Here is a 57,671-nt window from a genome sequence, read left to right on the forward strand (position 1 = left end):
GCCTTTACAATCTGCGCATCACCCCCAACGGCAAGGAGCCTCTGGTGGTGATGTACATACAGCTCGATGCAGACATGAATACCGTCAAAATTGACAGCTATCAGATCCTGGGAAATGGCACCATCACCGGTTCGCTCAACGCAGAAGTCTATGGTACCGGTAACGGAAAACTCCGGCTGACTCAAAGCGGGAGCGATTTGACGCCAACACATCAGATCAACAATATGGATCAGATGACCAAGATCAAGGGCATTTCCCTGGAGGGGAAGGCCCAGGGCGCGGTCACAAAGGGCCAGGCCTTCCGGCTGGAGCCCCAGATCCAGCCCTCCAATGCTAGTCTGCCCTGCCTATTCTGGTCCAGTTCCAACCCTGCCGTGGCCACTGTAGACGATACCGGACTGGTCACACCTCTGTCGGCCGGGACCGCCACTATCGTGGCCCAGGCTATGGACGGCAGTGGCTGCCGGCTGGTCTATGAACTGACGGTGGACGGTACTCTGTCTACCTTTGTTGACGTACCCTCCAACGCCTGGTATGCCGACGCAGTCCAATGGGCGGTGGAGAACGGCATTACCTCGGGTACCGGACCCAATACCTTCTCTCCCGACCGGCCCTGTACCCGCTCGGAGGTGGTTACCTTCCTGTGGCGTGCCTTTGGCCTGGACGATCTGGAGAGCGATTCCACAGATAACCCGTTCAAAGATGTAAAGAAAGATACTTTTTACTATGACGCAGTTCTGTGGGCGGCAGAGAATAACATTACCACTGGTTCTACTCCCACCACCTTCTCGCCCAATGCCGTCTGCAGCCGAGCCGAAGTGGTTACCTTCCTGTGGCGCAGCGACTACCCTCTCAAAAAACCCAGCGGCCCTGTTGGCTTTTCCGATGTGCATGTGGGAGATTACTTCTGGTTCCCCGTCAAGTGGGCGCTGGATGAGGACATCACCACCGGCACCAGCGCCGCCACCTTCTCTCCCACGCTAACCTGTACCCGGGCCCAGGTGGTCACCTTCCTGTACCGTTTTTTCAATCGATGACCTTCTCTACGATACATCTCCAAACACGGCTCGGTGGAGAAAAGGGCTCCCCAGTCCATAGCGCCAGGGCGATCATGCTCACCAATGGCGGTACCGACAACACACGTCGACTTAATTTCAAGCTTATCGATCTTTCATGGTAAAACTATGCGGAGAGTCAAACTTGTGCTATGATAAGAGTGCAAGTCTGGCTCTCCTTTCTTTTCATGACTCAGGCAGTACAAAAAAGTACACCTGCCTGTAATAAGCAAGTACTTGAGAAAAACACAGGACTTATGAGGAGTTACAAAAGATGATAAAAATCCTTTTTGTGTGTCATGGCAGGATTTACCGGGCAGGATAAAAAGTCTCATATCGTCTCATAAGCCCCGTTTTTAAGCGTTTTTTGTGTTTCGATCTCAAATTTACCAAAGATTTACCAATATTTCTGGAGAGTCAGACTTGCGGATTCTAATACCAGAATAAGGAGATCACTACTATGACTGAGATGAAGAAACACATTTATGATGAGAACAATGGCCTTTGGTATAAACTCATTGGCGATTATTATATTCCGGTTCTTACCCTGTCCTCCGAGGAACGGCGCCTCATTGGTAAATGGGGACGGATGCACCGTGACTACCTCAAAGAGCATCGCCCGATCCTTTACAATGACCTGATTCTTAGCGGCCAGTTCTGGACATACCTTGCTGATCTGAACGAACAGGCGCAGGAGCGGTTGTCCCTGATTATTGAGCAGATGAAGGCCACTGAGGGCGTGACCGAGGAAATGAAGGCAGCCGACCAGATGGCGTGGGTTAGTGCTATGAACAGCATCCGCAACCGGGCAGAGGAAATCATCCTCCGGGAACTGATTTACGGGGAGGATGTGGCATGAGACTACTGGAAGAATTTTGGTACGGCAACATTGAGCCCACAGAGTACGACACTTCTTCTAAGGAGTACAAGAAACTGCAGGAGCTGATCTGCAGGAATGAAGAAAAACTCAAAGCTACCCTGACAGACGAGCAGAAAGAATTGTTTGAGAAGTACGCCGATTGTGTACGGGAGTATCAGACCATCACGGATTGCCTGATATTCCAAAATGGCTTTAAGCTGGGTGCCAGGATGATGTTGGAAGTCATGGAAGAATAATCGAATATTTAGATAGTTGAGCAACACGCCGCCTATAGGAATCCCCTATGGACGGCGTGTTATTTTTATGGAACCACTTGATTTATTTCGTTTAAGCGAATATAATTATAATGGTTTTTTGTATCGTGATTTGCGAGGTGTTTGTTATGAATGGATATATTACAGTCCAGGAAGCTGCTGTAAAGTGGGGAATCACTCCCAGACAAGTTCAAATTCTGTGCAAGTCGAATCGTATTGACGGTGCTACTCGCATGAGTAGAATTTGGATCATTCCAGAAAATGCAGAAAAGCCGACAAACGATAAAAGAAAGGCAGCGTACAGCCATGACTAACCTAACTGAATTACAAAACCTTGTAGATCGTTTCCATGCCAGTATTGACTTCTATAAGGATGCAAGAAATGCTTATAATGAGCATTCTTGCCGAATTGAATACATTGATCCTCTGTTAAAACTCTTGGGTTGGGATGTTGCAAATGAAAAAGGGTTGGCACCTCAGTATCGAGAAGTTATTGCGGAGAATTATTCTACCCGAACCGATCGGCCTGACTATACCATTACGCTCAGGGGTGTGCCTAAATTCTTTGTAGAAGCAAAGAAGCCTGCGGTGGATATTACCAGAGATGCAGATCCGGCAATCCAGACCAGAAAGTACGGTTGGAACGCAAAGCATCGTCTGGCTGTTCTCACGAATTTTGAATATCTGGCAATCTACGATACCTGCCATATTGCTCACGAAGATGACGGATGTGCTGTAGCAAGATATCGACTGTATCATTACACTGAGTATGTAGAAAAGATTGAAGAAATTGTAGGGTTGATTGCAAGAGACACCGTTTACTCTGGTGATTTTGATGCTTATTTGGATGCAAACTTCCCTGCAACCGGAGGACAAACCCAGCAGGTTGATACACTGTTTCTTTCTCAAATCAACGAATGGCGTGTGGCTCTTAGCAACGAACTGTATGCTCAGGGTGGCCGCTATGCGTCGTTAGAAGTGTTAAACGATGTTGTTCAGGAGTTTATTAACCAAATCGTTTTCCTGAGAATTTGTGAAGATAAGAATCTGCCGCTGTATCACAAGTTGAAAGACACCATTACAGATGCCGATCAACTGCAATCCAAACTGGAGGAATTGTTCCGTTCTGCTGATCGACGCTACAATTCTGGTATGTTTTCCGGTGAAGACATTATTTTCGATCTTTCCTGCGAAGTTATTAAGGACATGATCGAGGATTTGTATTATCCCCAGAGTCCTTATTTGTTTAATATTATCGAGCCGAATTTGCTTGGCAAGATTTACGAGATATTCTTAACCGAACAATTAGTGCTGCTCGAAAATAATACCATTGGTCTTGGCAAGAAGAAAGATTGCCAGAACAGATCTGTTGTTACGACACCCACGGAAATCGTCAAATATATGGTCGATAAAACACTTTCCAATGTGTGTGAAGGAAAAACTCCTTCTGAGATTTTGAATGTCAGTGTTGCTGATATTGCTTGCGGCTCTGGTATTTTCTTGGAAGAAGCATTTGCCTATTTGCAGGATTACTGCGTGCAATGGTATATCAGCAACGGGCAGACAGATCATTTAATTGAGACGGGCATTGACTTGTATAAACTGCCCCTCCAAGAGAAAAAAGACATTCTTTGTTCCTGCATTTTCGGCATAGATATTGACATCCATGCTGTCGAAGTTGCTAAGTTCTCTTTGTTAATTAAGCTAATTGAAGATGAAACTGCACCTTCTGTGGCGGAGGTTGTCCCGATTCTCCCTGATTTGGGTGACAACATCCAATTTGGAAACTCCCTTGTCAGCCATACCGAATTGAATGGAATTAGCGGTGCCAACCATCAGCTGATGGAGATTGTCCCCTTTGATTGGAACGGAATTAACAACGGATGCGGATTTGATGTAATTATCGGCAATCCTCCGTATGTGAATACCGAGGGAATGCACGCATTGTTGCCGAGTGCAGAAGTGGAAGTCTATAAAAAGAAGTACAAGACATCGCATAAGCAATTTGACAAGTACTTTATTTTCATAGAGCAGGCAATCAATAAGATCAACGAAAATGGCTTGGTATGCTATATTGTACCCAATAAATTTTTCAAGATTGGTGCTGGCGAGAAATTGCGTAGCTTGATTGCAAAAGAACGAATGCTCGTCAGTCTGGATGACTTTGGTGATGCCCAACTGTTTGAGGATAAAACCATTTACAGCTCGATCATTTTACTTTCCAAGGCGAAGCAGACGAGTTTTGTTTACAGCAGCGTTGATTCTGCTAACAAACTGTGGGCAGGAGAAGAAGTGAGTTCCATTGAGCTTAATTCTTCCGTATTGAACAAGCTGCCATGGAGATTGACAACTGACTTTGAGTTTTTGACAATGCTCCAGAGGTTGGATGAAGTATCTGTCCCCATTACAAAACACGCAGAGATATTTAACGGCATTCAGACAAGTGCAGAAAGGCCAACGCCCATATATTGGTTCTCCTCAGACGAAATTGTGTCCGAATATGCCGATACTGTTGAAATTAGCAGGGATGGCAATAATTATACTATTGAGAAGGCCTTGCTTCGCCCTTATTTTAAGCCAACAAAAAAAGCCGAGAAGGGCCTGAATTCGTATAGTGTTCTTGCGACTGACAAGCAGATTATTTTCCCCTACGATAACAACGGACATCTTATCCGCATAGATGAGATGCAAAGCAGTTATCCGGGAACATACGCTTATCTCTTAGAACATTATGATCGTCTGGTTCCTAAGTGCGTTTCCCGTGATGGAACTCGTGACGTTCCAAACGCCACTGCAGATACATGGTACCAGTATGGCAGAACACAAGCCTTGACCGCCTTTATTAACACACCCAAATTGATAGTTGGCGTGTTGAGCAAAGAACCCATGTATGCGATGGATACGAATGATATTCTGATTGCGTCAGGTGGTACTGCTGGATATTGTGCAGTTAGCAAAAAAGATGGTAGTCCGTACGCACTTGAATACATCCAGGCATGGCTGTCAAACCCCATTACAGAGCGAATCTTGGAGATCGTAGGCAGCGATTTTGAAGGCGGATTTACTGCTCGTGGTACATTCGTTCTCTCTACACTACCCTTTGTTGAGTTGGATTTTGCCGTAGAAGAACAAAAAGCCATTCACGACAGAGTGGTAGCAGCAAGTCGAGAGATTTACGAAATCAATGATGCACTGTCTGGCCGTCCCGCAAAGCGCATTGCAAATCTGTTGCAGAGACAGAAAGAAACACTTATCTCCGAGATTCAGGGATTGATTGATCGGGTATATAGACTCGATTATTAAGCGAGGTATTAACGATGAGACTCAAAAAGGATAGTTCAGAACAGAAACTAAGAGGAGCGTATTATACGCCATTGCAGCTTGCAGATGCAATGGTGGAGCTTTTTGCGTCTCAAAATATCTCTACCGTCTTGGAACCAAGTTGCGGTGATGGAGTATTTCTTGATGCGCTACAGAACCTTAATCTTCTGAATAAGGTGGATAAACTAACAGCTGTTGAAATCGAACCTGACGAAGCCGAGAAAGTTCGTGATAGGTATTCTGAATTTGAACAAATCGAAGTATGCACCGAAGACTTTTTCGACTTCTATAATCGTGTTCTTGGCAAGGAACAGTACGATTTAATTTTGGGCAATCCCCCTTATATTCGCTATCAATATCTGAAAGAAAGCCAGCGAGAAATGCAATCTCAAATTTTGACTTCGCATGGTATGAAAGCGAATAAATTGATAAATGCATGGGTTGCGTTTATCGTAGCTTGTGTACAGCTATTGTCCGAAAAAGGTAAGATAGCGTTTGTTATTCCAGCTGAGATACTTCAAGTTGCGTATGCGGAGGATCTGCGCCTATATTTGGCCAATAATCTTGCGAAAATCACTCTAATCACATTTGAACAGCTTGTGTTCCCTGACATCGAGCAAGAAGTCGTTGTGTTTATTGGCGAGAAAGGCGAAGAAGAAAAGGGTATTCGCATCATTGAAATGAATGACCTTAGCGGTTTCGCTCAGTTGGATCTGTCCCAAAATGGATTCCAGAAGATGCAGCATGTCAAGGAAAAGTGGACTAAGTATTTCGTAAACGCAGAAGAAATGGCACTCATTCAGGAACTTCGTGCAGACAAACGCTTTGCAAAATTCTCCGAATACGGAATTATCAATGTTGGAATTACAACAGGCAATAATGGTTACTTTTCCATAACAGAAGAAACCTCCGAACAATATCAGTTGAGCGATGTAACACTTCCTCTGATTGGCAGAAGTTCTCATGCTCATGGAATATATTTCACATCGGCAGATTGGGAAGATAATAAAGCATCGGGAAAACGAGCACGCCTAATCAGCTTCCCTGAGATTCCGTATGATGAATATCCCACTAAGCACAAAGAGTATATTTTGCTGGGTGAAACAAACGGTGAACACGAGGGCTACAAATGCTCTATCCGGGATAGATGGTATATTGTTCCTTCTGTGTGGATTCCGGACGCATTTTTCTTGAGAAGAAATAATTTCTACCCTAAGTTCGTGTTGAATGAATGTGATGCAGTGTCAACAGACACAATGCACCGCATGAAATTTAACGATGGCGTTGATTCGCAGAATGTCCTTCTGGCCTACTATAACAGCATCTCCTTTGCTTTCACCGAAATTTGTGGACGGAGCTATGGCGGCGGTGTGCTTGAAATCTTACCCGGTGAGATGGGCAATATTCTGATTCCCAAAGTGGAAAGGATTGATCCTGAGCTTAGGAACAAACTGCTTGAGCATATTGACGCTATAGTGCGCAATGATGAGGACATTGAACTTGCGCTGGACGTTGTTGACAAAGAACTACTTGTAGACACATTGGGGATCGATCCTGAGATATGCCGTAAATGCCGTGCTATCTGGAAAAAGATGCAGACACGCCGGTTAGGAAGAGGATGACAAATACTATTATCAAGCTGTGAAGGGTGGAATTGATTTGAAAATCGGCCTACATATACCGAAAGTTCATGATATGACAACTGATACAGTTGATGTTATATCCACCTCTGCTGTCACAGCGGATGCGTCACCGGTAGTCTTGAGCCAAACGGAAATGATCCGGTTCAAGTTCTGTCCAACACTCGTAGACAACGAAAAAGAACCCCATAAATCGGTTTCCGGCAAACTTCTGTACGAAAAGAAGCGGAAGAACGATGTAGTCTTTCCGAGTGATACCACAGGATCAGCTGGCAAGGTTTCTCGTGGCTCTGTCAAAGTCGGAGATTGGATGGAACTCAATCTAAGCACAAGTGAAACATATGAGCTTTACCAAGGTTTGAAACGGCTGTATGCGCTGTATGAAGACATGGGCGAAATCCCATATGGTTCAGCTACTTACACCAGAGTAGACAGCAGTTTTCGTCAATTCCTTTCAATCATCCAAAACGACCCTTCCGCAGCTCGGATGATTGGTAACGAAGAAAATTATGATCTTGTGAAGACATTGCTTCGTCTCATCACTCAGACAAGTTCTTTGGAATCGTTAAAAAGAAGCCTGACAGAGCTACAGGATGAAAATTTACAGCACCTAACAACTTCTTTGAACATCGAAAAACTCCAAAGAGTTGCAAAGCTCATGGAAGACAATCTCGAAAATGATAGTGAGGAGTTTTGGCAGACCACTGTTTTCAAAGAGCATCAATGGGTATTGGCTCAAATCTTTGCTTGCCCTTGTACGATATTTGCAGATAAAGCGTATGTCGGCGGCAAAGGAATTAACAACAGCGGTGGAAATCTATGCGACTTCATTTATCAGAACAGTCTGTCTCAGAATGTGGCGTTGATCGAGATCAAAACACCATGTACCGAGCTTATCGGAAACCAGTATAGAGGTACATACAGCTTTAGCTATGAGTTGAGCGGAGCCGTAAATCAAGTTCTAAATTACAGAGATAAGCTTACAAAGGACTATTATTCTCTGTGTCACCAGGGTTCGGAGCCTTTTGAAGTCTTGTCCCCCAAATGCGTTGTAATTATCGGAAAAATGGCTTCGCTAACCCCAGGGCAAGTTGCGGCGTTTGAAAATTTCCGCAATAGTCTGAGCAATGTGTTGATACTAACCTTTGATGAGCTTTACCAGCGAATTGTAGATTTGATTGCCGTACTTTCTGAGTCCCCGAATCAACAACCTGGCATTTTTGAACCGGAAACCGAAAATGAGAATTTCCCGTTCTAAGAGAAAAAGCTAAATTCATCCTATCGGCACATTGTCCAAGGATTACAGATGAAGAGAAAAGGATTGTATCTCATGGCAGTTTATGATGACAAACAACACCAGTGCAGATTATGCGGCAATTATTATTCTGATAGTGATATGAGTGAGGAACACTATCCTGCACGAAACACAGGAAATGAAGATGTTGTTGCTGTCGATCTCGGCAAAATGTTTGATACATTTATTTCGGAGAGTGTACGTGCCGAGATTGGAGAAAAGTTGAATCACGGCGAACCTCTTGAGAATATTACTGGAGATATTTTTGATACTCAGTTATCTACATCTTTATTTCCGAAAGGGAGAACTGCCAGAACTCTGTGCCGTAAATGCAATACATTCTTAGGAAAGTATGATGAAGCATACCTAAGGTTTTTTAATCTTGACGGAAACCCCAAATCGATAAATGGTTTTCAACAACATACCAAGTATCAGATCATTAAGGCGATTTACGCTAAATTTCTCTCAATTCCTGAGGCTGCAGATGAAGCTTTCGATTTTATAGATTTTATTAGAGATAATGACTCTACGGTATACAATGGTAACTGGAATATTTATTTTGTAAAACGAGACTTTAGTTCTGATCTGCTGGGAATGAAAGACATTAGGACCGGAAAAATAACATTTGACGAAGGTGTTGTTTACGAACTGTCCGATGATAAGTTTATCTTCAATCTGATGAACTTCCCAAAACATTCGTGCTTTGAAATGACCAACCTTTTCGACATACTGAAAAAGAACTACAAATTGGTTGAAGGTGTTGGAGAAAGTGGCGGTTATCATGCGCAGGTATTTATGAGCAGCATATTTAACGCAAATTTATAATTATCATAAAAGGGACTGTTGCAAAAATTGGATTTGCAACAGTCCCTTTTACGTTTATACCTGAGTTACTTCCGTTTTCTTTTTCCCTTGCCATGAGTCATGCTGCCTTTTCCTCTCTGACTGATTGGGCTGTTCATGTGCTTGGACAGCTTCAGTACTTCAATCAGATTTGCAAACTGCTCCATGGTAAGTGCATCGTAGTCAATGCCGAGGTTAGCAAGGAACAAACGGGCTTTCTTTTCTTCGGTGCTGCCCTTGTAGTCCATGGCATCCTGTAATTGTTTCTGGACTTCCAGAGCGGCACAACTCTCGTCCGCAGTGGTAGCATCCTTACGGTGCGTATCACGAATGTCACGGAGAATGCCGGTCAGATCTTTGGAGATCACATGACCGAAATACTCATCTTCCTGCACCTGTGCCAGTTCCAAAGTGCGCAGATACAAGTCCTCCTGGTCATTTCCTTTTTTCTTAATCACAGATTGCCGGACAGCTTCCATGGCGGCATTCATGTTGGTGATCCGCATATCAGCAATACGGTCAACATAGATTTCTGCATCCAGCATCATGCGCTGAAAATCTTTGTGGCAGATCATTTCAGAAAGCAACCGGTGGTTGAAGTTCCCGGAAGTTAATACAGTAATTGCATCATCACTCAAATGCAGAGCGTTCAGCTCTGTGTTTGGGTGATTTTTATTTTCTGTCAGACCAAGCAGGTAGTCCGTGGACACGCCATAGAACTTGGCGAGAGTTTGGATCGCAAAGGGGCTGATGTCTTTTGCGGTTTCATCAGATTCATATTTTCCCAAGGCGGAACGGGACAGACCGGTGCGTTCTGCCAATTCTTCCAGCGTCAACTTAAAATCTACAACACGCAGATCTTTCAATCTTTCCTGAACAGTGAGTTTCGGTTGCATATTTCATCTCCATTTCCATAAGCGTGGAAATCCACGCATTTTTACGCTCTTTTCCTACCTTTTGGACATACGGGAGAGAGCGTCTTTTTTCGCTAAACTGTACTTGTAAATCACCGATGCACTTTGAAAACTGAATGACCGTCCGAATGGGATATGTCCCCCAGCGAAGTATCGCCACGACTGTGAAAAGCACGAGCGTACCAACGGGGAGAAAACGCCGGGAAGATCTCCGGGCAGGAACGACATTCGGACAGAACGGCACTCAAAAATCACGGGTTAAATTCAAACCATGTGAAATCAGCGAAAAAACCACTCTTTTTGTGTTGCTATCTATACCAATGAGTGATGCACTCAACAGCGTACAGGGTACGGCATAGAATGAAGGTTTTCGTTATTTCACAAAAAAACAAGTTAAACAGCAAATATGGATACTGCCCCTTATGTACAGGATATCGTTACAAAAATTCTGAGTGAAACGATGATTCTCTGTTTTCGTCACGAAACACTGTACGGCCCTTGCTGTTTAATAAACAAATTATACCATATCACGAACAAAAAAGAATGGAGGAAATGTGAATTGAAGAAGAAAAAGTCTGAATTGTATCGAAACGAGATCAAATCCTACATTGTCCGGGCTGGCATGACCATGAGCGAGGTGGTGGATTATCTGGCAGACGAGTATGGATGGAGCAGCAGCGTCCCAAATCTGTCCGGTAAGTTGAAGCGTGGGAGCCTGCGCTACGGCGAAGCGGTGGAGTTGGCTGATGCTCTGGGTTATGACATTGTTTGGGTGAAACGGGGGTGATGCGATTGGCGAATGAACAGTTGGAAAAATTGAAGCACCAGAAGTATGTAGCCGAGAAAAAGCTGACCGCAGCCAAGCACAAGGAAAAGCGACTGGAAAGCGAAATCAAGCGCCTGACCCGAAGCGAGAGAACCCATCGGCTTTGTACCCGTGCCGGTATGTTGGAAACCTTTTTGAGAGAGCCAACCACTTTGACCGATGATGATGTGATGGAGCTTTTGTCTTTCATCTTCCACAGCGAAGCGGTGCAAAAGAAGCTGAATATGCTGATTGAGAAACGAAAGGAAATTGGACAATCGGACGGGGGCTAAAACCCTATTCTTGAATAGGGCGCAATTATACACCACCTAAAGATGGTGATTGCGTTCTGCCGAAAGCCCCTTGCAGGGAGCTTGATGATTTCCGCAAAAGTCCTTTGCTCCAATCATCCAGGGGAAGCTACACTTCCCCTGCGCTGGCTTTGCCAGCTACCCCTTTGTGGACTTGCCGCCAGGGAATGATTGCAGGCACAATCATTCCCCGGCAGCGAGTTGATAACGCACCGAAAGGAGGTTCAAACAAAATGCCAGTACCCCATCTGAACATACGAATTGTTCAGAGAAGCAAGGGCAACTCTGCCGTTGCCGGAGCTGCCTACCAAGCTGGAGAAAAACTGTTTTCCGAGTACGATCAGAAGCACAAAGACCACCGCAGAAAACAGCATGAGGTTGTTTACACGGAAATCATGCTGCCGACCAATGCCCCACCCGAATACGCAGATCGAGCAACGCTCTGGAACTCTGCCGAGGAAGTGGAGAAGCAATGGAACTCACAGCTTGCAAGGCGTTTCGTTGTTGCCCTGCCGAGAGAAGTGCCGCTTGAAATGTGTCCGCAGATGATGCAGGAATACTGCCAAGAGCATTTTGTGTCAAAGGGAATGTGTTGTGATTGTGCAATCCATGACCCCGACCCACCGGGACACAATCCCCACTGCCACATTATGCTGACGATGCGAGCCATTGACGAAAACGGAAAGTGGGTGCCCAAGAGCCGAAAGGTTTATGACCTTGACGAGAACGGCGAGCGTATCAAACTCCCGTCCGGCAGATGGAAAAGCCATAAGGAAGATACCGTTGACTGGAACGAACAGTACCACGCCGAGGAATGGCGACACGGATGGGAAGTCATTCAGAATAAATTTCTGGAGCTTGCCGGAAGTGCCGAGCGTGTGGATATGCGTTCCTATGAAAGACAGGGACTTGATATTATCCCGACTGTCCACATGGGAGCCGCCGTGTCTGCTCTGGAACGCAAGGGCATTGAAACCAACATCGGCAATCTCAACCGGGATATCAAAGCCGCTAACCGCATGATGAACGCTATCCGTAGTACCATCAAAAATCTGCGAAACTGGATTGCGGATATTCTGGAAGCTACCAAAGAAGCCTTTGCGGAAATGGAAGCAGAAAAGAAAAATGCTTCGCCCGATCTTTCCAATCTGCTCCGTGATTATATGAATCTGCGAAAGGCAGAACGCAGCCAATGGTCAAGATATGGACAGCAGAAAGGCGCAGCGGATGATCTGAAAGCTGTCTCCAAGGCTGTGGTCTATTTGAAGGAGCATGAACTATTCACTCTGGAAGATTTGGACACTGCCCTGCAAGGCGTGAACGAAAAAGCCAGAGCCATCAATGCCGATATGAAGAAGGCATCTGCCCGTATGAAAGTCATTACCGGTATTCAGAACGCCGTGGCAGACTGCCAGACCCACAAGGCAGTCCATGACAAATATATCAAAATCGGTTGGAAAACAAGACAAGCTGCCTTTGCTGAAAAGCATAAGGACGAGCTGACTTCCTACAACAAGGCGTACCGCACTCTGAAAAAGCATGGTGTTGATTTGAATGTAAATCTGGATGCCCTGCAAACAGAATACGACGGTCTGAAAGCGACCCACGCCGAGCTTGCCGGACAGCTTGCTACCGTCAAAGAGGAATTGCAGCCAATGAGAGATATTCGCTACTGGGTCGGTAAAGTCCTCACGCCGGAACAGGCAGTTGAGAAGAAGCCCGAACCGAAGCACTCCGTTACCGAAAGATTGAAGTTCGAACAGGAACAGAAGAAACAACAGCCGGAGCAGAAATCTCCGCAGCACAAAAAACAGAATATGGAACTCTAACAGGCACTTGCCGTTTTCTCTACGAAAATGTCGGGTGCCTTTGTTGTTCCCCGAAAGGAGGACGCAATGAATGTATTTGAAGCGGTCAAACAGACCGTCACAACCCGACAGGCGGCAGAGAGCTACGGCATTCATGTCAACCGGGCAGGAAAAGCCAACTGCCCTTTTCACAATGATCGGACACCCAGTATGAAAGTGGACAAGCGGTTCCATTGCTTCGGCTGCGGTGCCGATGGAGATGTGATTGATTTTACAGCAAAGCTATATGGGTTAGATGCAAAGTCCGCCGCCGAAAAACTGGCTGCAGACTTTCAAATTCCCTACACACATCAGAAGAGAAAGGAAACGGTGAAAAAGACTATCAGAGAGAAATCGGAGGAGCAAATGTATCGGGAACTGGAAGCCAGATGCTTCCGGGTATTATCAGATTATTATCATCTGCTCCGGCGTTGGGAATGGGCATATGCCCCAAAACCGGAAGATGAAACATGGCATCCATTGTTCGTGGAAGCCCTGCAAAAGAAAAACCACATCGAGTACTTGCTGGATGTGCTGCTGTACGATCCCGTCGAGGAGCGAGCGGCACTTATCAAAGATTACGGAAAGGAAGTGATGAAACTTGAACGGCGATTATCAGAGCTTGGCACCGGAGCTGAGAGAGAACTTGAAGATGCTGGCAGAGAACCGGCTCTGCCAGACCCCGGAGGAAGTCAAGGAGCTTCTGGAGGTGAACGATAAAGGGCAGGTGAAAAACACCATGCAGAATGTGTATCAGGTCTTTCAGTCTGACCCGGTACTGCATGGAGCCATCGGCTATAACATCCTCACCGGGCGCATTGACATCTGCAAGCCCCTGTGGTGGGAGCGTACCACCTCTGCCATGAGCGACACGGATTTCAACTACCTCATGCTGTATCTGGAAAAACGATACGGGCTGAACAACGAAAACCGCATTCGAAGGGCGCTGACGGTGGTTGCGCACCAGAATCAATACCACCCGATCCGGGAGTATCTGAACCGCCTGGAATGGGATGGCACGGAGCGTATCCCTTGTGTACTTCATCACTTCCTGGGTGCAGAAATATGTGCGTATGGTACCGAAGTCATGCGGCTGTTTCTGCTGGGAGCCATTCACCGGGTATTCAGACCGGGCTGCAAGTTTGAACTGATGCTCTGTCTGGTAGGCGGACAAGGAACCGGTAAATCTTCCTTCTTTCGCTTTCTGGCCTGCAAGGATGAATGGTTCTCCGATGACCTGAAGAAGATTGATGACGACAATGTGTTCCGCAAGATGCAGGGACACTGGATCATAGAAATGTCGGAGATGATTGCCACAGCCAATGCCCGGAGCATAGAGGATATCAAATCTTTTCTTAGTCGTTCTAAGGAGACTTACAAAGTCCCCTATGCTACCGAGCCGGAGGACAGGCTGCGGCAATGTGTGTTTGGCGGTACTTCCAATGCGTTGGACTTTCTGCCCCTTGACCGCAGCGGAAACCGCCGTTTTCTGCCCGTCATGGTACATCCCGAACAGGCAGAGGTTCATATTCTGGAAGATGAAGCAGCATCCCGGCGGTATATGGATCAGCTGTGGGCGGAAGCTATGACCCTTTACCGGCGAGGAAAGGTGCAGCTGAAGCTGTCTAAAGAAATGAACGATCAGTTGGTTCTCCTGCAAAAGCAGTTCATGCCGGAGGATACCAAGGTGGGCGTGATACAGGCGTTTCTGGACGATTTTGATGGAGATATGGTTTGCTCCAAGCTGCTCCATCACGAAGCTTTGGGACGCTTTGACGAGCCGAAATCGTGGGAGATACGGGAGATCAACGAAATTATGAACCAGTCAGTGACAGGCTGGATACCTTATCCCAATCCCAGAAGCTATAAGAAGTACGGCAAGCAAAGGGGTTGGATGCGTGGAAACGAAATGACGGAAACAGGGGCAACTCCTTTGGATGGCTTCCGTGAACTGACCGAGGAAGAATGCAGCCAGATGGAGCTGCCGTTTTAAGAAAGGAGCATGGTTTCCTGTTTCATATCCAATCCGTTGCCATATCGGTTTCCGGGAAAAACCTTGTCCCGCAGGGCTTTTTCTTCTATGGAAACGAAAGCAACAAAGAAATTCAAGAAAAACCAAAATAGCAAAGACAGCTGCCGCCAAGGAAGAATCTGGTTTTTAGAAGCCGGTTTCCGGTTTCTGTTTCCGGTTCTCCCTTGCCCGGCTTTAGGAGGTATTGAAATGCACGCAGCACATAAAAACGCAGGGTTCGGAACGCCCCATCCCTGCACAACGAACTGATATATGGAGGTAAATGCCTATGGCAAATAGCAAGAGCAATGTGAGCGAGAAGAACTATTTTGACATTCCGGTGTGGCGCAGATACACGCTGACCATTGAGGAAGCAGCTGGCTACTATCACATCGGTGAAGGAAAACTGCGGATGCTGATCGACCAGAACCCGCACGAAGATTTCTATGTTATGAACGGAAATCGGGCGCTGATCAAGCGGGAGAAGTTCGAGCGGTATCTGGATCAGGCTACCGCAGTATAAATTCTAAAAAAATAATGCGGCAGAACTGCCGTTTTCACATGATACAACTATACTGAGAGCCAGATTTGTGATACAATGTTATCGCAAGTCTGGCTCTCCTTTCTTGAAAGGAGAGATTCCATGAGCGAAAAAAGACGAGACAATCGTAACCGGATTTTGCGTGAAGGCGAATACCAGCGTACAGATGGGAGGTATCGTTACCGATATATTGACGAGGACGGCAAGGAGAAGAATGTATACAGTTGGCGTTTGGACAAGAACGATCCGACACCCAAGGGCAGAAAGCGAGAGTTTTCGCTGAGAGAGAAGGAAAAACAGATTCAGGCAGATCTGTTTGACCACATCGTTACCAATGGCGGTAATTATACGGTAGTTGAACTGGTAGAAAAGTATGTGTCTTTGAAGACCGGAGTGAGCCACAACACCCGTGCTGGATATAAGACCGTGATCAATATCCTGAATAAAGAAGCGTTTGGAAAGCTGCGCATTGACAAGGTGCGCCTGTCTGATGCAAAAGCATGGTTGATCAAGCTTCAGCAGGTGGATGGCAGAGGGTATAGCTCCATTCACTCTATCAGAGGTGTTCTGAGACCGGCTTTTCAGTTGGCGGTAGACGATGACCTGATCCGTAAGAATCCATTTGGATTTGAACTGGCATCGGTGATCGTGAATGACTCCGTCACCAGAGAAGCAATTACCCGAAAGCAGGAGCGTGAACTTCTGAAGTTTATCAAGGAAGATAAGTACTTCTGCCGATACTACGATGCGATCTATATCCTCTTTAACACGGGGCTGCGTATTTCAGAATTTTGTGGATTGACCTTTTCCGATATCGAGTTCGATCAGAAGCGTATCAAGGTTGACCATCAGCTGCAGAGAACATCGCAGATGCAATATGTGATCCAGGACCCCAAGACGGAAAGCGGTATCCGCTATGTGCCGATGAGCGAGGAAGTGGTGGCGTGTTTCCGCCGTATTCTCGCCAATCGTGTGGCACCGAAAGTGGAGCCGATGGTAGATGGATATGCCGGATTCCTGTTCTTGGACAAGAACGACAGACCGATGGTTGCACTGCACTGGGAGAAATACCTGCAGCACATTGTCGAGAAATACAACAAGATCTATCGTATCCAGATGCCCAAAGTGACTCCTCATGTATGCAGACACACCTTCTGTTCCAATATGGCGAAATCCGGAATGAACCCTAAGACATTGCAGTATATCATGGGTCATTCGGACATCAGCGTGACGCTGAACGTCTACACCCATGTGCAGTTCGATGACGCACAGGCAGAGCTGCTCCGAGTAGCGCAAGCCTGAAAACCCCCGTTGGTAAAGCGCATTTATTTACCAACGGATTTACCAATATTGCAGGAAAAAGCATGAGAAAATACGGGAAGATTTGAGAAGATATCCCGAAAACAAAGAAACAAGAAAATGCCGAAAACATAAGCAATATTGGGCATTTGAGAAGAAATACAAGACTTATATGGAGATATAAGACGATGATAAAAATACTATTTATTTGCCATGGAAATATTTGCCGCAGTCCCATGGCAGAGTTTGTGATGAAGGATCTGGTAAAAAAAGCGGGACTGACAGAACAGTTTGAAATTGCCTCGGCCGCCACCAGCACCGAGGAGATCGGCAATCCGGTCTATCCACCGGCCCGGCGAAAACTGGCTGAACACGGTATCTCTTGCCAGGGACACGCGGCCCGCCAGCTGCAACGGGCGGATTACAACCGCTACAACCTTCTCATCGGCATGGACCGGGCCAATCTGCGCAACATGCTGCGCATCTGCGGCGGCGACCCGGAGGGCAAGCTCTCCTTGTTGATGGATCACACTCCGAAGGGTAGTGAGGTGGCCGATCCCTGGTATACCGGGGATTTTGAGGCTACCTGGCAGGATGTGAGCCTGGGCTGCCAGGCGCTGCTGGACACTCTGGTATCTCAGCCAGGAGTATAAAATATAAGGCCGCGCTTCCACATATGGAAGCGCGGCCTTTTCTATCTTTTTTATGCTTGTTCCGCCGAAGGGAGTTCCTCCTCCCCCAACAGGTTCTGAACCCAGCTACCGATCCCCTTATTGAAAGTGCGGGCAATGTTCCCCACCAACAGCGCGGAGATGATGGTCCCCTCCCGTACGCCGGTCAAAGCGTGATAGAGAATGAGCCCCAGCACTGCCGCCGAGACTGCCATAGTTACATCCACAGCCACTTTGGTCTTACCGAAGTCAGTATTCCAGGTGGTAGAAATAGCGCTGACCGTGCACTCTCCAGGCAGCATAACCACATTGGCGGCCATTTCCATAAAGACACCGAATCCCAGTATCAGACAGCCTACCAACAGGGAAAGAAACTTCAGCGGATACCCCTGGGGCTGGACAAAGGAGAGCATCTCCATGGTCACATCAATAAACCAAGAAAAGATAACGGAAATCGGCAGCTGAAGCCAAAACTGCCGGGGAAAGCGCCGGCGTAGAATCACCAGCTGAATCACAATGAGCAGCACACTGTATGCCAGCGTGAACATCCCCAGAGTGGGTGCAAAACCAATGCTCAGCGTATAGGGCACACTGGAAATGGGCGAGGTGCCCAAATTGGCCTTGGTAATCAAGCTGATGCCCAGGGAGTTGACAAACAGCCCCACCAGAAAAAACAAATACCTCCGGATCAGTTCCTTTTTGCTCATTGCAGTACCTCCACATCAATCAACTCTTTGCACACCCGCAGCAGTCCCTCCAACAGATAGGCCCGCTGTTTTTCATCCAGTCCGGAAAGCACCCGTTGCTCCAGCTGGTCCAGGGTCCGGCGTACCTCCCGCTGTTTTTCCCACCCCAACTGCGTCAGGTAGACATGCAGACTCCGGCGGTTTCCGTCCTCGGTCCGGCGCTGGATCAAGCCCTTCTCCTCCATCCGGTTGAGCAGTCCGGTCAGGGTCGCCGGATCGATCTGACAGCCCAGGGCGATGTCTTTTTGTACGCTGCCGTCGTGCAGCCCCAGATAATCCAGCACTTTTGGCTGCCCCGCTGTCAGTCCGGCCCCGGCCAATTCTGCCATAACTTGCCGCTGGAACAGCCCCTGCGTCGCCATGAGAAGGTAGTGAAAGCTTCTATCCATACGGTCTTTCCTCCGAACTATTTGTATACAAATTATTTGTATACAAATATAGTAGCAGGTTTTTCCAGCATCGTCAATGGACACAACCAACAAAAGACCGGCGGTTGCCCGCCAGTTGCTTTTATGCTACAATACACCTGAGAACAGAAAGGATGTGTATACATGCCGTTGCCCAAACTGATCGTAGTCCTGGGTACCACCGCCTGTGGAAAGAGTGGGCTGGGGGTAGACTTGGCCAAATGTTTTGATGGTGAGATCGTCTCCGCTGACTCCCGGCAGGTATACCGGGGGCTGGATTTGGGTACCGGCAAGGTGACGGCCGAAGAGATGCAGGGCGTTCCCCATCACCTGCTGGACGTGGCCGAACCCAACGAGACCTATTCCGTAGCAGATTTCCAGACCGCGGCCTACGCCGCCATCGACGGAATTCTGGCCCGGGGCAAGATCCCCTTTCTGGTAGGCGGTACAGGGCTCTATGTGCGGGCGGTGACCGAGGGCTTTGTCTTTAACGACGTCCGGCCTGACCCGGAGCTGCGGGCCCAGCTGGAGGGCAAGAGCACCCAGGAGCTCTACGCCCTGCTGCGGGAACGGACCGGGGTCACACTCACCGGCGGAGAAGAGCAAAACCGCCACCGGCTGGTGCGCGCATTGGAAAAATCCTTTGCCGGGCCGCTGGATACTCCCCCCGCCCAGCCGCGGTACCACTGCCTGCAGTTGGGGGTCACCTATCCGCGGGAAACGGTCTGCCAGCGCATCGACCAGCGGCTTGAGGCCCGCATCGACGCCGGTATGATCGAAGAGGTGGCTGCCCTACGTCAGGCCGGTGCCAGCGACGCATTTCTGGAGCGTCTTGGCCTGGAGTACCGCTATATTCTCTGGTATCTCACCGGACGCATCCCAACTCTGGATGGTCTGAAGGACGAATTGGGCCGGGCCATTAAGCGCTTTGCCAAACGTCAGATGGTTTGGTTCCGTCGGGATCATGGCGTACTGTGGCTGGATATGGAGGGGGACTTTCTTGCCCAAGCCCAGCAGGCTGTGGCAGACTTCTTGGCCGAATAAAAAACCGGCGGCTTAATGCCGCCGGTTTTTTTCTATTCTTTTTGGGACGCCTCCAGCAGTCGGCCCAACTCATCCACCGCGCTCTCCAACAGCTTTCCAATGGACAGGCCAGCCACCCCGGCCACTACATTGTCACACTGGTTGAGCGGGATAAGGATCTTATGTGCGCGGGACTGCCCTACCGCCACAGCCATAGCAGGGGAAATCTCCCCCAGCAGCGCGTCGGCAATCACGATTCCCATGGGACCCAGGATCACATCTGCCCGGCGGCAAGCCACCAGCAGGGCGTTTTCTCCCGTGGCCCCTTGGGCTGCGCCTCCTTTCAGCATGGCGGCAGTGGCCAGGCTATTGGTACCTACTGCCGTCACCCGCAACTGCGGGTAGCGGGCCAGTACCGCCCGTACCAGCTGCTGTCCAATCCGGCCGCCCTGGCCGTCTACCACAAGGATCTCCATCCGTTTCTCTCCTTTTTTCTATTTATTTCATGATAGCACACCCGGTTCGAGAGCGCAACGGATGAAAAAGTGGGCCGCCCATTTGGGCGGCCCACCTGGTGCGGATATGAGAACACTTAGAAGAACAGGCCCCAGACGAGGAAGCCGCCGCAAGCCACTACACCGGTGAAGATGGTCACGATCACCAGGTAGCCCATGATATTGCGGGCAGACAGTCCGGCAATACCCAGAGCGGGCAGCGCCCAGAAGGGCTGAATCATGTTGGTCCACTGGTCGCCCCAGGCAATGGCCATGGCGGCCCGGCCATAGTCGATACCCATAGCCTCAGCGGCGGGCATGACAATGGGCGCCTGAACGGCCCACTGACCGCCGCCGGAGGGCACGAAGAAGTTGATGATACCGGCGGACAGGAAGGTGAGCATGGGGAAGGTCACATCGTTGGAGATGTGGACAAAGAAATCAGCAATGATGGAGGCCAGGGAGACGCCGGCGGCGTTCTGGGCCACCATCAGGCCCATGATGCCCGCATAGAAGGGGAACTGGAGCAGGATGCCGGCAGAGCTCTTGGCCGCGTCGGAGATGGCGTCCACATAGCGGTAGAGGTCACCGTGCAGCAGGATACCCACGAACAGGAAGATCATGTTGACGATGTTCAGGTCCAGATTGAAGCCCTTCTGCGTGAAGTAATAGATGATGTAGGCAAAGCCGAGAACCAGGGTGATGACCCACAGGATGCGGCTGTGCTCAATGCGCTCGGCCGGAGTGCTGATCTCATACTTCTTCTCGTCCTCTTCGGCCAGCAGGGCGGGATCCACAGCAATGGTATTCTGGGCTGTGGGGTGCATGGCGTAGTTGACCAGAGGCATGATCAGCAGGATCACCAGCACCATGCCCAGGTTAACGGGATGGAAGATGGTCTTGGCCACCGGAGCCTGGTAGACCACATCCAGAATGGTGCTGCCGTTGGCAATCTGCAGGGGAATGGAGCCGGACAGGCCAGCGTGCCAGATCACGAAGCCGGAATAGGCCGAGGCAATCAGCAGAGGATAGTCCACATCCCGTACCCGGCGGGCCACCTCACGGGCCAGCAGCACACCGGCGATGAGGCCAAAGCCCCAGTTCAGCCAGCAGCAAATGGTGGAGACAAAGGTGGTTACCAGAATGGCGCTCTTGGGATCATGGGCCAGGGTAGCGATGGAGCGCAGAGCGCGCCTGCACGCTCTGGCCGAAGCCATGGCCGAACCCAGCACCAGCACCAGTGCCATCTGCATGGAGAAGGACAGCAGGCCCCAGAAGCCGTCGCCGCTGGCGCCCTTGCCGCCCCAGGCCCAGACCAGCTCCACAGGGTTCTGCTGGGTGCCCACCATGGCGGCAATGAAGACTACGATGGTCAGAATGATGGCAAACAGGAAGGGATCCGGCAGCCATCGGTTCATGATCTTAACGCAGCCGTTGGAAAAACGCTTGATCATAACTTTCCTCCTAACACAACACAACAAGATCCGACAGGCCACACCTCCCATCGGTCGCCCCCATTATATCGGCCTTTCCCCTTGATGTCAATCATTACCATTGAGTTTACTTTTGTGCAAAAAACTGGCGGCTGCACAACGCAACCGCCAGTTTTTCCTTAAAATAGTATTTCTTTTTCCCGGATAAAGTATCCCTGCGGACGGCGGCAGACCGGACAGACCGCCGGTGCGCCCGCGCCCTCCACCACATGTCCGCAGTGCAAACAAATCCAGCGTTCCGGCTGATCCGACACAAACAGTCGCCCTTGCTCCAGCCATGTGGCAAACCGCCCGAACCGGTCGCCATGGGTCTTTTCCACTGCAGCGATGGCGCGGAAGGTATGGGCGATCTCAGGAAACTCTTCCTCTGCCGCTGTACGAGCAAAACCCGCATAGTCATGCTCCCACTCCTGGTATTCGTTGTGCTGCGCCGCCTGCAGATGGGGCAGAAGTTCCTGGTAGAGTTCGACAGGGTAACTGCCGTCCACCTTCAGACTCTGTCCGGATACCGGCTTGAGCAGGTTGTAAAAGACCCACGCATGGGCCTGCTCCTGGGATGCGGTAAAGGTAAACAGCTGCTCCAATACATACATCTGCTGCTGCCGCGCCAGATCGGCTGCAAAGGTATAGCGGTTTCGGGCCTGACTCTCTCCCGCAAAGGCCCGCATCAGGTTGAGCCGGGTCTGGCTGTCATGAAAATCCATCGTCATAAGCTCCTCCCTGGTATATTTTGGACACAGAAAGGATACCCGCTCCGCCCCGGCTTCATACCATCCGGACAAAAATACCCCCGGAGCTTTTTCTCAGCTCCGGGGGCATTGGTCAGACTGCTCAGGCCTCCAACCGGGCACGGATGGCGCGGAGGAATTCCAAGGAGTTGACACCCTTAGCGGGAGTCTCTCCTTCCCACAGGCCCACCAGGTCCTTGGTCATCACGCCGGACTCGATGGTGGCGATGGTAGCCGCCTCCAGCTTGTCGGCAAAGGCGGACAGTTCGGCGATACCGTCCAGCTCACCCCGCTTGCGCAGTGCGCCCGTCCAGGCAAAGAGGGTCGCCACCGGGTTGGTGGAGGTCTCCTCCCCCTTCAGGTACTTGTAGTAGTGACGGGTAACGGTGCCGTGGGCGGCCTCGTACTCATATTTACCGTCAGGAGAAACCAGGACGGAAGTCATCATGGCCAGAGAGCCAAAGGCGGTGGAGACCATGTCGCTCATCACATCGCCGTCGTAGTTCTTACAGGCCCAGATAAATCCACCCTGGGAACGAATGACCCGCGCCACCGCATCGTCGATGAGGGTATAGAAGTACTCGATGCCCAGCGCATCGAACTGGGCCTTGTACTCCGCGTCAAAGATCTCCTGGAAGATATCCTTAAAGGTGTGGTCGTACTGCTTGGAGATGGTGTCCTTGGTGGCAAACCACAGGTCCTGCTTGGTGTCGATGGCATATTGGAAGCAGGAGCGGGCGAAGGAGCGGATCGAGCTGTCCTTATTGTACTGTCCCTGGAGCACGCCGCCGCACTCAAAGTCATAGACGGTCTGACGGAACTGCTCGGTCCCGTCGGCAGCAGTAAACACCAGCTCAGCCTTACCGGGGCCGGGCACCCGGTATTCCGTTCCTTTATACACATCGCCGTAGGCGTGACGGGCGATGGTGATGGGCTTCTTCCAGGTCTTGACCACCGGGGAGATGCCCTTGACCATGATGGGAGCGCGGAACACCGTGCCATCCAGAATGGCGCGGATGGTACCGTTGGGGGACTTCCACATCTGGGAAAGCTTGTACTCCTCCACCCGCTGGGCATTGGGGGTAATGGTGGCGCACTTGACGGCCACACCGTACTTTTTGGTGGCCTCGGCCGAGTCCACCGTCACCTGGTCGCCGGTCTTTTCCCGCTCGGGCAGACCCAGATCGTAGTACTCGGTCTTCAGGTCGATGTAGGGCAGCAGCAGCTCATCCTTGATCTGCTTCCACAGCACACGGGTCATCTCATCCCCGTCCATCTCCACCAGCGGGGTCGTCATCCGAATTTTTTCCATAGTCTCCTCCTTGGGTCTGTTTCCGCGATTTACTGAGCCAAATTATACCCCCCTCATGAAAAAAAGGCAAGGGATTCCGTCTGTTTTGCCACTTGTCCAGCTTTCCCATTCGCGCTATACTGTAAAATCGACGTGATAAAAAAGGAAAGAGGATCGCCGTGTTCAGCAATCAAGCTCTGAAAAAGCTCATCATCCCGTTGGTGATCGAGCAGTTTCTCTCCGTCATGGTGGGTATGGCCGACATCATGATGGTCTCCTCCGCAGGTGAGGCCGCAGTCTCCAGTGTGGCGCTGGTAGACCTGATCAACGTACTGATCATCAATATCTTTGCCGCCCTGGCCACCGGCGGCGCCGTAGTGTGCGCACAGGCCATCGGCGCCCAGGATCTGGACCGGGCCAACCGGACAGCCAACCAGCTCATGTACATCGTCACCGGCATCGCGCTGATCATCATGACCCTGGTTTTGCTCTTCAAGGCAGGGCTACTTGGCGTGCTGTTTGGTCAGGTAGAGCCGGCCGTCATGGAGGGGGCCATCACCTACTTTGTCATCTCTGCCCTCTCCTATCCCTTCATTGCCCTGTACAACGGCTGTGCCGCCCTGCTGCGGGCCATGGGCAACTCCAGGGCCTCCATGTATGTCTCGGCCTGGATGAATGGACAGAACATTGTGGGCAACGCCATCTTTGTGTTTGTCTTCCACCAGGGCGTGGCCGGCGTGGCCTTTTCCTCCCTACTCTCCCGCATTGTGGCAGCCATCATCATGATGGTGCTGATGCACAGCCATCACAATCCCGTTCGGATCAACCATCTGCTCCGTTTCCGCTTCGAGCCCGCGGTCATGGGCCAAATCCTGCGCATCGGTGTGCCCAACAGCCTGGAAAACAGCTTCTTTCAGCTGGGCCGGGTCCTGTTGGTGAGTATGATCTCCACCTTCGGCACCGCCCAGACCGCAGCCAATGCCGTAGCCAACAACATCGACGGCTTCGGCGTTATCCCCGGGCAGGCTCTGGGTCTGGCCCTCATCACCGTGGTTGGCCAGTGCGTGGGCGCCGAGGAATGGACACAGGTGCGGCAATACACCAAGCGCCTGCTCAAGATCGCCTATCTGTGCACCTGGGGGCTCAACGCGGTGCTGCTGCTGTGCCTGCCCCTGATCCTGATGCTCTACCAGCTCTCGCCGGAGACGCAGCGCTACGCCTTCCTGCTTATCTGGATCCACAACGGCTGCGCCATGCTGCTTTGGCCCCTTTCCTTCACCCTTCCCAACGCTCTGCGGGCCACCGGAGATGTGCGGGTACCCATGGTCATCTCCATTGTCTCCATGGTGGCTGTGCGCCTGGTGGGCAGCTATCTGCTGGGCGTAGTGTTTCAGTGGGGCGTGCTTGGCGTGTGGACAGCCATGGTGGGCGACTGGGTGGTGCGCTCGGTCTGCTTCGTACTGCGCACCCGGCGCATGTTCCGCCGCTGCTGCTGAACAAAACGCCGGGGCGGTTCCCAAGGGAACCGCCCCGGCGTTTTGTTTTACCAGATACCCAGCACGTGCTGCATACCCAGGCTCACCAGTGCAATGGCGACCCAGCAGCAAAAACCCATGAAAATGGGCTTACCGCCGGTACGCACCAGCTTGACCAGATCGGTATTCAACCCGATGGCTGCCATGGCCATGACAATAAAGAACTTGCTCAATTCTTTGAAGGGGGAGAATGCGGCCGACGGCACACCGCCCAAAGTAGCTACCGTGGTAATGACCGACGCCAGAACAAAAAACAGGATAAAGAAGGGGAAGACCTTCTTCAGACTGAAGCTGCTGGCCTGCTCCCCGCCGGCCCGCTTGGCCTGAGCCGTGCGCCAGAGCGCCAGCACCAGGGTAATGGGGATGATGGCCAATGTCCGGGTAAGCTTGACGATCGTAGCGGTATCCAGGGTGTTGGCCCCGGGATGCATACCGTCCCAGGCAGCGGCCGCCGCCGTCACCGAGGAGGTATCGTTCACAGCCGTACCGGCAAAGAGGCCAAAGCCCTCGTTGCTCAGCCCCAGCACTCCGCCCAGTGTGGGGAAGATCAGTGCCGCGGCCACATTGAACAGAAAGATCACCGAGATGGACTGGGCAATCTCCTCATCATCCGCGCCGATAACAGGTGCAGTAGCCGCAATGGCCGAGCCGCCGCAGATCGAGGAACCCACACCCACCAGGGTGGAGATGTTGGAGGGCACCTTCATGGCCTTATGCAGCAGGAAGGAGACCACCAAAGAGGTGGTAATTGTGGAGAGAATGATCGGCAGAGACTGTGCCCCCACCTTAGCAATCTCTGACAGATTCAGGCCGAAGCCCAGCAGGATAACCGCATACTGGAGGATTTTTTTGGAGGTATAGGTAATGCCAGCCTGGGTCCGGTCCTTATTCCGGTAGAACAGGGTGATGATCATACCTGCCAGGATGGCAAAAACCGGCCCCCCTACCACGGGCAGAGCCTTACCAAGCAGCCAGCAGGGAATGGCAATCACCAGGCATAGCAAAAGTCCCAGGCTGCGTTCGCGCCACAATTTCACACATAATTCCTCTCTTTCTCTTTATCGGTGAGTACCAGTATACTGCGGAAAAAGCATCATGTAAAATTATCCTTCTTTATTTTGCCATAACAATATGTTATTCTTTTCTCCAGGAGGGAGTGCTATGCTGGATTTTCGGATTGAAACCTTTCTGACCGTATGTCAGACCATGAATTTTACCCGGGCGGCTGAACTGCTGCACATTACCCAGCCCGCCGTCTCCCAGCACATTCACACGCTGGAGGCCCAGTTTGGAGCCAAATTGTTTGCCTACGCAGGCAAGCAGCTGACTCTGACACCTGCCGGACACCTGGTACTCCAGACCGCCACCACCATGCGCCACGACGTCCACCGCCTGCAGGAGCTGCTGCGCCAACAAAACGCCCGGCGGCGGCTGTGCTTTGGGGTGACGCTGACCATTGGGGAATATGTGATGCCGGAGCCTCTCATCCGTCTGCTCCAGCAGGAGCCTGACACCCAGATCCGTATGCATGTGGCCAACACCGCCGATTTGCTCCATCTGCTGGATGAGGGGGACATTGACTTTGCCATAGTGGAAGGTTTTTTCCCCCAGCAGGAGTATGACAGTCTGCCCTACCGTACGGAACGCTATGTGGCGGTGTGCGCCCCCAATTATCCCTTTGCGACTCCGCCCCGCTGTTTGGAGGATCTGCTGGGGGAACGTCTGCTCACCCGAGAACCGGGCTCAGGCACCCGCGAAGTGCTGGAGCGAGTCCTGCACGAACACAACCGGACCGTGGATGACTTTCGTGCCCTCACCGAGCTGGGCAACCTGGACGCCATCAAATCCCTGGCCTGTGCCGGACTTGGGATTGCCTTTTTCTATGAACCGGCGGTACGGGCCGAACTGGCGGCAGGCAAGCTGCGGGAACTAACACTGGAGGGCGGAGACATGACACACGACTTTACCTTCCTTTGGCGGCGCGGCAGTGTATTTGCCGACTGGTATCGCACAATCTTTTTCCATCTGCTCGCATGAGTCCCCTTGCTCCATCTGTACTTTTATTGTATAATGTGATGCAGTATATCCATCCCTCTGATGATAAAGGAGCGTCCTGCTATGCTGCAAACTGTGATCCCCCAGGGGTACGCCCCCTGTCTCAACCTGTATGATACACAAAAAGCCATTGGCCTTTTAAAGCGCCTGTTTGAAGATACCCTGGGCGGTGCTCTGCACCTGCGCCGGGTGTCCGCTCCCCTGTTTGTGGAGGCCTCCACCGGTCTGAATGATGACCTCAACGGCGTAGAGCGGGCCGTTTCCTTTGATATTCCCGATGCCGGACGGGATGCACAGGTCGTCCATTCCCTGGCTAAGTGGAAGCGCATGGCCCTCTACCGCTATCAGTTCTCCGTGGGCGAAGGGCTTTACACCGACATGAACGCCATTCGTCGGGACGAGGAGCTGGACAACCTCCACTCGGTCTATGTGGACCAGTGGGACTGGGAAAAGGTCATCGCCCCTCGTGACCGGACGGTGGAATACCTCCAATCTACAGTCTCCACCATCGTCTCCGCCATGGCGGAGACTCAGCACACCCTGCGCTCGGTCTTCCCCCAGCTCACCGCCCTGCCCCTGCTGGAGACTGAGGTCTCCTTCGTCACCGCTCAGCAGTTGGAAGACCGCTGGCCTGAGCTGAGCCCCAAGGAGCGGGAGGATGCCTGGGTCAAGGACCACCCCACTACCTTTCTCATGGGAATCGGCGGGGCTCTGAAGTCAGGTAAACCTCATGACGGCCGCGCTCCCGACTACGACGACTGGACCCTCAACGGCGACATTCTGGTGTGGAATCCCGTACTGGAGCGTGCTTTTGAGGTTTCCTCCATGGGCATCCGGGTAGATCCCGCCGCACTGGACCGCCAGCTCACCGTTTCCGGTTGTGATGACCGGCGGACACTGCCCTTCCATAAGATGCTGCTGGAGGGCAAACTGCCCCTCACCATCGGCGGCGGTATTGGCCAATCCCGACTGTGCATGCTTCTGCTGGGCAAGGCCCACATTGGCGAGGTACAGGCCAGTGTTTGGGATGAACAGACCATTCAGGCCTGCCGCGATGCTGGAGTCATTCTGCTGTAAACAAAGCCGCCATGTCCCGTAGACGGGACATGGCGGCTTTTCTGTCAAAACGCCGGCCCCAACAGCAGGGGCTGCAGCTGCTCCCCCCGCAGGGCTGCCTCAATGGCTGCAGGTACCAGGGAAAATTCCGCCACAAGGGAAGTAGGCTTCTCCACCGGGTCATCCTGACGGAAGGGCACAAAATAGACATTTTTTTTATCCAGCAAACGGCCTATGTTCTGGGCCGAGGCGGCCAGCCCATCATTGGTGGCCGGGCAGAGCACCAGCGGCCGGCCATTGCGCAGGTGGGCCTTGGCAGCCATCGTAACCGTGCTGTCGGTCACGCCCCAAGCCAACTTTGCCATGGTATTCCCCGTGCAGGGGCAGATTACCAACACATCCAGCAGCTGTTTAGGCCCGATGGGCTCCGCCTTGGCAATGGAGTCAATCACCCGTCGGCCGCAGATACGCTCCATTTCCCGCATAAAATCATGAGCCGCCCCGAAACGGGTATCGGTGGCAGCGCTGCGCTCGGATACAATGGGAAATACCTGTTCATATCGCTCCCGGACCTGTTCCAGTGCCGCCATGGCCTTCCCATACGTACAGAAGGATCCGCAAAATGCAAATCCCACCCGGATCTGTTCCATATTCACACTCCCAGTTCACTTAGGATATTATAGATGGTGCTTTTGATGCTCTTGCCCGCGGTGACGGGTGCCACCTTCCCCGGCAGTGAAAGGGCCCAGATCACCCGGATACCAAGGCGTGCTGCCGCGTCAAAGTCCACCCCGGCGGATGTGTGAATTGGACCGGGTGTGAACAGGGCCGGCAGATCTCTCTGCCGGCCCTGTCTTGCTTTTATTCGTCTTTCTGCTCCTGCTGCTCTTCCCGAAGCGTACGCCGCAGACGGCTAAGTGTCACCTGCGTCATGCCCAGGAAGGAGGCAATGTGTTTGCCGCTCACCTGTTCGCTCAGCCCGGGATAAGCCCGTAAAAACCATTGATAGCGCTGAAGCGCCGGATATTGATACATAATGGTCTTGACTTCCCAGTGTGTGCGCAAAGCTTTGAGCAGAAATTCGCTGTACACCCGATAGTGCTCCGGCCGCTGTTCCAGCAGGTCCAGCACCGCCTGTATCGGCAGGTTCAGCACATCGCTTTCCGCAATCGCTTCAATGGTGATGCTGGATGGCTCCCCCAGCGCCAGACACGCCATGGCAGGCGCACCGCACTGAAATGCAAAACAGTCTGTAATATCCCGTCCATTGGCGTCCAGGAAGTACCCTCTCAAAAGGCCATGCAGCAAAAATGTTACCTTGCTTCGCCGCTCTCCTTCCCGGCAAACCAGTTCTCCTTTGCGCAGGTGCTGCAGTTCTGTAATCTCCATTAACCGCTGCAGCTCTACTGGATCTGAGAGCTGAAAAAACTGCTGGTAAAATTCCTCTGCCCTCATCTCTGCTCCCTCCCGCTATGTATACTATAGTTGGAATTAATTATAGCATTTGTGTGACTTTTTTCTATTAACTCATGTTAATTTCAAAAAATAATTACCAAAAAAGAGGAGAACACTTCCGTGTTCTCCTCTTTTTTACTCAATTTTGGCTTAAAACCGCCAGTTCCTCTTCAGAAAGTTCTTCCAGCCGGTTATTCTGTATGCGATAAGCCCGGCTGCATAGGGCAAAGACCGAAGGTCTGTGGCTGGTGACGATGCATGTGCGTCCCGTTTGCCCCAGCAGTCCCCGCAATACCCGCGTCTCTGTTTCTATATCCAGCGCGGAGGTCGCCTCATCCAGCAGCAGGATGGGCGCGTCCCGCAGCAGCGCCCGGGCAATGGCCAGGCGTTGATTCTGCCCTTCCGACAGGCCGGCTCCCCGCTCCCCCAACGGAGTGTGGATGCCTTGGGGCAGCTTCTGAACAAACTCCCAGGCACAAGCCGTCTCCAGTGCCTGGCGCAGCTCCTCCTCACTGGCCTCGGGTGCGAGCAGGCGCAGGCTCTGGGCAATGGTCCCGGAAAAGATGGCCTTTTCCTGGGGCACATAGGAGAAAAAACGTCGGGTAGCGGGTGACAGAATGAGCTGCTCCCCATCCGCCAGTTCCAGTATCCCACGTCCGCTCTGGGGTACAGCCAACCCCAGCAGCAGCCGCAACAGAGTAGTTTTACCCTCGCCGGAGGGGCCCAACAGCGCCACAACCTCCCCTGGGCGAGCACGCAGATCAGCCCCCTGCAGTACGGGTGCTTCCGATCCATAGCTGAAGCGCACCTTCTCCAGACGCAGGGTCACTCCCTCCGCCCGTCCCCGTTTATAGGCCCGTTCCAGTCGTTTCTGTTCCTCCGGTTCAAGCTCCGGCTCAGCGGGCATTCCCAACACCTCAAGGATACGTCGGGCGGCTACCGTAGCCGAAACGGCTCCAGGAGCCAACCCCACCAGCGCAGAGAACGCAGCCGTCAGCTGAGCCGCCAGTTGCAAAAACAGGACCATGGTAGCCACATCGATGTAGCCACTCCAAAGCCGGTAAGCCCCCCAGGCCAGACAGAGATAGGAAACCGCCTGTCCCGCCAGAGAGAAAAAAGTAGATGTAAAGATAGAAAAGCGGTTAAAATCCAGCGAGGCCGTACGGTAGTGCTCCTGTACCTGTCCCAGGCGTTGGCCAAAGCGCTCTGTCAGTCCAAATGCTTTGATGGGAGACAGATTTTGCAGTGTCTCCTCCTGAAAGGCCATCAAATCGCTGCTCACCGTACGCATACGCTGCTGATGTTCCCGCATCCCATGTACCAGCGCCCGTGAAAAGAGCAGCACCGCCGGTGCACTGAGCAGTGCCAGTCCCGCCATTACCGGATCATAGTGCAAGATGAGCAGCAGGCATGCCATAAATTGGAACAGCCGGATCACAAGACTGGGAACCAGGGTGAACACACTCTCGGCTACCGTACTGACATCTCCGGTCAGTCGGTTGAGCAGATCCCCCGAATGATATTGCTGCAGCGCCTGCCAATCCGCTCCCAGCAGACTGCGAAACAGGTCGGCCTGCATCCCGTTTTGCAATTCTACGTTGACGTGGGCAGCAATCCGGCTGTTGCATGCATTCAGGACAATGGCGGCCAGCCCCAGTCCAATAAAGAGCCCTCCCAGACGGAGGATCTGGTCCCACGGACTGCCCGGTTCCAACACTGCGCCGGTCAGATCCCGCGAGATCAGGCTTGCCCCCAACCCCAGACCTGTCCCCGCCAGTCCCAGCAGCAAATAAAGCAGGATCTTTCCCCAACAGCGTTTGGCATAATGGTAGATCCAGCCCAGCTCCTGGAGCATCTGCTTCAGCTGTCCCTCCCGCAGCATTTGCACGAACCGTCCGCCCATAGTGCTTTCCCCTCCTCAGACCGACAAGGCTCTATCAAACAAGCACTCCGGATCATTCCGGCTCGTTCCGGTCGTATTTTCCATAACCGTGGTGGTAACCACCGTAGCCGTAGCCATATCCATAGCCATAGCTTCCGCTCTCTCCATGGGCACCGTTCAGCACACATCCCACCAGCGGTGTACGGCTGTTGGAAAGGAATTGAATGCTGTCCAGGATATGAGGCACCTGCGCTCGGCCTGCCCGGACAACATACAGGATACCATCGGCCAGTTCAGCCAGGGCAGCGCTGTCCCCCAGCAAACCGTTGGGTGGGGTATCAATCAGGATATAGTCCGCCTCATCCCACAGAGCGCGGATCAATGCGGGCAGGCGCTTGGACTCCAGCAACCGGCGGGGATTGGATAAGGCCTGGTCCCCGGCCAGCAGGCGCACCCGCGTTCCCTCCACCGGTACCAGCGCCTTCACCGGATCGGCTCCATGGGTCTGAAGCAGTTCCGGAATACCGCGCGAGGGCGCAGTCATCCCAAGCTGGCGCTTAATGGATGGGTTGCGCAGATCCATGTCCACTACAATCACCCGTGCGCCATTCTGGCTCAGGGAAAAGGCCAGGTTCAGGACCACTGTGGTTTTACCTTCCCCCGGCAAGGTGCTGGAAACAAGATAAGCTTTTCCGTTTTTCTCCTCCGCCTGGCGCAAAAACCGGATACGCAAACTGCGCACACTTTCCTGAAATGCGCTGGACGCCTTGGGGTTTCGAATGGAGATGCTATGATCAAAGCTTCCTGTACGGCGTTTGAAGTTCAACGCCGGCAGACTGGCCAGGCACACTGTATTGAGCTGCCGCTTTACATCCTCCCGGGTTCGGATCGTCCTTCGCGTCATAGCCAGCACCACCAGCAGCAGCAGGCCCACGCATGCGCCAAGAACCCCGCCCTTAACCACTGTGCGCCAGGGTTGAAACTGGTTGTATGGTGTGTCTGCCACTGTGGGCGGCGCCAGAATCTCCATCTCAGTACTGCCGATCACGTAGTTTGCCACCCGTGGATAGACCGTGATAATGGCGTTGAGGATGTCATAGGCGTCCTGTGCGCTGGGGCTGGTCACGGTCACCGAGAACAGATTGGTGTTCTCCACCGACTGGGCTGTAATACTGCCGTTGAGCCAGTCCACACCCAGCTCCTGTCGGAGCATGGACTGCATCAGATGGGACTGAAGCAGGTAGGGAAATGTGTTGGCCAACTGTTCTGCCGCGGCCTTATCGTAATATTCCTCCGCCCCGGTGATGTCGTATTGATTGCCCAGGGTCTGAATAAGGAATGTGGCCTGGGAACTGTAAAGGGGCGTGTAACTCCGCCAGGCCCTTAGCCACAGCAGCCCTCCTGCCAGTACCGCCAGCAGTACCGGTACCCAGAATAGCCGGACGCCTACCCGGCCGAATTCCTGAAACAGCCGGGTCAGGTCAATGGGCTGCGGTGTATGTGATTGCGTCTTATGCTCATCCATGGCGATTCTCCGTCTGCTTGCGTTCTTCTTCTCCGCCGCTGTGGCGTCGATGGCCGTAGGCTCCGTAACCGTAGCCGTAGCCGTATCCATAACCATATCCATAACCATACCGTTCTCCCCCGCCTAAAAATGGCAGGGTACGCATATCGTTCAGGATACAGCCCAACAGCTCCCCCCGACACTCATTGAGCATATCCGCCGCATCATTGATACGACGCGCAGGCACTCCGTCCTGCCGTACCACCAGCAGAGAGGCGTCTGCCTGATCCGCCAGAGCCTCCACGTCGGAAAACAGTGCAATAGGGGGCGAATCCACAATAACATAATCCATCTCTTCCCGCGCCCGGCGCAGCACCTCGGCCATGTGCTCCGATGCGATCTGTTCAGCCGCCTGCTTGCTGGCCTTGCGGGAAAAGAGGACATAGAGCTGCTGCTCCTCCAGGTACTCAGGCGCATACTGAGCCGCGCCGGAAAGCATATCGGCCAGTTCCAGCCGCGGCTCATGCTGCAGCAGCTTGTACTGTGCAGCCTTATGCAGATCCGCGTCAATAAGCAGGACCTTCTTTCCACGCTGCGCCAACGTCAGCGCAATATTGGCCGCCACGGTGGATTTGCCCTCGTTCTCCGCCACACTGGTGATAAGAAATACCTTGTGCCCGCTGTTCTTTGCGGCATAGGTCAGCTTGACTCCCAATTTATAAAAGGTCTCGGTAAAAGCAAAGCTGGCCACCGGCATCGTCACCAGCAGGCCTTTGTTCACCCGGTGGAGCTTCGTATGCAGGGTCTTGTTTTTCACTTCATGCCCAATGAGAGCAAAGGCCTTGGCGTCTACCTTGCGCCGCAGACCCTCTGTGTTCTGCACCGTATCCGCACCAATTGCAGCCAGCAGCACCAGCACCAACACCACTCCCGCGCCGCCCATACCGGCCAGGCGCAGAATCCGGGTTCGGTTCAATGGGTTGGAGGGTGCAGTAGGCACCTGTGGACCATCCAGTTCCCGAAGAATCACGTTTTGAAACATTTGCTCGGAAACCTGGTCGTAATTGTCCAGCACCAGCTGGAGGGTACGAAATGCCTCATCCGGCCGGTCTGCTGTTACAGTAAGCACAAGAAGATTGGTCTCCGGGATCACAGTGGCACTCAGTGTGCCGGGCAATTTCTCCTGTCCCAGAGAATTGGCAGCCAATGTGTCAAACACATTGCTCTCAAACAGTGTGGTAAACGTTTCGGCGATCTCAGCAGACATACTCAGATTGGAGAGCACCGACGAATAACTGCTGCTTTTTACACTCACTGCCAGCGTGGTGCTGGCGGTATAGGCCGGACGGTAAGCGTAAGTCATGGCCATCCATGCGCACAGTATGGCAATCACGCCGCCAGCCAGGATTATGGGGATCTGCCGCAGTACCCGCCGCAGAACGCAGGCAGGCTCCAGCTGACTCCAAAGGAAACGTTCGTTTTCATCCATCGTTGCGGACCCTCCGTTGTTTGTTTACACGACCACGACAAACAGAACGGCGGTTCCCGCCGTACCGCTGTTTCCGATACAGGAATAGGTCACCTGGTATGTGCCGGGTGTTGAGGTATCCACCCCCGATTCTACCGTCACATCCTCCAGTTCTCCCCCTATCACCTGGGACAGATAATTCTTGGATTGGAACGCCTCTCCCTGTTCCAGATAGACCAGGTACTGACTCAGCAAAATGCGCGGCTCTCCGGTCTGATAGTTTGCAATGCGGATCTCAGCCGTCCAAACGCTGGTATCCCCCATGCTATTGGTCACCTCAAAGGTGACAGGATAGCGTCCCTCCACATTGGCGTTCAGTCCCGTGCTGGTCACCTTTACCTGATTGGACAGATCTCCATCGATCACATCGGTGGCCGTGACCCGGTCCCGAACCACCACCGGCTGTCCCACTTCATAACGCAGTTCCTGACTCAGGCCAAAGCGGGGAGGCTGATAATCGGAATACTGTACGGTACGGGTCTGTTTGGCCACATGGCAGTCACTGTCTACCACCGCATAGGTGATGGTGGTCTCATTGTTCTCCACGCTCCGGGCAATTCCTTCCACCATCACCTGGCTGGTAAGATCACCGTCTTTGTCGTCCCAGGCACTTACCCCTTCCAGCAGGGTATCCGGGTCATTTTCTCCCACCTGTAACACCAAAGGCGTCTCCGGGCACTCGATCACCGGTAAGGTCTCGTCCTTACTGCTCCAGAGCCGGAACTGGGTCCAACCAGCTCCCGCAAGGCTGACCACCAGCAATACAATCATCAAAATGGAAAGTTTTTTCATGGTATCTCCTCGCCAAAAGGTCTCTGCATTCCCATGGCCGACCGCACTGGCTCATCGGCCAGGATGCGGGCCGGGTTGTGTTCTAGCAACAGATCTGCCAGGGGCTGCGAAGTCTTTTCGGTGATGTACTCGTGGATATCCGACAGGCGGGTCGTGCGCTGATAAGGGCTGTGAGCATCGCTTCCGATCAGATGGACACAGCCTTCCCGCAGACACCAGTGAGCCGTATGGGCCGCCTGCCGGCCAAAGCGGCCGAAAAAGCTTCCCTTGTTCAGCTGGAGGACATAGCCTTGCTCCAACCACTCAAACAGCCGCTCCGGTTCTTTCTGGATCATCGTATAACGCTCCGGGTGAGCCACCACAGGCACCACTCCCTGCTCCCGCAGCTGGGCCAACATCCGTCCGGCAAAGGCAGGAGACTCCTCAAAGCCAAATTCCACCAGCAAATAGCGGCTGCCACCCAGAGTGAGCAGACGCCCCTCCCGTAATAGGCGGGGCGTCTCAGCTGTAACGAATACCTCCATGCCGGAACGCAGCTTCAGCGGCAGATGCAGCCGCCGGAACGTCTCATCCAGGCGCAGAAAGCACTCTTTCAATCTTCGTGCGCTGCCCTGCTGCCAATTCCTCCGCGGATAAAAATGAGGGGTCGCTGCGATGGCCCGCACACCGCTGTCCACGGCCATCTGGGCCATCAGACAGCTCTCCTCCTCCGACGCGGCGCCGTCGTCCACTCCCGGCAGGATGTGGCAGTGCAGATCAATCATGCTCTCCCCCTCTTCCTCAGCCCTCCTGGAACTCCCGGATATAATAGGCTTTTTTGAGGCTCTTTTCTTCCTGATAGGTATTCTCCACCTCTTTGGCCAGGCTGTCGTCCTGTCCGGTGGCTTTGAGTAATTCCCGCAGGCGTGATACTACGGCGGCCACTTTGCTGTCACACTCCTGCTCCAGCGCTGTCAATTCCTCATACTTGCTGTATACTATCTTGGTTCGATTCTCTTCGGTATGCTCGCCGGCCGTGTACTCATCGATCGCATCTTGTACAATAGCCTCCAGCTTCCCTACATAGGTGGCCTGAAGCACATACATGGTGGCAATCAGCTGACGAATTTCCTCTTCTTCCGCCGTGGATGCCCCGGATGCCGTAGGTGCCGGCGTAGGCTGCGTTGAACTCTGCGTTGCTGCCGGCTCCGTACCGGGCTGTGCTTCGGGCGCATCGCTCTGTTGCTCTTCCTCCAGCAGGCGGGCCGCCGCCTCCTCTGCGCTGAGCGTACCATCGGTCAATTGCGCGATCTCTTCCTGCGAGAACGTGTATTCCGGAATTTGATACTGCTGCATGGCGCTGCTCAGCGTCTGGCGGTTTTCTTCCAACTTGGTATCCAAGGTAGCTTTATCCATGGTCAGCATGTACGCCGCCGCCTTCACGTTGTTCCACTGCCAGGCCACCGTCACCGCACCTGCCAGAATCAAAACACCCACTACACCCAGTGCGATCTTTCCTGCTTTTTTCATGTAAGTTCTCCTTCAGCTGATATGTTGTACCACGCGTTCTGAATGCGATTGCTCCCAATCCGTTTGTTGCTGCTGCTCCATACGGCGTACCGCTGCTTCATTTACCTGCTCCGGCTCACAGAAACTGGGCACCAGCCGGTGCAGCTCCCGGAACAGGTCGGCCCGCGAGCCATGCTCCAGCACTCTGGAAAGCTGAAACAGCCAGTCCTCCATCTCATGCCGGTCTACGGCAGGACGCATTTCCACAAAAATCTTATCGTTTTCCGTTCTGGAGAGGTCGGCGCTCTGGGTGAGCAGCTCTTCATACAGCTTCTCTCCCGGACGCAGGCCGATCTCCTGGATCTGGATATCTTCATAAGGTGTGTATCCCGACAGACGGATCAAATTCTCCGCCAGTTCCAGAATACGCACAGGCTTACCCATATCCAGCACGAAGACCTCTCCGCTTTGGGACAGGGAACCGGCCTCCAGCACCAGCTGTACTGCCTCGGGTATGGTCATAAAGTAGCGGATGATCCGCTTATCGGTCACAGTCACAGGACCGCCATATGCGATCTGCTTTTTAAACAGCGGGATCACCGAGCCGCTGGAGCCAAGCACGTTCCCGAAGCGCACCGCAGCAAACCGGGTATCCGATCCCTCTCGCATCCCCTGGAGCACTTGTTCACACAGATATTTGGTTGCCCCCATAATATTAGTAGGGTTGACTGCCTTATCCGTAGAAATCAGCACAAACGCCTCTGCGTGGTAACGCCGTGCCGCCAGTGCCGTATGGTATGTACCAAAGATATTGTTTTTGACGGCTTCCTCCGGACAATGTTCCATCAGAGGTACATGCTTGTGGGCTGCGGCATGAAACACCAGCTGAGGGCGGTAGGACCGAAACAAGCGGTCAATCTTGTCCTCGTCCCGAACCGATCCGATCTCCACCACAAAGTCCAGCGTTCCTCGGAAGCGATGATACAGATCCTGCTGCAAATCATACACTGAGTTTTCCGCAATGTCCAGCGCGATCAGCCGCCTGGGACGGCATTCGGCAATCTGCCGGCACAGCTCCGAACCAATGGAACCGCCGCCGCCTGTAACCAGCACGGTTTTTCCTTCGATGAAGGCCCGGATATTCTCCTTGTCCAATTCCACCGGTTCCCTGCCAAGCAGATCCTCGATCTCCACTCCGCGAACATTGGCTGTCATCGTCGGATTGCTTCCCCGCTCCAACTGGCTGACCGGGTCAACCAGGATACGCAGGCGGCACTTGGTCTTTGCACACAACTCCAGGATCTCCGCCCGGCGCTGTGCACTCAGGTCGGGAATAGCCAAAATAATCTCTGTCACAGGAGTATCCTGCAAAATGGCGCATAAATCGTTGATGGGACCCCGTACCGGAATACCATGGACGACCTTACCAATCTTATCCGGAGCATCGTCCAACATGCAATAAGGGATGTAGCTTCCGTTCATGTTGTGTTTAAGTTCATAGACCAGAGAAACTCCCGCCGTACCACTGCCGATAATGGCCACTTGCCGCCGGCCCTTTCCCTGCTCCCCTGCTACCCGAAAGCGGTAAATCCGGTAGACAAAACGGATGGTCAGCATTCCAATCAATGCCACTGCTGTACCGAAAAAAGCGCAGGTAATCCACACCTGCTCAGCCCCGAACAGCAGATTGAGTCCCGCATACAATGCAAACCCTTCGCCCAGTCCACTCAGCAGGATCAGATATTCCCGGCTCTCCGCATAGCGCCACAAACTCTCATAGGTCTTCAGTGCAAGCTGGAAGATCAGTACGCACACCGTCAAAAAACCGATGTGAGCCACCAAGTTAATCAGGCGGATATCCCCTCGCAGATAGCGCGGCCAAAACATCAATATATTGCACGCAAAAATCAAGCACACATCCAGTGCCAGTACAATCCATCCTCGATACCGTGCCAATCTCATCATTTGTTCCGTTTTTCCCCCAAAATCTGTCTATATCGTTTTATTTTATCTCTCTTCCACAGGGATGTCAAATACAGGGGATAATTTCCGGATATTTTACTTTTCTATGTATCCATTTGGATTGTTCCGCTGCCAGTTCCAGCTGGTTTTACACATATCCTCCAGCGTATGTACTGCTACCCACCCCAGTTCTTTTCTGGCTCGGGAAGGATCGGCATAACACACAGCAACATCGCCCGGCCTGCGTGGATCGATCACATAGGGGATCTTCCTGCCGCAGGCCTGCTCATAGGCCCGGATAACTTCCAGCACACTGTAGCCCCGGCCTGTCCCCAGGTTGCACACAAACAGGCCGCATCCCTGCTTCAGCTTCCGCAGGGCCGCCACATGCCCCTGTGCCAGATCCATCACATGGATGTAATCCCGTACCCCAGTGCCATCCGGCGTATCGTAATCGTCCCCAAATACATGCACCCGCTCCAATCGTCCCGCTGCCACCTGGGCAATATAGGGCACCAAATTATTAGGAATGCCGTTGGGATCTTCGCCAATCAGCCCGCTCTCGTGGGCGCCAATGGGGTTAAAGTAGCGCAACAGTGCCACGTTAAGGGTCGGGTCCGCGGCACAGCAATCCTTCAGAATCTGCTCACTAAACAGCTTGGTCTGACCATAGGGATTGGTGGCCGACAGGGGAAAGCCCTCCTCCACCGGCATCCGTTCCGGTATGCCGTAAACCGTAGCAGAGGACGAAAACACAAGATTATGCACTCCGTGCCTGGCCATGGAGTGCAGCAGGTTAAGGGTGCTGGTCAGATTGTTGGAATAATAGTCCAGCGGTTTCTGCACGCTCTCTCCCACCGCCTTGAGTCCCGCGAAGTGGATCACTGCCTCAATGTCCGGAAAACGGTGGAACAGTGCCTCCAGCTGCCCCGGATCGCACAGTTCTGTGTGCTGAAATGGGACTGGCCGTCCTACAATAGCCTCCACCCGCTGCAGAGCTATAGGACTGGAGTTGCAAAGATTGTCCGCCACTACCACGTCATAACCCGCTCCCATCAGCGCCACACAGGTATGAGTGCCAATGTATCCTGCTCCGCCGGTAATCAATATAGACATAGGTATCCCTCCTACTCAAACCGGCTGTCTTGTTCTGCGCAGCTTATCCAGTATTCCACGTACATAGAACCAAGCCGTTTTCCTCGCCGTTTTCTCCACCAATGTGTTAATACCAAAAAAGGCTGTTACCACGAGCACGCTGATCCATATCGCATGCAGGAACAAACTCAGATAATTGTCCAACTTCAGAGGCAAATGAGTAAATCCTGCCACCAACAGAAGAAACAGCCCAAAATTTAAGATCCAGCGCCGGTAAGTCGGCCATGCGCTTCGCTTCATAACGCGCCGGTTGGCATACAGGATCATGTCATTGGCGCGATAGACCAAAGCTGCAATCGTACCAAACAGCACTCCATAGATACCAAAACGGAACACACACACCAGGGAAACCCCAAAGTTGATTGCCGTCTCCAAGATAGCGCGCCACTGTGTTTCCTTGAATGCTCCCGCAAACGTGATGATTTGGCTGGATGAAGCTCGTCCATAGTTCAAAAGCTGATATAGCCCAAACAATACAGGCAATTTCCAGTCCACATAATTGATGTCCGCCCCCTGCGTATAGAGCGCCATAAACGGCAGGATAAAGATCGACGCTATGGCAAGCAGTGAAAACACCAGCGCCAGATAGTATACTTCAAACGCTTCCTGCAGCTCCATATATCGCTTTCTGTCGCTGTGAAAGACCTGTCCCAGCGCCGACTGTACACTGTTGGACGTAATGGTAATGACGTTATCCACCATACCATAGATCGTTGCGTACATGGAATAGATACTGACCGTTTTCAATCCGCACACAAACGTCAGGATCAAAACATCGGTATGGCTGAAAATCAGCGATGAGATCTGATGGACAAACACGAATTTGCTCTTGGAGACCGCTTTCAGATTGGGTTTGACCGACAGGTCCAACCACTGATAATGTTTCCTGATGTAATAGGAGATGTACAGCATTTTGACTAGGTTGAACACCAGATACGTGGTTTGGACCGCCACAATACTGTATCCGTGCAAGAGCAGGGCAATCCGGCATAAGTCCGTCAAAATGGAAGTAACGGTTCCCAGATTTGTAGTCACATAATTTCGGTTATCCACCCGCAGGAGCATATTATATTTGCCCTGCACCATATAGTTGATCACACTGCCGGACCCCTGCAAAAGAATGACCAGACAGCAGACCGTATATGGGATCGCGGTATCCAAAAGCAATGGATAGAGCAATCCCATGGCAAGCACGGAAAACCCGTAAATCACACCGATACGCTTATAGTAATAATTGGTCGCAGCCATAATCGCATTGACCGACGAATGATCCTGCTTGGCAATGGGGCCATACAGTGCGACTACGGCAGCATCTCCGATCCCCACTTCCAAAAGTGCCAGATAAAAGTAGATCTGACGCACAGAGGACAACAAGCCGTTTACTTCTGAGCCATAGCTGACAATAAACAGCCTTGGGATCATGATTGCTATGACCGATGTCGCGACATTGCCGACAATTCCCCATATCAGATTATTGATACTGCTGCGTTGCCTCGTCATGGTTCTCCCCTGAAACAATAAATTTTCTGTCCCAATCAATATGACACTTCACAACTGCGGCTGGATTTCCTGCAATCGCGGTATTGCTCTGAGCAAAGGGCCTTGTACACACACTGGCTGCGCCTATCACGGTGTGATTGGGAATCACGCTCCCTTTCAAAATCAGACTGCGCATCCCAAACCAGCAATGCTCTCCAACTGTTATGTCTTTTCCGGGGTTGATCCGCTGTTTCTTTTCATCCAGCATACTATGGGAATCACTGGTTCGAAACACCACATCGTTTGAAATCATGCAATCTGCACCGATCTCTATCGCAGTCCCTTCATCCAGTTCAAACTGAACCCATTTGCTCTCTCTGCCGTGTGTTGTATTTCTCTCGGCAAGGATACACTTATTATGATCCTGCTCTATATGTACTTCGGTAAATGTAATCGACGCATCTCTGCCAATGTGGATCAAGTTGTCATTGCCCCAGATAAAAAAATGGACAAACCTCAGTACCGCTTCATCGTCCACAAGAATGGTATTGCGATTTCCATCAATATGAATACTTGCTTTCCCTTCCATTCCGTATATCTGGACCTTGTCCCCAAACCGGATGCGGTTTTTCTTTCCCTTTATATAAAAGCGATTGTTGCGTACAATGGCTGTTTTCCCAAATTGAATCTCATTTTCGCCTTCCGACAATACAAATACATTTTTCCTGACACTCAGATTTTGACCCAGCTGCACTGCATGGGCCGGAACGTGAAATTTATTTGCGGTCATTTGACTCAATGTTACGAGAAACGGACAGCTCTTAACAATCTTTCTCAAGCCTTCTACCATGTGATTCCTCACATTCATTTATCTGATGCATCATTCTGTGTAATCTGCTCCCACTGGACATCGTTTTGGCCCTGCGCAGCATTGATTTGCCAAAGGCTCTGCTGAGCCGTTCCGTAGATCACCACCGGGAACGCTCTCCACGGATACAGCGCAGTAATTTTGCGCCCACTCCGGTAGGTCATATAGGTAAGCCACAAATCGTCAGCATAGGGACACAACTGTCTTATCTTCTCTTCATCAAACGCATCCGCACAGAGGCAGCCGGGTGGATACAGGGACCCGCTGCCGGAAAAGATCTGAAGTTGATCCGAGTGCTCCAGCCGTTCTGCCAGATACGGATTTCTCCACGCAGAGGGGGCTTTTCCACGTATCATATACTGTCCCGTTATGGTACATACATCTTGCGGATGGGTCTTGTGCAGCTTCAGCAGCTGCTCTACCGTATCAAGCGGATACAGCATATCATCATCCACCAGAAGGATAAGATCCCGCGGATATTCCTGCATTGTATAGAAATATTTCTTATGGCTGCGCAGATCCTTACAAAAGCGAATGGTCAGTCCCCGTTCCCGCAATTGCAGCAGGCGCGCAGGCAAGGTCTCCATACCGGCAAACTGTGTATCTGCCAGCCAAAGAATGATTTCATCCGGCTTTACCGTCTGACGCAGCAGGCTCTCAATGGTGATCCACACCGTCTCGATGCGCCCGGGAAACGAAGTCAGGGATACAATTATTTTCTCTTCCCGCTTGGAGACCGTAATTCCGCGTTTACCGGACGGATGCTTTTCCCAGCGTTTTACGACCCATAAATTGTAATACGCTTCTATGTATCCCAGGAAAAAGCGGACCATCCGACGGGACACACATTGTTCCGGCCTCTTTGCTTCGTCCGCTCGTTTCTCCGCTCTGCGCAGGAAAAAATAGATCCGATAGATCAGTGCGTACATCGTTTCTTTCCTCGATCCTGTTCAGCGTCTCCACTCCACATGCTCTCTGAGCACAACTTCTTCTATCTTCTGTCCCACCAACGCCTGCTCCTTCACGCTTCTGGAAACCAGTGTATTGGCTGCAATGACAGAACCCGCTCCAATGGAAACGCCATTGAGTATCATTGCATTGGTGGCAATCCAAACATGATCTCCGATCACAACCGGCGCTGCCGAAACATCGCTCTCTGCTCCAAGGGCGTGAAAATCGCTGTCATAGATCACTACGTTCCGGGCAATCATGACATCGTTTCCCAGCTGAACCCGCTTTGCGGCAATCAAAACGGAACCGCTGTTCATGGTAAAAAAGCCGGTTTCCAGTGATCCGCCGGACAGCACCTCTATCGTGGTCCCATAGGCGATCTTCCGCCCTTTCCGGCATTCCAACACGTGTCAAATCCATCTTGGTATTTTTATATTGAACCTATAGGAGCTGTTTTTTATAATATAACATTCTTTCTTTCCATGTAACACTGCCGTTTTTCTGCAATACACGGAATGTTTCTCTCATTACAGCCTTATTTTTTTCTGCTATGGCATAATAAAATTTTTGCCGTGCGCAGTTTTCCAGAACCAGTTGGGCACAAGCTGTCTGATTACATTGGCTGACTTCTATGGCGTGGAGCAAGACTTCTGTAAAGGCATCCCAGCGCTCATATTCCTGCTGATAGCTTCTTTTTTTCCTGGAATGGCTGTCTTCATGGACATAAACCCAATACAAATCCTGATCAATGTAGCCGCACTTGGAGCGGCTTGCCGCCGGTACCAGCAGCTGCCAGTTCTGACCCACGCGCGATTCATAGATGTCCAGATCAGGATAGCACTCCAGCAGGAGGTTCCGCGTGATCATATAGCATCCGCAGCAGCCATATGTGTGCACCAGCAGCAGCGGTTCGAGAATATCCTCTGTCTCCTCATGCGGCTTGGAGCAGATTCTCGTCCTCGTACCAGCCTTCTGGTCGATATACAGCCCATTGCTGCGAACCATCTTCACCTCTGGATGTGCCAACAGGAAATTTACCTTTTGTTCGATGCTGTCCGGAGCCAGTTCATCATCCGAATCGGGCCAGGTCAGATAATCCCCGGAAAAGAGTTTCAGCCCCCGGTTCAACGCCGCCGCCTGTCCGGCGTTTTCCTGATATTCATATAAGTAATGTATGCCCCTCTGCTCCAGCTTTCCGCGGTAGGACAATGCGATCTCTTCCGTGCGGTCGGTAGAACCGTCGTTGATAAAAATCAGCTCCAGGTTGTTATAGGTCTGTGCGAGAATGGATTGAAAGTACCGCTCCAGATAGGCTTCCCCGTTGTAGCACGGCGTAATAATGCTGACCTGTGGTTGTTTCATGATCCTTCCTTCTTTTTTTGCCAAGATAGCTTAGCCCGAACTCTCCAATACCATACGACCAGCTCCGGATGGATGGAAAAAGCCCGTAGCAGCGCCTTCGTATCTGACGGATACCGGCTGACATGCCCTTTGCGGTAATACCGCCGGAAGGTATCCCAAATCCGCCGCATGATCTGCCGATCGTGCAGAATATCCCGTGCTCTTGAGTATTCCCAAACGAGGGCATGAAGCAGATCGTCGTATGCCATCGTTTCAAGTTCATTCCACCTTCTTGCCTGAAAGAAGGCAATACGTTCCTCCAACGCCCCCAGATAGTCCAGCTTTTTCGGGTGAAAGCTGTGATTCATAAGGCTGTCCGGCCGCTGAAAATAGTAGGAAAGGATATCCTCTACAACCACAATGGAACTGCATCGGGCCAACAGCTTATGGGTCGTATAGATGTCCTCAAAAATTTTTCCATCGGGATACCAAATCTGCTCAAACAGGCCTCGCTTATACAGTTTACACCAGGGAACAATATACCGCAGCCGGTCATGGTCCTCCCCGTAGCTGCGGCGCAGGGCCTCCTGTGCAGAGATTTGTGCTCTCTTTTTGGTAGCAGGAGGAAACTCATATGCCGCATCACGGCCCTTTTGGAAATCGCCAATGGCCAGATCTGCGCCCGTCTCCTGTATCGCCGCATACAAATCCAGAATCGCATGGGATGCAACATAGTCATCGCTGTCCGCCATGAACACATAGGCTCCATGCGCTGCCTGAAGGCCTGTGTTCCTTGCTGCACTGACTCCTTTTCCGGAATTGGAAAGAACCTGAATCCGGGGATCGTCCTCTGCAAACCGGCGGCAGAGCGCAAGGCTGCCGTCGGAAGAGCCGTCTTCCACCAAGATAATCTCCAAATGGTCATAGCTTTGCGTGCGGATGGACTGTATGCAGCGCGGCAGATAGGCTTCCATATTATATACGGGGATGATAACCGTTACCAGTTCCATATCACTCATCAGCCAAGGATCCCCTCTATTGTATCACGCAGCGTATGTGCGCGTCCGATGTATTCCGGCATCTGTGCTGTCAGCTTGGTCCGTATTTCATCCTCATGCTCCTGCAGCCACTGAAACGCCATTGTCATCTCCTCCGGCCTCTCCAACTGCTGCACTGGCACAACATAGTGCTCATGGGTGCCAAACAAATCCACCGCAATCCCCCTGGATTTGATGGAATATCCCAGTACCAGTGTGGGAACACAGGTGGAGTACGCCGCAATGGTAGCGTGGGTCCGCGCCCCGATAAAAAAGCGGCATCTGGCAATATATCCCTTGAGCTGCATGCAATTGCAGTCCTCCAGCAGTGTAACCCGCTCACTGTCCCCCACCGCATCGCAGATTGCCCGCAGTGCCTCCCGGTCATCGTTATCCGGCCACACCACATGGGGAATGAGAGCAACGGTATATTCTGTCTGATCCAAAATATAGCGAATCAGGCGAACAAAGTTTTCCCGTACAATTCCCTTTTGCCCCTCTTTCCGCAGCACCAGCGGACTGATATTGATCCCGACTACGTTGGAGGCATCAAATCCATCCGGGAATGGACGTCTCTCCTGACCGAGCGTAAACGCGGAATCCGGAAGATAAAACACATTGGGTACTCCTGCATCCCGCAGCGCCTGATAGGTCAAGGACTCCCGGGCGGTGATGGCATCATACCGTCCTATGTCCTCCCGAAATCGCGGGTCCTGGAACAATTCCGGCTCTAACGAGCAGCCTACCAGGATGCTTTTATGTTTTTTGGAAATAGCCTCATGCAATCGGACAAACTTGAGATAATCTTCATAACAATAGATATCTCCCCCAATGGAAAGTTCTACCGCATGTTTCGGCATCCGCCGGATGGCCTCCCAATAGGGCAGCGTGTCCATGGGGATATAATCGCCCTTCCATTTCAGGTGCAGGTAGGCATTCCAAAACCGCCATGACCGCTTGGAATACGGCTGCTTGGCCGGGAGCACGGTCGTGAGCTCCTGTATCCCGTACCGGCAGTCCTGCTCGGGCGCCTCACTGTATACCGCCTGTACCGGCCCCATCAATCCCAGCACGGTACGGACCAGCGCCTCACACCCGTGATTGGCGCTGCCTCCATGATTATAGATAACATACTGGCTCATCGCTGCACACACATCCTGTATCCTCTTCTGAGCAGATTGCGCATACGGAACAGGAGCAGCAGCAGCCACTTCTGCCGCAACGCAACCGCCCGCAGAATCATTTTGTAAAAAAGGCTTCCCTTATGGGCCTGACGGGCACAGCAGAGCAGCTGCCGGTCCTGTGTCAATGTATCGTATAAGTGCCCGAGGTCTGATTTTTTCTCATTTGCATCAAACAGCATATAGTACATATACTGTGAAATTTTTTCATCCAAGGTCCAGCGGTGCTTCTCATACATCCCGATATCCATAAACCATTTCCGGACATCCAGTTGGATCTTCAGCTGGTCTTTGTAGTTGATGTCCGTGTTGTATAGATAGTTGGAATCTGTCTGTAAATATTGGAAACTCTGTCCCGGCCAAAAGATCGCCTTTCTGACGCCGCAATAGAGCTGCACATAGAAATCCAGATCCTCCGCCAGCGTGATGCCAACCGGAAACACCGCCCCGGTTTCTTCCAGCAGCTTTCGCTGAAACAGTTTGTTGGAGATGTAGCCAAAAAAACCAGTGGTATACTGGTGCTGAATAAACAGCGTACAAAGCTGTTCCGGATCAGCCGTCCCGGCGTGTGGAACGCTCTGTTCCTCTACCGTCCGCCCTTCCGAATCCACCTTGGCAAAGCCGGAAAACAGGATGTCCGCCTGTCCCCGCTCTGCCAACGGCACTGCAGAAGAAAGGTAATCCGGCAACAGCAGGTCATCCGCGTCCAGAAACTGGATCCATTTTCCTTTGGCTGCCTGCAGGCCCCTGTTTCTCGCGGCGGATACCCCGCCGTTGGCCCCAGTAAGGATATGAATGCGCGCATCCCGCTCTGCAAATTCCCGAGCAATCTCCAGGCTGTCGTCAGTAGAGCCATCGTCAACCAAAATTACCTCATAGTCAGAAAACGACTGCTGGTAAACAGAATGTAATGTATTGCGTAAATAAACCGATTTGTTATATACCGGTATAATGATGGACACCTCAGGCATGCCGAAAACGCCTCCGCATCATCAGCGTCACCGGCAGGACCCAGCCGTGTTTGATCAGCCAAAGCTGTATCTTTAGTTTGACACCCACCGCCGGAAGCGAAAATCCATGCATGGCCCCCACCAATTCCGGATCGTTCAGGATTGGCCTCACACGCTGGATGGCGTCACCCAGGTTCCGTGCATTTGCGCACTCCATCCCCAGCGTGTTGCAGGCGTAGTAGAGCAAGTGCAGCCGGATCTGCCTGCTGAAGTCATAATCCTGTTTCTCCAAAAAATACGCCCTCAGATAGCGGTTCATCCTGCAATAGACGGCCCATGCTCCCGGCCGGTATCCCGTGGTAATGGTATTGGGGTTTTGATAATAGCGGTAGAAATACGCGCCCTTCATATAATAAAACCGCTCTGCGTGGTATCCGACATACGCGCTGAACAGGTTGTCCTCCGACCATTTTACGTCCTCGGCAAAACAAATCCCATACGTCTCCAAAAAGCATCGGTCATAGATGCAGTGACACGCCGAAAGCAGTGGGCCGTAGTCCACATTCTCCCCCATGATCAGCGCAGGAAACACCTCCTGGACCAGGTCCTCTTTTCTGTAAAGTCCGGCCCGAATTTCCTTGCTCACCGGAAAACAGGTGCCGTCCGCCAGCACTCTCTGATAATCCGCCATTACCACGTCGGCGGCATATTGGACCGCAGCCGCAGCCATTTTCTCATACATATCCGGCAAAACATCGTCGTCCGAATCCACAAATCCCACATACTTGCCTGTCGCCACCTTCAAGCCCGCATTGCGCGCACTGCTCAGGCCGCCGTTTTCCTTGTGAATGACTGTGATCCTGGAATCGGACGCTGCAAAAGTGTCGCAGATAGCCCCGCTGCCATCGGGAGAACCATCATCCACCAGAATAATTTCAATCTCTCTCAGTGTCTGACCCTGCAAACTGCGGATGCAGCGCTCCAAAAAACGCTCCACTTTATAGACCGGAACGACTATACTGACTTGAACCATAGATTGTCCTTCCATCACTCAATGATTGAATTGCTACCGTGAGATGCTTCGGAAATAGAAGAGAATAGTTCTTACTGACTGTATCTCATCTACTAATCCCCACTAAGCCGGTATAAGATTTCAAGCGCTGTTTGATCCGGTGTCCCCGCCTGCCAGCCGCCAGCCACGATCCTCTTTCGCAGCGCCTCATCCGCCAATACCGTCGCGATTCCCTGAGCGCAGCCCTCGTTGTCCATGGGCACGATTATACCGTCCACCCCATCCCGCAGCTGGCTCGCCGATGTAGCATAGTCGGCAATCACCACAGGCTTGCCCAGGATCTGCGCTTCATGCACACACACACAATTTCCTTCATAGCGGGACGGCTGAACATAGAGATCGCACGCCTTCATGTAGGGATATGGATTTTCCCGTTTGCCCAGGATTGTGACATGTTCCTCCATCCCGGCCTCTGTGATCTTGCTGCGGATCAGTTCCTCATCTCCGCCAAATCCGATCAGATACCAGTGCACATCCCGCCCCAATGCCCGCAGTCTGCGGCAGATATCCGGGACATTATCAAAATTTTTAGCATGGCAGAACCGTCCCACAGACAGCAGCTTCTCCACGCCCCGGCACATCTCCCCGCTGACGTCGCACTTGTCCGCCTGTGCCCGGATCCATGCAGGCGCCAACATATGATCGATCCGTACGATTTTCGAACACAGGGCCGGAAACCGGCTTAAGAATCCCCTTGTACACTGCTCTGATATGGATACAATCGCATCATATGCAGACCACATTTTCTCTTCCGAGGCTGTATCGATCTGGATTGCCTCATAATCCGTATGAATCCACGCCGCCTTTTTCCTGGCCCGAACCTTTTTCCACACAAAATAATGGGGCGTTAAAAAACTGATTGCCAGATCGTACTCTACCTCGGGCTGTATGGCCGGCATAAAAGGACAGGTATACTTATGACTGTACTCCAAAGCTACCATACTCTCTGTATAGCGATGGCGGCGGCTGTATACGCCCGCCGCCAGTTTTCCAAATACACGGGCGGCCGTCAACAGCAGGTGTCCTTCCCGCAAGGTGTCCTTCATCGGTCGGGCCAGTACCGTATAGGCGGCCACTTCCGGCAGAAGTCGGATATGGGGTGGGATATCCCCCATCAATTCCCCCTCATGCCGCAGCAGGAAGAGGTCCACCTGGCAGCGCTGGGGGGACAGTGCGTGCAGCAGTCCAATCAGACTCCGCTCCGCTCCCCCAAGTTCCAGGGCATGGGACACGATCAGGATCCGTTTTTTCTCCCCCATGTTTGAACCCTCCGAAAAAAATCCACACCAAACAGTCGGTGCAGCGGACGTCCGATGGCGCACCGCAGCCGCTGGCGGCGGCTCATCCAACTCGCCGAATACCAGTGGATGGAGATCGTATTTTTTGTGGTATTGAGTCGGCCTGTGGCACTGTCATAGGGATTGAACCAGTCGCCGGGACAAATGAGCGCCTCCGCTACATGCTGCATGGTACCGTCCGGACGCAGCCCCAGCTTCACCAGTGCACTGGTATTGAGTTTGGGGCAGCCGATCGTACCATGTTTTCCATCCAGCAGAGGGTCATACTCCCGCAGCATAGCTTCCACCGCCGGCCCGTGAGCCTCAGAGCCAAAGCCCAAACCAGTGTTCACTGCATCCGGGGTCTCAAACCCCCAAAATGCCTTTTCTGCCAACAGCAGATCCGGCGCCCTCAGCAGCTCCACATCGGTGTCCAGGTAAATTCCCCCATGCTCCGCCACTACAGCCAGCCGGACATAATCGCTGAGAAAGGCATACTTTTTTTCCCGCATGCACATGCGGGTATATTCGTTCTGCTCCACGTCGAAGTTATCCTCATTCCACTCCACGATGTGGTAGTCCGGGCAATATTTTTGCCAGCTGGCCATGCAGCGCCGCATTTTCTCCGATTTCTCCCCCCGGCCAAACCAGCAATAGTGGATAATCTTCGGGATCACGTTTTCTTCCCTCCCGCCTTCCACCGGATGTACGCTGTCAGCAGCACGCCGAACGGCAGGCTCAGTATCGTCAACGCCTTCCGTGGGGACTCTCGTATAAAGTGCCGGTTGCCGGCAATCAAACTGCTGGAGCAGTAATGGATACAATCCATGATGAGCCGTTTCTTCGAGACGGGATGCTCCATACATACCTTTCGCCAAAAGGCAAACCCTTTTGGATTATTCAGATATTGACGCCACATGGTATTGGATGAGCCGTCCGGCTGATAGTCCACATGACAGAGCACCTCATCCAACACAGCCATTTTATACTGTTGGTCGATAAGACGGTATTTATAGGAGAGTGCTACATATTTTTCTCCCTCAAACACCGGATACGGTGGATATTGGCGGATCACATCCGTCCGATACACCAATTTTTTATCTCCTCTGCCGCCAGCAGCATAGTACCCGATCACTGTCGTCTCTTTCAGACCTGCGGGAAAACCGGCTCCGATGATGGTTCCGTTCTTATCAGAATCAAGGCCAATAATTCCGGCATACCCTTGTCCCCGAACTTGCTCCCACTTGTGCAGAATCTTTTTTACACCGCCAGGGGCCATTTGGTCATCCGAGTCAATGCAGGTATTCAACTCCGTATCAATAGATTCATAGGCCGTGTTGTGTGCGGTGTGCATTCCACCATTTTCCTTACGAATATAACGGATCTCAAACCCACAGTCTGTGCTCTGCCACTGGCGTACCAGTTCCTCTGTACCATCGGTGGAACCATCATCCACGATGAGCCAGATAAATTCTTTACAATCCTGTCTACACAAGCTCTCGTAGGTCCCTGGCAGGGTGTGCGCTCGATTATAGGTTGGTGTAAATACCGTCAGTATAGGCATTGTATCACCTCAGTGAATTCCCAGATAAAAGGCTTGCAGCCATTGTGCTGTCTGATTGATATCATACCCGGCTTCCCGCAGACGGGACAAATCGCTCCGCCGAACAGCTCCACCCCGCAATTCTAACGCCCGCTGGGCCCATGCCTCCGGGCCATGCTCCAGCGGCTGTGTACAGATGGAATCTGTGAGCAGAATCTCAGGCGTGATATGATTGGAGATTACACAGGGCAACCCCGCCGCTTGCGCTTCTACCAGTGTGACCGGCAACCCCTCATATAGAGATGGAAAAAGCAGTACATCCATGGCCTGATAATAGCGCCAGACATCTGCCACCACGCCGGTAAGGCATACCGCATGCCCCAGACCTCGCTCCGCAATCTCCTGTTCGATCTGGGGACGCAAGGGACCGTCACCTACTAAGAGCAGCTTACTGTCTGGTTCCGCTCTGTGTATGCATTCAAAGATATCCAATAAAAAGCGATGATTCTTTTGTTCTTCAAAACGCCCTACGTGGCCAAGCAAGAATTCATCTTTAAGGTGCAGTTCCCGGCGCACCTGCTCGCGTTCTTCTGGAGAAAATGCAAATCGTGAAAGATCAATGGCATTGGGCAACACACGAAACCGTTTTGAGTCAGACGCTATCCGTCTCCCATATCTAGAATATCCCGCCATTGTAGAACATCCGAAAAAGAATTGCGCGATATATCTTACCGGATAAGATACTGCTGCATATGTAATGTCTTTTATTGTGTGCATCCGATTTGTGTTATGACTATGAGCTATGGTATAAATCCCATACCGCTTGGCCTTGCTCAAATAGACGGCCGCCGTGCTCCCCATATGTCCGTGGATTGCCCGGTATTCCCCCTTATGTCTAGTAAAAAAGTCATCCCACCAGGCTGCATAGCGGGCCAGATCCCTAAGGCCATACCCAGGGCAGCGCTCAATTCGTCCTCCCAACGCTCGAATCTCGCCGTCAAATGCCGCCTCCTTGGCACTATGCTCCACAAAATCAAACTGCACCTTGGTACGGTCCATGTGCCGATAGAGATTCATAAGCATGGTCTCAGCACCACCGCGATCCATTCTTCCGATGACGTGCAGTACTCGAATAGGTTTTTGGGCATACATCGTCGCTAGCGTTCCTCCAGATTATGTTCAAAGTCCAGTATGAGCGGATGATGTTTCCACATACGCTCCTCTTCCGGGGGGAGTGCCAAATAAGTCCCATATTTTCGCTTCAAATACGCATCCCACTGCGCAAAGCACATAAAATGCTCTCCGCCGAAGGGAAGCTCCACATATTCATCCAGCAGAGTATTGCTGTGCGCCTGCCGCATGGTTGCCACCGTCTCGATCATGACTGTTTGCAACGTCGGATCGGAATCCGTACGCATGATCCGCTCTAACAGCCGTGCCCGCTGATTGGCCCGCTGATTTGGTCTCACGATAGCCAGCAGCCACCTTGACAGCCACCGCACCAGCACACCATTCTGGCTAGGCGGGAACTCTCTGGTGTACAACTGATACTTCATGCACCGGTACCAAAAGAGCAGCCGCTGTATTTTCCCGCTGGGGAGACGGTCCACTGGAAAAATATCTACAAAAATTCCCGTGTGATAGCGTCCAGCTTCCCACTTATATTGTAAAAAAGTAGTATGATCTTTTCGGATCTTAGCAAACGACTGTGTAAATGCCGGCTCTGCTTCTTTATATTGCAGTACATACCCGGGTACCGGTTCTTTTTCCCATGCCTCCAGAAAGCGATTATATTCCGCCCTGGACATACAGATATCCAAATCATCATCCCACGGGATAAATCCCTGGTGCCTGACTGCCCCCAACAAAGTTCCTGCATAGAGGGAATAGACAATTTGGTGGTTCCGGCAAAATGCGTCAATCTTCTTCAGTATCTCCAGTTGGACTTCCTGAAGCTGTCGCAACTGGACTTTTTCATCGATCCGTCCCACGCTCTTATCCATCCTTTGCCGCAATTTCCTGTTTGATTTGGGTAGTCGAAATCTCTGGTGTGCGTGGAAGATAGACGACTTCTATCCCCTCTTCCCTTAGAAAATCAAATTTGCCGGTCCAATCATCCCCTATGACGAACGTATCGGCCTGGTAGAGATGTACATCCCTCCGTTTTTGCTCCCAAGACTCTTCCGGAATCACCAAGTCCACATAACGGATTGCCTCCAGTAGGAGTTTTCGCTCCTCATAGGAGAAGTAACAGCGTTTTTTCTTTTCATTCCAATTGAATTCATCGGTAGACAGCGCCACAATCAGGTAATCGCCCAACGCCCGGGCCCTGCGCAGCAGATTGATATGACCATAATGGAGCAGGTCAAATGTACCGTATGTAATGACTCGCCTCATACCAGTTTCTCCTTTTACAAAGACGCCAGGAACTCCCACAGACTGACCGCACGATAATATTCTCCAAATTCCTGGTTGTCGTACAGGAAAAAGCCCAGAAAACAGATGGCTGCCAGCAGTTTTATTATCCGGGCCGACTTTGGCGTAAACGCCTTGTCAAAGATCCACGGTAACACACACACCGTTCCCAGCACAAAATACCGGGCCATACGGCCGAACATATTGGCCCCGTTCATCAGCGCCAAAAGCATAAACATCAAAGAGACAATGCTCATGTTGAGCAGAATACACCGCCTCCGGTCCAGCTGTGGCCGCAGCCAGGGCATCAGCAGCAGAGACAACATCGGTGTCACCGCGAAGACCGCCACCCGGAACGGGTTCATCTGATTGCCATCGAATACCTCATACTCCGCTACATGCTTGCCCATAGAATCGGCATACTCCAGCAGAGAGCCAATGGAATCCTCAAAGGTCAGCATAATGACCAGGGTGACTGCCAGCAGCAGCAGTGTTTTCCACCCCCAAGGCCGTCCGGTGAGCAGCGGCAGGAAAGCAAAAAGGAATGCGTAAGTATGCAGCAGTCCTGCGATGAGTACCAACAGGTAATACCGGAGCCATTTCTTGTCCTCCAGCGCCGGAATGGCCAAGGTAAGCACCGCCGAGGCGGTGATCTGCTTGAGGGCCGCCATGGAAAAGGTAAAAACCCCGATCGCGAAATAAAGCAGCACCACCAGGGCAAAATCCCCCTCCGGGGCATACCGGCGCAAAAACTGGACAAACAGGATGTTGTTGAATGCAGCAAAGACCATGAGATAGAGATGGTAATTGTCGGTCAGACCGCGGAACAGCGTGGTGATCAGATAAAACAGCGGATTGTGCAGTACATCCAGGTTATCCGCATCGGCCAGAAATTCCGTCAAATTACCGGCATTCTGAAAGCCCGTAATGTAGGTATAGGTATCATTGTAGTTGGTGCGCAGTCCCACGAACAGGGTCATTCCCACCGTCATCAAAACCAGGAAAATATCCCAGCGCACCCGGCCCCGTTCCGTGACACCGCCCCACCCACTGATTTCCGAAGCGTAGGCAAGCCCTACCGATACAGCCGTGACCAGCAGCAGATTCAACATGGCGGTTCCTCCAGGACGGCAGCCAGCGTGCGACGCACCACATCCTCCTTGCGGAAGGTCTGCTCCACATGCTCCCGGCCCCGTTCCCCCATGGCCGCCCGCTCCGCAGGCGTCAGGGACAGGAACCGCTCCAAGGCCGCTAACAGGCCCTCCCGGTCTCCCGCCGGGCAGAGATAGCCGCTGATTCCATCCCGCACCGCTTCCCGACAGCCCGGGATATCCGAGGTGATAAGGGCCCGCCCGGCAGCAGCCCCCTCCAGCAGCACATTGGACATGCCTTCGTGGTAGGAGGGCAGCACCACGCAGTGGGCAGCGGAATAGAAGGGCCGCACATCCTGCTGAAATCCGTGGAAGTTTACGATCCCCTCCCGGACCAACTCCTCCACTGTCTCCCGGTAGGCATCTTCAAAGAAACCCACAACATCCAGGATAACTTCGTCGCCATGGACCGCCCGAAGCCGGCGCATGGCATAGAACAGCTCCTCCACCCCTTTCTCCCGCATGATACGTCCCACAAAGAGAAAGCGGATGGGGCCCTCCGACGGATAGGGCTGTCTGGCGTGGTAGCTCAGATCTACCCCGGCGCCAGGCAGCACCGTCTGCCGCTGCGTGGGTACGATCTTCTTCTCCCGGAAGAGAGCGGCGTTGCCCTCATTTTCAAAGAGTACCGTTCTCGCCCGGGCCAGGGCCACGCGGTACATCAATGTGACCAGGCTGGCCAGCCCCTTGCGCTGAAAGGCGGTACCCAGCCCCTGCACATTGGCACAGTAAGGTACTCCTGCCATCCGGCAGGCCAGTCCGCCGTAAATATTGGGCTTGATGGAGTAGGTGATCACCAAATCGGGACGCTCCTGGCTCAGTAGTTTTCGGTAGGTCCGCATCAGTTTGAGATCGGTGGCGGGGTTGATCCCCCGACGATCTACCGCCGTCTCAATGCAGCGGCAGCCCAAGGCTGTTAAATCTTCTTCATGGCCCACAAAGGGCGTACTCAGGACCACTTCATGCCGCTCCAGCAGAGCGGCGGTCAGCTCCCGCCGGAACTGCCAGAACATATAGGAGTGGTTGGTCAGGATCAGTATCTTCATGCCTCAGGTCCCTTTCCCTCCCGCTGGCGCCCCGCACCGGTGCCGCCCTCCACCACGCCGTCCTGCCGGAATACAGCCAGGAAAGTGCCGAAAAAGCACTTCAGGTCGATGATGGGCCCCAGATGCCGCAGGTAATAGGCGTCCAGAGCGGCTTTTTTCTCAATTTCCAGCTCATCCCGGCCGTGGATCTGAGCCCAACCGGTGAGCCCCGGGCGGATCTGTTCCACACCGTACTGCCTGCGCAGCGCAATCAGGTCGTCCTGATTCCAAAGAGCAGGCCGGGGACCGGATACCGCCAACTCTCCCCGCAGGATGTTCCACAGCTGGGGCAGCTCGTCCAGCGAGGTGCGCCGGAGCACCCGACCAACCCGGGTGATGTACTGCTCCGGATCCCGCAGCAGATGGGTAGGCATATCATGGGGGGTATCCAAGCGCATGGTGCGGAACTTATAAATGGAAAAATAGGTTCCGCCCCGTGCCACCCGCTTCTGGGTAAAGAGGACTGGGCCGCCGTCCTCCCGCTTGATGGCCAGTACAATGACCAGCAGCACCGGCGAGAGCAGGATAAGCGCAACCAAGGCCAGCAGCCAGTCTACCACGCACTTCAATTTTACATATGCCCTTTGGCGGCCCGTCAGGGCCCAGGCAGCGATGGTTTCTTCTGTGGGCATGCTCTCAACTCCAAATCGATCTCCATTTGCGCAGCCGGGATAGGCCGGCCAACAGGTATGGGCGGACGGGCCGCAGCAGCGTCCACAGCCACACGATGACCCCACCAGGCCACCGGCGGGCGGAAACCGGTGGCCGTTCCCCCCGGCGGATGCGCACCGCCACTCCCGCCACCTGTTCCGGCCGGATCCTCTCTGTCCAGGTCTGGGCGTCGCCGTTGACAACCAAAGTGCCGTCTGCACACTTCCTGCAAAAACGATGGAGGGTCCACTGTCCGTTCCCCCGGCGGAAAAAGAGGATATCCCCATTTCGGATGGGTACAAATTCTCTGCCTCGGAGAAACACCGTGTCCTGCCTGTCCCGGAGGAAGGGACGCATACTTTCTCCCGTTACCACCAACGGCACTTCTGC

The 57,671-nt window shown here is 52.4% G+C and carries 56 protein-coding genes (2 of these 56 cut by a window edge); 19 read left to right on the forward strand and 37 right to left on the reverse strand.

Features of this window, described 5'->3' with window-relative positions; translation table 11 throughout:
- The 7 genes from WMO45_RS04510 to WMO45_RS04545 form a co-directional block, all read left to right on the forward strand.
- Nucleotides 1-1,037 carry the final stretch of an S-layer homology domain-containing protein gene (locus tag WMO45_RS04510; protein WP_349139377.1) on the forward strand. 3,178 nt of this gene lie to the left of the window's left edge, so 1,037 of the gene's 4,215 nt are visible here — the last part of the coding sequence; its start codon lies off the left edge, out of view; the stop codon is at nucleotides 1,035-1,037.
- 478 nt (nucleotides 1,038-1,515) lie between these two features.
- A complete protein-coding gene (locus tag WMO45_RS04515; RefSeq protein WP_349139378.1) occupies nucleotides 1,516-1,914 on the forward strand; it encodes a TnpV protein in 399 nt (132 codons plus the stop codon).
- The gene (locus WMO45_RS04520) at nucleotides 1,911-2,171 is read left to right on the forward strand and encodes a DUF6809 family protein (protein ID WP_349139379.1); all 261 of its coding nucleotides are present in this window, start codon (nucleotides 1,911-1,913) and stop codon (nucleotides 2,169-2,171) included. The genes WMO45_RS04515 and WMO45_RS04520 overlap by 4 nt, the downstream gene beginning before the upstream one ends.
- Before the next feature lie 324 nt (nucleotides 2,172-2,495).
- Nucleotides 2,496-5,492, forward strand: a complete 2,997-nt coding sequence (locus WMO45_RS04530) for an Eco57I restriction-modification methylase domain-containing protein (protein WP_349139381.1) — start codon at nucleotides 2,496-2,498, stop codon at nucleotides 5,490-5,492.
- Between the two features lie 14 nt (nucleotides 5,493-5,506).
- A complete protein-coding gene (locus WMO45_RS04535) occupies nucleotides 5,507-7,132 on the forward strand; it encodes an Eco57I restriction-modification methylase domain-containing protein (RefSeq protein WP_349139382.1) in 1,626 nt (541 codons plus the stop codon).
- 37 nt (nucleotides 7,133-7,169) lie between these two features.
- Nucleotides 7,170-8,408, forward strand: coding sequence for a Shedu immune nuclease family protein (locus tag WMO45_RS04540; protein WP_349139383.1), 1,239 nt, complete (start codon nucleotides 7,170-7,172; stop codon nucleotides 8,406-8,408).
- A gap of 72 nt (nucleotides 8,409-8,480) precedes the next feature.
- A complete protein-coding gene (locus tag WMO45_RS04545) occupies nucleotides 8,481-9,269 on the forward strand; it encodes a hypothetical protein (RefSeq protein WP_349139384.1) in 789 nt (262 codons plus the stop codon).
- 65 nt (nucleotides 9,270-9,334) lie between these two features.
- Here the strand turns inward: WMO45_RS04545 and WMO45_RS04550 are convergent, their stop codons facing one another.
- The gene (locus WMO45_RS04550) at nucleotides 9,335-10,183 is read right to left on the reverse strand and encodes a helix-turn-helix domain-containing protein (protein ID WP_349139385.1); all 849 of its coding nucleotides are present in this window, start codon (nucleotides 10,181-10,183) and stop codon (nucleotides 9,335-9,337) included.
- A 640-nt stretch (nucleotides 10,184-10,823) separates the two neighbouring features.
- Between WMO45_RS04550 and WMO45_RS04555 the strand changes: the two genes are divergently transcribed.
- The 8 genes from WMO45_RS04555 (at nucleotide 10,824) to WMO45_RS04590 (ending at nucleotide 17,668) form a co-directional block, all read left to right on the forward strand.
- Nucleotides 10,824-10,988, forward strand: a complete 165-nt coding sequence (locus WMO45_RS04555) for an LLM class flavin-dependent oxidoreductase (protein WP_235230133.1) — start codon at nucleotides 10,824-10,826, stop codon at nucleotides 10,986-10,988.
- A gap of 5 nt (nucleotides 10,989-10,993) precedes the next feature.
- Nucleotides 10,994-11,299: a DUF3847 domain-containing protein gene (locus WMO45_RS04560; RefSeq protein WP_435387677.1), complete on the forward strand. Its 306-nt coding sequence runs from the start codon at nucleotides 10,994-10,996 to the stop codon at nucleotides 11,297-11,299.
- Nucleotides 11,300-11,550: 251 nt separating this feature from the next.
- The gene (gene mobQ, locus WMO45_RS04565) at nucleotides 11,551-13,146 is read left to right on the forward strand and encodes a MobQ family relaxase (RefSeq protein ID WP_349139387.1); all 1,596 of its coding nucleotides are present in this window, start codon (nucleotides 11,551-11,553) and stop codon (nucleotides 13,144-13,146) included.
- A gap of 66 nt (nucleotides 13,147-13,212) precedes the next feature.
- Entirely contained in the window at nucleotides 13,213-13,884 is a 672-nt protein-coding gene (locus tag WMO45_RS04570) for a CHC2 zinc finger domain-containing protein (RefSeq protein ID WP_349139388.1), read from the forward strand.
- Complete coding sequence (locus tag WMO45_RS04575; RefSeq protein WP_349139632.1) at nucleotides 13,817-15,157, forward strand: virulence-associated E family protein; 1,341 nt, start codon at nucleotides 13,817-13,819, stop codon at nucleotides 15,155-15,157. Before WMO45_RS04570 ends, WMO45_RS04575 begins: the two co-directional genes overlap by 68 nt.
- 307 nt (nucleotides 15,158-15,464) lie before the next feature.
- Nucleotides 15,465-15,698: an excisionase gene (locus WMO45_RS04580; RefSeq protein WP_349139389.1), complete on the forward strand. Its 234-nt coding sequence runs from the start codon at nucleotides 15,465-15,467 to the stop codon at nucleotides 15,696-15,698.
- 120 nt (nucleotides 15,699-15,818) lie between these two features.
- Nucleotides 15,819-17,018, forward strand: a complete 1,200-nt coding sequence (locus WMO45_RS04585) for a site-specific integrase (protein ID WP_349139390.1) — start codon at nucleotides 15,819-15,821, stop codon at nucleotides 17,016-17,018.
- Between the two features lie 185 nt (nucleotides 17,019-17,203).
- The gene (locus tag WMO45_RS04590; protein ID WP_349139391.1) at nucleotides 17,204-17,668 is read left to right on the forward strand and encodes a low molecular weight protein-tyrosine-phosphatase; all 465 of its coding nucleotides are present in this window, start codon (nucleotides 17,204-17,206) and stop codon (nucleotides 17,666-17,668) included.
- Between the two features lie 50 nt (nucleotides 17,669-17,718).
- Here WMO45_RS04590 and WMO45_RS04595 read toward each other — a convergent pair whose 3' ends face one another.
- Nucleotides 17,719-18,393, reverse strand: a complete 675-nt coding sequence (locus WMO45_RS04595) for a YczE/YyaS/YitT family protein (RefSeq protein ID WP_349139392.1) — start codon at nucleotides 18,391-18,393, stop codon at nucleotides 17,719-17,721.
- Nucleotides 18,390-18,821, reverse strand: a complete 432-nt coding sequence (locus WMO45_RS04600) for a MarR family winged helix-turn-helix transcriptional regulator (RefSeq protein ID WP_349139393.1) — start codon at nucleotides 18,819-18,821, stop codon at nucleotides 18,390-18,392. Before WMO45_RS04600 ends, WMO45_RS04595 begins: the two co-directional genes overlap by 4 nt.
- 162 nt (nucleotides 18,822-18,983) lie before the next feature.
- Between WMO45_RS04600 and miaA the strand changes: the two genes are divergently transcribed.
- Nucleotides 18,984-19,883: a tRNA (adenosine(37)-N6)-dimethylallyltransferase MiaA gene (gene miaA / locus WMO45_RS04605; RefSeq protein ID WP_349139394.1), complete on the forward strand. Its 900-nt coding sequence runs from the start codon at nucleotides 18,984-18,986 to the stop codon at nucleotides 19,881-19,883.
- 32 nt (nucleotides 19,884-19,915) lie between these two features.
- Here miaA and WMO45_RS04610 read toward each other — a convergent pair whose 3' ends face one another.
- The 4 genes from WMO45_RS04610 to WMO45_RS04625 form a co-directional block, all read right to left on the reverse strand.
- Complete coding sequence (locus WMO45_RS04610) at nucleotides 19,916-20,338, reverse strand: DUF3842 family protein (RefSeq protein WP_349139395.1); 423 nt, start codon at nucleotides 20,336-20,338, stop codon at nucleotides 19,916-19,918.
- Between the two features lie 116 nt (nucleotides 20,339-20,454).
- Nucleotides 20,455-21,810 carry a short-chain fatty acid transporter gene (locus WMO45_RS04615; protein ID WP_349139396.1) on the reverse strand — a complete coding sequence of 452 codons (1,356 nt, stop codon included), beginning with the start codon at nucleotides 21,808-21,810 and terminating at the stop codon, nucleotides 20,455-20,457.
- Nucleotides 21,811-21,968: 158 nt separating this feature from the next.
- Nucleotides 21,969-22,559, reverse strand: a complete 591-nt coding sequence (locus WMO45_RS04620; RefSeq protein ID WP_349139397.1) for a rubrerythrin family protein — start codon at nucleotides 22,557-22,559, stop codon at nucleotides 21,969-21,971.
- Between the two features lie 121 nt (nucleotides 22,560-22,680).
- Nucleotides 22,681-23,889, reverse strand: coding sequence for an NADP-dependent isocitrate dehydrogenase (locus WMO45_RS04625; RefSeq protein ID WP_349139398.1), 1,209 nt, complete (start codon nucleotides 23,887-23,889; stop codon nucleotides 22,681-22,683).
- Nucleotides 23,890-24,047: 158 nt separating this feature from the next.
- Here WMO45_RS04625 and WMO45_RS04630 point away from each other — a divergent pair, with 158 nt between their 5' ends.
- On the forward strand, nucleotides 24,048-25,364 hold the full coding sequence (locus WMO45_RS04630) for an MATE family efflux transporter (protein ID WP_349139399.1): 1,317 nt from the start codon (nucleotides 24,048-24,050) through the stop codon (nucleotides 25,362-25,364).
- Between the two features lie 47 nt (nucleotides 25,365-25,411).
- On the opposite strand, the gene WMO45_RS04635 is transcribed toward WMO45_RS04630, so the two are convergent.
- Nucleotides 25,412-26,440 (reverse strand): YeiH family protein, encoded by a 1,029-nt coding sequence (locus tag WMO45_RS04635; protein ID WP_349139400.1) that lies wholly within the window; start codon nucleotides 26,438-26,440, stop codon nucleotides 25,412-25,414.
- A gap of 124 nt (nucleotides 26,441-26,564) precedes the next feature.
- Here WMO45_RS04635 and WMO45_RS04640 point away from each other — a divergent pair, with 124 nt between their 5' ends.
- Entirely contained in the window at nucleotides 26,565-27,440 is an 876-nt protein-coding gene (locus WMO45_RS04640) for a LysR family transcriptional regulator (protein WP_349139401.1), read from the forward strand.
- A gap of 81 nt (nucleotides 27,441-27,521) precedes the next feature.
- A complete protein-coding gene (gene asnA / locus WMO45_RS04645) occupies nucleotides 27,522-28,535 on the forward strand; it encodes an aspartate--ammonia ligase (protein WP_349139402.1) in 1,014 nt (337 codons plus the stop codon).
- Between the two features lie 44 nt (nucleotides 28,536-28,579).
- Here the strand turns inward: asnA and WMO45_RS04650 are convergent, their stop codons facing one another.
- The 29 genes from WMO45_RS04650 to WMO45_RS04795 all read right to left on the reverse strand — a co-directional run.
- The gene (locus tag WMO45_RS04650; protein WP_349139403.1) at nucleotides 28,580-29,164 is read right to left on the reverse strand and encodes a dipicolinate synthase subunit B; all 585 of its coding nucleotides are present in this window, start codon (nucleotides 29,162-29,164) and stop codon (nucleotides 28,580-28,582) included.
- A 211-nt stretch (nucleotides 29,165-29,375) separates the two neighbouring features.
- Nucleotides 29,376-29,969: a Crp/Fnr family transcriptional regulator gene (locus WMO45_RS04660; RefSeq protein ID WP_349139404.1), complete on the reverse strand. Its 594-nt coding sequence runs from the start codon at nucleotides 29,967-29,969 to the stop codon at nucleotides 29,376-29,378.
- A 139-nt stretch (nucleotides 29,970-30,108) separates the two neighbouring features.
- The gene (locus WMO45_RS04665; RefSeq protein ID WP_349139405.1) at nucleotides 30,109-31,872 is read right to left on the reverse strand and encodes an ABC transporter ATP-binding protein; all 1,764 of its coding nucleotides are present in this window, start codon (nucleotides 31,870-31,872) and stop codon (nucleotides 30,109-30,111) included.
- Between the two features lie 52 nt (nucleotides 31,873-31,924).
- A complete protein-coding gene (locus WMO45_RS04670; RefSeq protein WP_349139406.1) occupies nucleotides 31,925-33,478 on the reverse strand; it encodes a tyrosine-protein kinase domain-containing protein in 1,554 nt (517 codons plus the stop codon).
- A complete protein-coding gene (locus WMO45_RS04675) occupies nucleotides 33,369-34,844 on the reverse strand; it encodes a polysaccharide biosynthesis tyrosine autokinase (protein WP_349139407.1) in 1,476 nt (491 codons plus the stop codon). The genes WMO45_RS04670 and WMO45_RS04675 overlap by 110 nt, the downstream gene beginning before the upstream one ends.
- A 24-nt stretch (nucleotides 34,845-34,868) precedes the next feature.
- Nucleotides 34,869-35,675: an immunoglobulin-like domain-containing protein gene (locus tag WMO45_RS04680; protein WP_349139408.1), complete on the reverse strand. Its 807-nt coding sequence runs from the start codon at nucleotides 35,673-35,675 to the stop codon at nucleotides 34,869-34,871.
- A complete protein-coding gene (locus WMO45_RS04685; RefSeq protein WP_349139409.1) occupies nucleotides 35,672-36,439 on the reverse strand; it encodes a tyrosine-protein phosphatase in 768 nt (255 codons plus the stop codon). The genes WMO45_RS04680 and WMO45_RS04685 overlap by 4 nt, the downstream gene beginning before the upstream one ends.
- A gap of 16 nt (nucleotides 36,440-36,455) precedes the next feature.
- A complete protein-coding gene (locus WMO45_RS04690; RefSeq protein WP_349139410.1) occupies nucleotides 36,456-37,184 on the reverse strand; it encodes a prolipoprotein diacylglyceryl transferase in 729 nt (242 codons plus the stop codon).
- 12 nt (nucleotides 37,185-37,196) lie between these two features.
- The gene (locus WMO45_RS04695; protein WP_349139411.1) at nucleotides 37,197-39,128 is read right to left on the reverse strand and encodes a polysaccharide biosynthesis protein; all 1,932 of its coding nucleotides are present in this window, start codon (nucleotides 39,126-39,128) and stop codon (nucleotides 37,197-37,199) included.
- 93 nt (nucleotides 39,129-39,221) lie between these two features.
- Nucleotides 39,222-40,241 (reverse strand): UDP-glucose 4-epimerase GalE, encoded by a 1,020-nt coding sequence (galE, locus tag WMO45_RS04700; RefSeq protein WP_349139412.1) that lies wholly within the window; start codon nucleotides 40,239-40,241, stop codon nucleotides 39,222-39,224.
- A gap of 15 nt (nucleotides 40,242-40,256) precedes the next feature.
- Complete coding sequence (locus WMO45_RS04705; RefSeq protein ID WP_349139413.1) at nucleotides 40,257-41,780, reverse strand: lipopolysaccharide biosynthesis protein; 1,524 nt, start codon at nucleotides 41,778-41,780, stop codon at nucleotides 40,257-40,259.
- The gene (locus WMO45_RS04710) at nucleotides 41,752-42,609 is read right to left on the reverse strand and encodes an acyltransferase (protein WP_349139414.1); all 858 of its coding nucleotides are present in this window, start codon (nucleotides 42,607-42,609) and stop codon (nucleotides 41,752-41,754) included. The genes WMO45_RS04705 and WMO45_RS04710 overlap by 29 nt, the downstream gene beginning before the upstream one ends.
- A gap of 14 nt (nucleotides 42,610-42,623) precedes the next feature.
- Entirely contained in the window at nucleotides 42,624-43,556 is a 933-nt protein-coding gene (locus WMO45_RS04715) for a hypothetical protein (RefSeq protein ID WP_349139415.1), read from the reverse strand.
- Nucleotides 43,557-43,577: 21 nt separating this feature from the next.
- Complete coding sequence (locus WMO45_RS04720; protein ID WP_349139416.1) at nucleotides 43,578-43,985, reverse strand: acyltransferase; 408 nt, start codon at nucleotides 43,983-43,985, stop codon at nucleotides 43,578-43,580.
- A gap of 34 nt (nucleotides 43,986-44,019) precedes the next feature.
- A complete protein-coding gene (locus WMO45_RS04725) occupies nucleotides 44,020-44,940 on the reverse strand; it encodes a glycosyltransferase family 2 protein (RefSeq protein WP_349139417.1) in 921 nt (306 codons plus the stop codon).
- Nucleotides 44,937-45,938 (reverse strand): glycosyltransferase family 2 protein, encoded by a 1,002-nt coding sequence (locus WMO45_RS04730; protein ID WP_349139418.1) that lies wholly within the window; start codon nucleotides 45,936-45,938, stop codon nucleotides 44,937-44,939. The genes WMO45_RS04725 and WMO45_RS04730 overlap by 4 nt, the downstream gene beginning before the upstream one ends.
- Nucleotides 45,938-47,098, reverse strand: a complete 1,161-nt coding sequence (locus WMO45_RS04735) for a polysaccharide pyruvyl transferase family protein (protein ID WP_349139419.1) — start codon at nucleotides 47,096-47,098, stop codon at nucleotides 45,938-45,940. The genes WMO45_RS04730 and WMO45_RS04735 overlap by 1 nt, the downstream gene beginning before the upstream one ends.
- On the reverse strand, nucleotides 47,095-48,108 hold the full coding sequence (locus WMO45_RS04740; protein ID WP_349139420.1) for a glycosyltransferase family 2 protein: 1,014 nt from the start codon (nucleotides 48,106-48,108) through the stop codon (nucleotides 47,095-47,097). Before WMO45_RS04740 ends, WMO45_RS04735 begins: the two co-directional genes overlap by 4 nt.
- Nucleotides 48,101-49,120 carry a glycosyltransferase gene (locus WMO45_RS04745; protein WP_349139421.1) on the reverse strand — a complete coding sequence of 340 codons (1,020 nt, stop codon included), beginning with the start codon at nucleotides 49,118-49,120 and terminating at the stop codon, nucleotides 48,101-48,103. Before WMO45_RS04745 ends, WMO45_RS04740 begins: the two co-directional genes overlap by 8 nt.
- Nucleotides 49,121-49,212: 92 nt before the next feature.
- A complete protein-coding gene (locus WMO45_RS04750; RefSeq protein ID WP_349139422.1) occupies nucleotides 49,213-50,418 on the reverse strand; it encodes a glycosyltransferase in 1,206 nt (401 codons plus the stop codon).
- Nucleotides 50,394-51,113: a glycosyltransferase family 32 protein gene (locus WMO45_RS04755; RefSeq protein WP_349139423.1), complete on the reverse strand. Its 720-nt coding sequence runs from the start codon at nucleotides 51,111-51,113 to the stop codon at nucleotides 50,394-50,396. The genes WMO45_RS04750 and WMO45_RS04755 overlap by 25 nt, the downstream gene beginning before the upstream one ends.
- Nucleotides 51,110-52,000 carry a glycosyltransferase family 2 protein gene (locus WMO45_RS04760; RefSeq protein WP_349139424.1) on the reverse strand — a complete coding sequence of 297 codons (891 nt, stop codon included), beginning with the start codon at nucleotides 51,998-52,000 and terminating at the stop codon, nucleotides 51,110-51,112. The genes WMO45_RS04755 and WMO45_RS04760 overlap by 4 nt, the downstream gene beginning before the upstream one ends.
- A 9-nt stretch (nucleotides 52,001-52,009) precedes the next feature.
- On the reverse strand, nucleotides 52,010-53,131 hold the full coding sequence (locus WMO45_RS04765) for a glycosyltransferase family 1 protein (RefSeq protein WP_349139425.1): 1,122 nt from the start codon (nucleotides 53,129-53,131) through the stop codon (nucleotides 52,010-52,012).
- 5 nt (nucleotides 53,132-53,136) lie between these two features.
- Nucleotides 53,137-53,970, reverse strand: coding sequence for a LicD family protein (locus WMO45_RS04770; protein WP_349139426.1), 834 nt, complete (start codon nucleotides 53,968-53,970; stop codon nucleotides 53,137-53,139).
- Between the two features lie 4 nt (nucleotides 53,971-53,974).
- Nucleotides 53,975-54,376, reverse strand: coding sequence for a glycerol-3-phosphate cytidylyltransferase (gene tagD, locus WMO45_RS04775; RefSeq protein ID WP_349139427.1), 402 nt, complete (start codon nucleotides 54,374-54,376; stop codon nucleotides 53,975-53,977).
- Nucleotides 54,377-54,390: 14 nt separating this feature from the next.
- Entirely contained in the window at nucleotides 54,391-55,506 is a 1,116-nt protein-coding gene (locus tag WMO45_RS04780; protein ID WP_349139428.1) for an EpsG family protein, read from the reverse strand.
- Nucleotides 55,500-56,591 (reverse strand): glycosyltransferase family 4 protein, encoded by a 1,092-nt coding sequence (locus WMO45_RS04785; protein ID WP_349139429.1) that lies wholly within the window; start codon nucleotides 56,589-56,591, stop codon nucleotides 55,500-55,502. Before WMO45_RS04785 ends, WMO45_RS04780 begins: the two co-directional genes overlap by 7 nt.
- On the reverse strand, nucleotides 56,588-57,262 hold the full coding sequence (locus WMO45_RS04790) for a sugar transferase (protein WP_349139430.1): 675 nt from the start codon (nucleotides 57,260-57,262) through the stop codon (nucleotides 56,588-56,590). The genes WMO45_RS04785 and WMO45_RS04790 overlap by 4 nt, the downstream gene beginning before the upstream one ends.
- Nucleotides 57,263-57,266: 4 nt before the next feature.
- Nucleotides 57,267-57,671, reverse strand: the 3' portion of a protein-coding gene (locus WMO45_RS04795; protein WP_349139431.1) for a S24/S26 family peptidase. 75 nt of this gene lie beyond the right edge of the window; 405 of the gene's 480 nt are visible here — the last part of the coding sequence; the start codon falls outside the window, past its right edge; it ends in the stop codon at nucleotides 57,267-57,269.

Source organism: Flavonifractor hominis (genome assembly GCF_040095835.1).
Lineage (GTDB): Bacteria > Bacillota > Clostridia > Oscillospirales > Oscillospiraceae > Flavonifractor > Flavonifractor hominis.

Excerpts from the sequence above, each read along its gene's own strand:
- WMO45_RS04515 (WP_349139378.1), top strand. The coding sequence starts at position 1,516 with ATGACTGAGATGAAGAAACACATTTATGATGAGAACAATGGCCTTTGG.
- WMO45_RS04520 (WP_349139379.1), top strand. The coding sequence starts at position 1,911 with ATGAGACTACTGGAAGAATTTTGGTACGGCAACATTGAGCCCACAGAG.
- WMO45_RS04530 (WP_349139381.1), top strand. The coding sequence starts at position 2,496 with ATGACTAACCTAACTGAATTACAAAACCTTGTAGATCGTTTCCATGCC.
- WMO45_RS04535 (WP_349139382.1), top strand. The coding sequence starts at position 5,507 with ATGAGACTCAAAAAGGATAGTTCAGAACAGAAACTAAGAGGAGCGTAT.
- WMO45_RS04545 (WP_349139384.1), top strand. The coding sequence starts at position 8,481 with ATGGCAGTTTATGATGACAAACAACACCAGTGCAGATTATGCGGCAAT.
- WMO45_RS04550 (WP_349139385.1), bottom strand. The coding sequence starts at position 10,183 with ATGCAACCGAAACTCACTGTTCAGGAAAGATTGAAAGATCTGCGTGTT.
- WMO45_RS04555 (WP_235230133.1), top strand. The coding sequence starts at position 10,824 with ATGACCATGAGCGAGGTGGTGGATTATCTGGCAGACGAGTATGGATGG.
- mobQ (WP_349139387.1), top strand. The coding sequence starts at position 11,551 with ATGCCAGTACCCCATCTGAACATACGAATTGTTCAGAGAAGCAAGGGC.
- WMO45_RS04570 (WP_349139388.1), top strand. The coding sequence starts at position 13,213 with ATGAATGTATTTGAAGCGGTCAAACAGACCGTCACAACCCGACAGGCG.
- WMO45_RS04575 (WP_349139632.1), top strand. The coding sequence starts at position 13,817 with ATGCTGGCAGAGAACCGGCTCTGCCAGACCCCGGAGGAAGTCAAGGAG.
- WMO45_RS04580 (WP_349139389.1), top strand. The coding sequence starts at position 15,465 with ATGGCAAATAGCAAGAGCAATGTGAGCGAGAAGAACTATTTTGACATT.
- WMO45_RS04585 (WP_349139390.1), top strand. The coding sequence starts at position 15,819 with ATGAGCGAAAAAAGACGAGACAATCGTAACCGGATTTTGCGTGAAGGC.
- WMO45_RS04590 (WP_349139391.1), top strand. The coding sequence starts at position 17,204 with ATGATAAAAATACTATTTATTTGCCATGGAAATATTTGCCGCAGTCCC.
- WMO45_RS04595 (WP_349139392.1), bottom strand. The coding sequence starts at position 18,393 with ATGAGCAAAAAGGAACTGATCCGGAGGTATTTGTTTTTTCTGGTGGGG.
- WMO45_RS04600 (WP_349139393.1), bottom strand. The coding sequence starts at position 18,821 with ATGGATAGAAGCTTTCACTACCTTCTCATGGCGACGCAGGGGCTGTTC.
- miaA (WP_349139394.1), top strand. The coding sequence starts at position 18,984 with ATGCCGTTGCCCAAACTGATCGTAGTCCTGGGTACCACCGCCTGTGGA.
- WMO45_RS04610 (WP_349139395.1), bottom strand. The coding sequence starts at position 20,338 with ATGGAGATCCTTGTGGTAGACGGCCAGGGCGGCCGGATTGGACAGCAG.
- WMO45_RS04615 (WP_349139396.1), bottom strand. The coding sequence starts at position 21,810 with ATGATCAAGCGTTTTTCCAACGGCTGCGTTAAGATCATGAACCGATGG.
- WMO45_RS04620 (WP_349139397.1), bottom strand. The coding sequence starts at position 22,559 with ATGACGATGGATTTTCATGACAGCCAGACCCGGCTCAACCTGATGCGG.
- WMO45_RS04625 (WP_349139398.1), bottom strand. The coding sequence starts at position 23,889 with ATGGAAAAAATTCGGATGACGACCCCGCTGGTGGAGATGGACGGGGAT.
- WMO45_RS04640 (WP_349139401.1), top strand. The coding sequence starts at position 26,565 with ATGCTGGATTTTCGGATTGAAACCTTTCTGACCGTATGTCAGACCATG.
- asnA (WP_349139402.1), top strand. The coding sequence starts at position 27,522 with ATGCTGCAAACTGTGATCCCCCAGGGGTACGCCCCCTGTCTCAACCTG.
- WMO45_RS04650 (WP_349139403.1), bottom strand. The coding sequence starts at position 29,164 with ATGGAACAGATCCGGGTGGGATTTGCATTTTGCGGATCCTTCTGTACG.
- WMO45_RS04660 (WP_349139404.1), bottom strand. The coding sequence starts at position 29,969 with ATGAGGGCAGAGGAATTTTACCAGCAGTTTTTTCAGCTCTCAGATCCA.
- WMO45_RS04665 (WP_349139405.1), bottom strand. The coding sequence starts at position 31,872 with ATGGGCGGACGGTTCGTGCAAATGCTGCGGGAGGGACAGCTGAAGCAG.
- WMO45_RS04670 (WP_349139406.1), bottom strand. The coding sequence starts at position 33,478 with ATGGATATGGTTATGGATACGGCTACGGCTACGGTTACGGAGCCTACG.
- WMO45_RS04675 (WP_349139407.1), bottom strand. The coding sequence starts at position 34,844 with ATGGATGAAAACGAACGTTTCCTTTGGAGTCAGCTGGAGCCTGCCTGC.
- WMO45_RS04680 (WP_349139408.1), bottom strand. The coding sequence starts at position 35,675 with ATGAAAAAACTTTCCATTTTGATGATTGTATTGCTGGTGGTCAGCCTT.
- WMO45_RS04685 (WP_349139409.1), bottom strand. The coding sequence starts at position 36,439 with ATGATTGATCTGCACTGCCACATCCTGCCGGGAGTGGACGACGGCGCC.
- WMO45_RS04690 (WP_349139410.1), bottom strand. The coding sequence starts at position 37,184 with ATGAAAAAAGCAGGAAAGATCGCACTGGGTGTAGTGGGTGTTTTGATT.
- WMO45_RS04695 (WP_349139411.1), bottom strand. The coding sequence starts at position 39,128 with ATGATGAGATTGGCACGGTATCGAGGATGGATTGTACTGGCACTGGAT.
- galE (WP_349139412.1), bottom strand. The coding sequence starts at position 40,241 with ATGTCTATATTGATTACCGGCGGAGCAGGATACATTGGCACTCATACC.
- WMO45_RS04705 (WP_349139413.1), bottom strand. The coding sequence starts at position 41,780 with ATGACGAGGCAACGCAGCAGTATCAATAATCTGATATGGGGAATTGTC.
- WMO45_RS04710 (WP_349139414.1), bottom strand. The coding sequence starts at position 42,609 with ATGGTAGAAGGCTTGAGAAAGATTGTTAAGAGCTGTCCGTTTCTCGTA.
- WMO45_RS04715 (WP_349139415.1), bottom strand. The coding sequence starts at position 43,556 with ATGTACGCACTGATCTATCGGATCTATTTTTTCCTGCGCAGAGCGGAG.
- WMO45_RS04725 (WP_349139417.1), bottom strand. The coding sequence starts at position 44,940 with ATGAAACAACCACAGGTCAGCATTATTACGCCGTGCTACAACGGGGAA.
- WMO45_RS04730 (WP_349139418.1), bottom strand. The coding sequence starts at position 45,938 with ATGAGTGATATGGAACTGGTAACGGTTATCATCCCCGTATATAATATG.
- WMO45_RS04735 (WP_349139419.1), bottom strand. The coding sequence starts at position 47,098 with ATGAGCCAGTATGTTATCTATAATCATGGAGGCAGCGCCAATCACGGG.
- WMO45_RS04740 (WP_349139420.1), bottom strand. The coding sequence starts at position 48,108 with ATGCCTGAGGTGTCCATCATTATACCGGTATATAACAAATCGGTTTAT.
- WMO45_RS04745 (WP_349139421.1), bottom strand. The coding sequence starts at position 49,120 with ATGGTTCAAGTCAGTATAGTCGTTCCGGTCTATAAAGTGGAGCGTTTT.
- WMO45_RS04750 (WP_349139422.1), bottom strand. The coding sequence starts at position 50,418 with ATGGGGGAGAAAAAACGGATCCTGATCGTGTCCCATGCCCTGGAACTT.
- WMO45_RS04760 (WP_349139424.1), bottom strand. The coding sequence starts at position 52,000 with ATGCCTATACTGACGGTATTTACACCAACCTATAATCGAGCGCACACC.
- WMO45_RS04765 (WP_349139425.1), bottom strand. The coding sequence starts at position 53,131 with ATGTATGCCCAAAAACCTATTCGAGTACTGCACGTCATCGGAAGAATG.
- tagD (WP_349139427.1), bottom strand. The coding sequence starts at position 54,376 with ATGAGGCGAGTCATTACATACGGTACATTTGACCTGCTCCATTATGGT.
- WMO45_RS04780 (WP_349139428.1), bottom strand. The coding sequence starts at position 55,506 with ATGTTGAATCTGCTGCTGGTCACGGCTGTATCGGTAGGGCTTGCCTAC.
- WMO45_RS04785 (WP_349139429.1), bottom strand. The coding sequence starts at position 56,591 with ATGAAGATACTGATCCTGACCAACCACTCCTATATGTTCTGGCAGTTC.
- WMO45_RS04790 (WP_349139430.1), bottom strand. The coding sequence starts at position 57,262 with ATGCCCACAGAAGAAACCATCGCTGCCTGGGCCCTGACGGGCCGCCAA.